Annotated in this window: 62 protein-coding genes (2 of these 62 running past the window's edge); 37 read left to right on the plus strand and 25 right to left on the minus strand. The window is 63.0% G+C overall.

Translation table 11 applies throughout. From position 1 onward, the window contains the following. The 4 genes from ABVK50_RS22800 to ABVK50_RS22815 all read left to right on the plus strand — a co-directional run. A protein-coding gene (locus ABVK50_RS22800) for a potassium/proton antiporter (RefSeq protein ID WP_353644418.1) crosses the window boundary here: on the plus strand, positions 1 to 198 show its 3' portion. It extends 1,674 nt beyond the left edge of the window; only the last 198 of its 1,872 coding nucleotides appear in the window; its start codon lies beyond the left edge, outside the window; it ends in the stop codon at positions 196 to 198. Between the two features lie 61 nt (positions 199 to 259). After that, on the plus strand, positions 260 to 1,456 hold the full coding sequence (locus ABVK50_RS22805; RefSeq protein ID WP_353644417.1) for a phosphoglycerate kinase: 1,197 nt from the start codon (positions 260 to 262) through the stop codon (positions 1,454 to 1,456). Between the two features lie 138 nt (positions 1,457 to 1,594). Further along, on the plus strand, positions 1,595 to 2,485 hold the full coding sequence (locus tag ABVK50_RS22810) for a fructose bisphosphate aldolase (RefSeq protein ID WP_353644416.1): 891 nt from the start codon (positions 1,595 to 1,597) through the stop codon (positions 2,483 to 2,485). A gap of 39 nt (positions 2,486 to 2,524) precedes the next feature. Then, complete coding sequence (locus tag ABVK50_RS22815; RefSeq protein ID WP_353644415.1) at positions 2,525 to 3,265, plus strand: SGNH/GDSL hydrolase family protein; 741 nt, start codon at positions 2,525 to 2,527, stop codon at positions 3,263 to 3,265. Between the two features lie 59 nt (positions 3,266 to 3,324). Here the strand turns inward: ABVK50_RS22815 and ABVK50_RS22820 are convergent, their stop codons facing one another. Continuing rightward, positions 3,325 to 3,486: a hypothetical protein gene (locus tag ABVK50_RS22820; RefSeq protein ID WP_353644414.1), complete on the minus strand. Its 162-nt coding sequence runs from the start codon at positions 3,484 to 3,486 to the stop codon at positions 3,325 to 3,327. A 241-nt stretch (positions 3,487 to 3,727) separates the two neighbouring features. Between ABVK50_RS22820 and ABVK50_RS22825 the strand changes: the two genes are divergently transcribed. The 11 genes from ABVK50_RS22825 to ABVK50_RS22875 all read left to right on the plus strand — a co-directional run bounded on the left by ABVK50_RS22825 (position 3,728) and on the right by ABVK50_RS22875 (position 13,601). Then, complete coding sequence (locus ABVK50_RS22825) at positions 3,728 to 5,650, plus strand: propionyl-CoA synthetase (RefSeq protein WP_353644413.1); 1,923 nt, start codon at positions 3,728 to 3,730, stop codon at positions 5,648 to 5,650. Between the two features lie 463 nt (positions 5,651 to 6,113). After that, the gene (locus tag ABVK50_RS22830) at positions 6,114 to 7,760 is read left to right on the plus strand and encodes an alpha/beta-hydrolase family protein (protein WP_353644412.1); all 1,647 of its coding nucleotides are present in this window, start codon (positions 6,114 to 6,116) and stop codon (positions 7,758 to 7,760) included. Between the two features lie 175 nt (positions 7,761 to 7,935). Then, the gene (locus tag ABVK50_RS22835; RefSeq protein WP_353644411.1) at positions 7,936 to 8,709 is read left to right on the plus strand and encodes an amino acid ABC transporter substrate-binding protein; all 774 of its coding nucleotides are present in this window, start codon (positions 7,936 to 7,938) and stop codon (positions 8,707 to 8,709) included. Between the two features lie 80 nt (positions 8,710 to 8,789). Next, positions 8,790 to 9,470 (plus strand): ABC transporter permease subunit, encoded by a 681-nt coding sequence (locus tag ABVK50_RS22840; RefSeq protein ID WP_353644410.1) that lies wholly within the window; start codon positions 8,790 to 8,792, stop codon positions 9,468 to 9,470. Continuing rightward, positions 9,467 to 10,240 (plus strand): amino acid ABC transporter ATP-binding protein, encoded by a 774-nt coding sequence (locus ABVK50_RS22845; protein ID WP_353644409.1) that lies wholly within the window; start codon positions 9,467 to 9,469, stop codon positions 10,238 to 10,240. The genes ABVK50_RS22840 and ABVK50_RS22845 overlap by 4 nt, the downstream gene beginning before the upstream one ends. A 78-nt stretch (positions 10,241 to 10,318) precedes the next feature. After that, positions 10,319 to 11,107, plus strand: a complete 789-nt coding sequence (locus ABVK50_RS22850) for an SDR family oxidoreductase (RefSeq protein WP_353644408.1) — start codon at positions 10,319 to 10,321, stop codon at positions 11,105 to 11,107. 78 nt (positions 11,108 to 11,185) lie between these two features. Next, complete coding sequence (locus tag ABVK50_RS22855) at positions 11,186 to 11,356, plus strand: hypothetical protein (RefSeq protein WP_353644407.1); 171 nt, start codon at positions 11,186 to 11,188, stop codon at positions 11,354 to 11,356. Positions 11,357 to 11,434: 78 nt separating this feature from the next. Beyond that, the gene (locus tag ABVK50_RS22860) at positions 11,435 to 12,037 is read left to right on the plus strand and encodes a DJ-1/PfpI family protein (protein ID WP_353644406.1); all 603 of its coding nucleotides are present in this window, start codon (positions 11,435 to 11,437) and stop codon (positions 12,035 to 12,037) included. Positions 12,038 to 12,095: 58 nt separating this feature from the next. Next, a complete protein-coding gene (locus tag ABVK50_RS22865) occupies positions 12,096 to 12,470 on the plus strand; it encodes a VOC family protein (RefSeq protein ID WP_353644405.1) in 375 nt (124 codons plus the stop codon). A 9-nt stretch (positions 12,471 to 12,479) separates the two neighbouring features. Continuing rightward, the gene (locus ABVK50_RS22870; RefSeq protein ID WP_353644404.1) at positions 12,480 to 12,887 is read left to right on the plus strand and encodes a hypothetical protein; all 408 of its coding nucleotides are present in this window, start codon (positions 12,480 to 12,482) and stop codon (positions 12,885 to 12,887) included. Between the two features lie 3 nt (positions 12,888 to 12,890). Continuing rightward, the gene (locus tag ABVK50_RS22875; RefSeq protein WP_353644403.1) at positions 12,891 to 13,601 is read left to right on the plus strand and encodes a YafY family protein; all 711 of its coding nucleotides are present in this window, start codon (positions 12,891 to 12,893) and stop codon (positions 13,599 to 13,601) included. Positions 13,602 to 13,648: 47 nt separating this feature from the next. Here ABVK50_RS22875 and ABVK50_RS22880 read toward each other — a convergent pair whose 3' ends face one another. Beyond that, complete coding sequence (locus tag ABVK50_RS22880) at positions 13,649 to 14,338, minus strand: DUF1013 domain-containing protein (RefSeq protein WP_353644402.1); 690 nt, start codon at positions 14,336 to 14,338, stop codon at positions 13,649 to 13,651. Positions 14,339 to 14,556: 218 nt separating this feature from the next. Between ABVK50_RS22880 and ABVK50_RS22885 the strand changes: the two genes are divergently transcribed. Next, positions 14,557 to 16,758, plus strand: coding sequence for an esterase-like activity of phytase family protein (locus tag ABVK50_RS22885; protein ID WP_353644401.1), 2,202 nt, complete (start codon positions 14,557 to 14,559; stop codon positions 16,756 to 16,758). A 44-nt stretch (positions 16,759 to 16,802) separates the two neighbouring features. Here the strand turns inward: ABVK50_RS22885 and ABVK50_RS22890 are convergent, their stop codons facing one another. Then, on the minus strand, positions 16,803 to 17,813 hold the full coding sequence (locus ABVK50_RS22890; protein ID WP_353644400.1) for an NAD(P)H-quinone oxidoreductase: 1,011 nt from the start codon (positions 17,811 to 17,813) through the stop codon (positions 16,803 to 16,805). Between the two features lie 102 nt (positions 17,814 to 17,915). Between ABVK50_RS22890 and ABVK50_RS22895 the strand changes: the two genes are divergently transcribed. The 3 genes from ABVK50_RS22895 to ABVK50_RS22905 all read left to right on the plus strand — a co-directional run bounded on the left by ABVK50_RS22895 (position 17,916) and on the right by ABVK50_RS22905 (position 19,734). Then, the gene (locus ABVK50_RS22895; RefSeq protein WP_353644399.1) at positions 17,916 to 18,110 is read left to right on the plus strand and encodes a DUF1192 family protein; all 195 of its coding nucleotides are present in this window, start codon (positions 17,916 to 17,918) and stop codon (positions 18,108 to 18,110) included. A gap of 82 nt (positions 18,111 to 18,192) precedes the next feature. After that, a complete protein-coding gene (locus ABVK50_RS22900; protein ID WP_353645842.1) occupies positions 18,193 to 19,440 on the plus strand; it encodes an MFS transporter in 1,248 nt (415 codons plus the stop codon). 30 nt (positions 19,441 to 19,470) lie between these two features. Further along, positions 19,471 to 19,734, plus strand: coding sequence for a metalloregulator ArsR/SmtB family transcription factor (locus ABVK50_RS22905; RefSeq protein ID WP_353644398.1), 264 nt, complete (start codon positions 19,471 to 19,473; stop codon positions 19,732 to 19,734). A 151-nt stretch (positions 19,735 to 19,885) separates the two neighbouring features. Here ABVK50_RS22905 and ABVK50_RS22910 read toward each other — a convergent pair whose 3' ends face one another. Beyond that, positions 19,886 to 20,065, minus strand: coding sequence for a YdcH family protein (locus tag ABVK50_RS22910; RefSeq protein ID WP_353644397.1), 180 nt, complete (start codon positions 20,063 to 20,065; stop codon positions 19,886 to 19,888). 240 nt (positions 20,066 to 20,305) lie between these two features. On the opposite strand from ABVK50_RS22910, the gene ABVK50_RS22915 reads away from it, so the two are divergent. The 3 genes from ABVK50_RS22915 to ABVK50_RS22925 all read left to right on the plus strand — a co-directional run bounded on the left by ABVK50_RS22915 (position 20,306) and on the right by ABVK50_RS22925 (position 22,167). Beyond that, positions 20,306 to 20,509: a YdcH family protein gene (locus tag ABVK50_RS22915; RefSeq protein WP_353644396.1), complete on the plus strand. Its 204-nt coding sequence runs from the start codon at positions 20,306 to 20,308 to the stop codon at positions 20,507 to 20,509. 81 nt (positions 20,510 to 20,590) lie between these two features. Continuing rightward, positions 20,591 to 21,088, plus strand: a complete 498-nt coding sequence (gene purE, locus ABVK50_RS22920) for a 5-(carboxyamino)imidazole ribonucleotide mutase (RefSeq protein ID WP_353644395.1) — start codon at positions 20,591 to 20,593, stop codon at positions 21,086 to 21,088. A gap of 59 nt (positions 21,089 to 21,147) precedes the next feature. Further along, positions 21,148 to 22,167, plus strand: coding sequence for a 5-(carboxyamino)imidazole ribonucleotide synthase (locus tag ABVK50_RS22925; protein ID WP_353645841.1), 1,020 nt, complete (start codon positions 21,148 to 21,150; stop codon positions 22,165 to 22,167). Between the two features lie 15 nt (positions 22,168 to 22,182). Here ABVK50_RS22925 and ABVK50_RS22930 read toward each other — a convergent pair whose 3' ends face one another. After that, a complete protein-coding gene (locus tag ABVK50_RS22930; protein WP_353644394.1) occupies positions 22,183 to 22,584 on the minus strand; it encodes a lysozyme inhibitor LprI family protein in 402 nt (133 codons plus the stop codon). 210 nt (positions 22,585 to 22,794) lie between these two features. On the opposite strand from ABVK50_RS22930, the gene ykgO reads away from it, so the two are divergent. The 3 genes from ykgO (at position 22,795) to ABVK50_RS22945 (ending at position 24,728) form a co-directional block, all read left to right on the plus strand. Next, on the plus strand, positions 22,795 to 22,920 hold the full coding sequence (gene ykgO / locus ABVK50_RS22935) for a type B 50S ribosomal protein L36 (protein ID WP_008834857.1): 126 nt from the start codon (positions 22,795 to 22,797) through the stop codon (positions 22,918 to 22,920). 58 nt (positions 22,921 to 22,978) lie between these two features. Continuing rightward, positions 22,979 to 23,572 (plus strand): hypothetical protein, encoded by a 594-nt coding sequence (locus ABVK50_RS22940; protein WP_353644393.1) that lies wholly within the window; start codon positions 22,979 to 22,981, stop codon positions 23,570 to 23,572. Between the two features lie 82 nt (positions 23,573 to 23,654). Then, entirely contained in the window at positions 23,655 to 24,728 is a 1,074-nt protein-coding gene (locus tag ABVK50_RS22945; RefSeq protein ID WP_353644392.1) for an alpha/beta hydrolase, read from the plus strand. 55 nt (positions 24,729 to 24,783) lie between these two features. Here the strand turns inward: ABVK50_RS22945 and pyk are convergent, their stop codons facing one another. Further along, positions 24,784 to 26,217 carry a pyruvate kinase gene (gene pyk, locus ABVK50_RS22950; protein ID WP_353644391.1) on the minus strand — a complete coding sequence of 478 codons (1,434 nt, stop codon included), beginning with the start codon at positions 26,215 to 26,217 and terminating at the stop codon, positions 24,784 to 24,786. After that, positions 26,214 to 26,675 (minus strand): DUF1036 domain-containing protein, encoded by a 462-nt coding sequence (locus tag ABVK50_RS22955; protein ID WP_353645840.1) that lies wholly within the window; start codon positions 26,673 to 26,675, stop codon positions 26,214 to 26,216. Before ABVK50_RS22955 ends, pyk begins: the two co-directional genes overlap by 4 nt. Positions 26,676 to 26,940: 265 nt before the next feature. On the opposite strand from ABVK50_RS22955, the gene ABVK50_RS22960 reads away from it, so the two are divergent. From ABVK50_RS22960 to ABVK50_RS22970, 3 genes are all read left to right on the plus strand, one after another. Beyond that, positions 26,941 to 27,738, plus strand: coding sequence for an N-formylglutamate amidohydrolase (locus tag ABVK50_RS22960; RefSeq protein WP_353644390.1), 798 nt, complete (start codon positions 26,941 to 26,943; stop codon positions 27,736 to 27,738). Positions 27,739 to 27,748: 10 nt separating this feature from the next. Beyond that, complete coding sequence (locus ABVK50_RS22965) at positions 27,749 to 28,057, plus strand: DUF1244 domain-containing protein (RefSeq protein ID WP_353644389.1); 309 nt, start codon at positions 27,749 to 27,751, stop codon at positions 28,055 to 28,057. 209 nt (positions 28,058 to 28,266) lie between these two features. After that, positions 28,267 to 28,527, plus strand: coding sequence for a DUF2312 domain-containing protein (locus ABVK50_RS22970; protein ID WP_008834845.1), 261 nt, complete (start codon positions 28,267 to 28,269; stop codon positions 28,525 to 28,527). 213 nt (positions 28,528 to 28,740) lie between these two features. Here ABVK50_RS22970 and ABVK50_RS22975 read toward each other — a convergent pair whose 3' ends face one another. Continuing rightward, on the minus strand, positions 28,741 to 29,169 hold the full coding sequence (locus ABVK50_RS22975; RefSeq protein WP_353644388.1) for a CBS domain-containing protein: 429 nt from the start codon (positions 29,167 to 29,169) through the stop codon (positions 28,741 to 28,743). 382 nt (positions 29,170 to 29,551) lie between these two features. On the opposite strand from ABVK50_RS22975, the gene ABVK50_RS22980 reads away from it, so the two are divergent. Next, positions 29,552 to 30,355: an aldo/keto reductase gene (locus tag ABVK50_RS22980; protein ID WP_353644387.1), complete on the plus strand. Its 804-nt coding sequence runs from the start codon at positions 29,552 to 29,554 to the stop codon at positions 30,353 to 30,355. Between the two features lie 52 nt (positions 30,356 to 30,407). Here ABVK50_RS22980 and ABVK50_RS22985 read toward each other — a convergent pair whose 3' ends face one another. The 3 genes from ABVK50_RS22985 to ABVK50_RS22995 form a co-directional block, all read right to left on the minus strand. Next, positions 30,408 to 31,013 (minus strand): BON domain-containing protein, encoded by a 606-nt coding sequence (locus ABVK50_RS22985; protein WP_353644386.1) that lies wholly within the window; start codon positions 31,011 to 31,013, stop codon positions 30,408 to 30,410. Positions 31,014 to 31,149: 136 nt separating this feature from the next. Continuing rightward, a complete protein-coding gene (locus ABVK50_RS22990; protein ID WP_353644385.1) occupies positions 31,150 to 31,623 on the minus strand; it encodes a DUF2269 family protein in 474 nt (157 codons plus the stop codon). Continuing rightward, complete coding sequence (locus ABVK50_RS22995; RefSeq protein ID WP_353644384.1) at positions 31,623 to 32,906, minus strand: SDR family oxidoreductase; 1,284 nt, start codon at positions 32,904 to 32,906, stop codon at positions 31,623 to 31,625. The genes ABVK50_RS22990 and ABVK50_RS22995 overlap by 1 nt, the downstream gene beginning before the upstream one ends. Positions 32,907 to 32,970: 64 nt before the next feature. On the opposite strand from ABVK50_RS22995, the gene ABVK50_RS23000 reads away from it, so the two are divergent. After that, complete coding sequence (locus ABVK50_RS23000) at positions 32,971 to 33,543, plus strand: hypothetical protein (protein WP_353644383.1); 573 nt, start codon at positions 32,971 to 32,973, stop codon at positions 33,541 to 33,543. A gap of 74 nt (positions 33,544 to 33,617) precedes the next feature. Continuing rightward, on the plus strand, positions 33,618 to 34,571 hold the full coding sequence (locus ABVK50_RS23005) for a PfkB family carbohydrate kinase (protein ID WP_353644382.1): 954 nt from the start codon (positions 33,618 to 33,620) through the stop codon (positions 34,569 to 34,571). Positions 34,572 to 34,873: 302 nt separating this feature from the next. Here the strand turns inward: ABVK50_RS23005 and ABVK50_RS23010 are convergent, their stop codons facing one another. The 5 genes from ABVK50_RS23010 to ABVK50_RS23030 form a co-directional block, all read right to left on the minus strand. Next, positions 34,874 to 36,004 carry a site-2 protease family protein gene (locus ABVK50_RS23010; protein ID WP_353644381.1) on the minus strand — a complete coding sequence of 377 codons (1,131 nt, stop codon included), beginning with the start codon at positions 36,002 to 36,004 and terminating at the stop codon, positions 34,874 to 34,876. Positions 36,005 to 36,220: 216 nt separating this feature from the next. After that, positions 36,221 to 36,649, minus strand: coding sequence for a CBS domain-containing protein (locus ABVK50_RS23015; RefSeq protein ID WP_353644380.1), 429 nt, complete (start codon positions 36,647 to 36,649; stop codon positions 36,221 to 36,223). 84 nt (positions 36,650 to 36,733) lie between these two features. After that, positions 36,734 to 37,201 (minus strand): YbhB/YbcL family Raf kinase inhibitor-like protein, encoded by a 468-nt coding sequence (locus tag ABVK50_RS23020; RefSeq protein WP_353644379.1) that lies wholly within the window; start codon positions 37,199 to 37,201, stop codon positions 36,734 to 36,736. Between the two features lie 30 nt (positions 37,202 to 37,231). Then, complete coding sequence (locus tag ABVK50_RS23025) at positions 37,232 to 37,903, minus strand: phosphoribosyltransferase (protein WP_353644378.1); 672 nt, start codon at positions 37,901 to 37,903, stop codon at positions 37,232 to 37,234. A 3-nt stretch (positions 37,904 to 37,906) separates the two neighbouring features. Next, positions 37,907 to 38,842 carry a dienelactone hydrolase family protein gene (locus ABVK50_RS23030; protein WP_353646970.1) on the minus strand — a complete coding sequence of 312 codons (936 nt, stop codon included), beginning with the start codon at positions 38,840 to 38,842 and terminating at the stop codon, positions 37,907 to 37,909. A gap of 172 nt (positions 38,843 to 39,014) precedes the next feature. On the opposite strand from ABVK50_RS23030, the gene ABVK50_RS23035 reads away from it, so the two are divergent. The 3 genes from ABVK50_RS23035 to ABVK50_RS23045 all read left to right on the plus strand — a co-directional run bounded on the left by ABVK50_RS23035 (position 39,015) and on the right by ABVK50_RS23045 (position 41,012). After that, entirely contained in the window at positions 39,015 to 39,329 is a 315-nt protein-coding gene (locus tag ABVK50_RS23035) for a hypothetical protein (protein ID WP_353644376.1), read from the plus strand. A 130-nt stretch (positions 39,330 to 39,459) separates the two neighbouring features. Continuing rightward, a complete protein-coding gene (locus tag ABVK50_RS23040; protein WP_353644375.1) occupies positions 39,460 to 40,269 on the plus strand; it encodes a hypothetical protein in 810 nt (269 codons plus the stop codon). Between the two features lie 23 nt (positions 40,270 to 40,292). Beyond that, positions 40,293 to 41,012, plus strand: coding sequence for a metallophosphoesterase (locus tag ABVK50_RS23045; RefSeq protein WP_353644374.1), 720 nt, complete (start codon positions 40,293 to 40,295; stop codon positions 41,010 to 41,012). 106 nt (positions 41,013 to 41,118) lie between these two features. Here ABVK50_RS23045 and ABVK50_RS23050 read toward each other — a convergent pair whose 3' ends face one another. Continuing rightward, the gene (locus ABVK50_RS23050; RefSeq protein ID WP_353644373.1) at positions 41,119 to 43,659 is read right to left on the minus strand and encodes an NAD-dependent epimerase/dehydratase family protein; all 2,541 of its coding nucleotides are present in this window, start codon (positions 43,657 to 43,659) and stop codon (positions 41,119 to 41,121) included. 292 nt (positions 43,660 to 43,951) lie between these two features. On the opposite strand from ABVK50_RS23050, the gene ABVK50_RS23055 reads away from it, so the two are divergent. Next, positions 43,952 to 44,461 (plus strand): superoxide dismutase family protein, encoded by a 510-nt coding sequence (locus ABVK50_RS23055; protein ID WP_353644372.1) that lies wholly within the window; start codon positions 43,952 to 43,954, stop codon positions 44,459 to 44,461. A gap of 218 nt (positions 44,462 to 44,679) precedes the next feature. Next, entirely contained in the window at positions 44,680 to 46,125 is a 1,446-nt protein-coding gene (locus ABVK50_RS23060) for an NAD-dependent succinate-semialdehyde dehydrogenase (RefSeq protein WP_353644371.1), read from the plus strand. A gap of 70 nt (positions 46,126 to 46,195) precedes the next feature. Here the strand turns inward: ABVK50_RS23060 and ABVK50_RS23065 are convergent, their stop codons facing one another. The 5 genes from ABVK50_RS23065 to ABVK50_RS23085 form a co-directional block, all read right to left on the minus strand. Further along, a complete protein-coding gene (locus tag ABVK50_RS23065; RefSeq protein ID WP_353644370.1) occupies positions 46,196 to 46,351 on the minus strand; it encodes a peptide ABC transporter permease in 156 nt (51 codons plus the stop codon). Between the two features lie 22 nt (positions 46,352 to 46,373). After that, the gene (locus ABVK50_RS23070) at positions 46,374 to 46,868 is read right to left on the minus strand and encodes a DUF892 family protein (protein WP_353644369.1); all 495 of its coding nucleotides are present in this window, start codon (positions 46,866 to 46,868) and stop codon (positions 46,374 to 46,376) included. A gap of 198 nt (positions 46,869 to 47,066) precedes the next feature. Beyond that, complete coding sequence (locus ABVK50_RS23075; RefSeq protein ID WP_353644368.1) at positions 47,067 to 48,161, minus strand: CapA family protein; 1,095 nt, start codon at positions 48,159 to 48,161, stop codon at positions 47,067 to 47,069. A gap of 164 nt (positions 48,162 to 48,325) precedes the next feature. Next, the gene (locus ABVK50_RS23080) at positions 48,326 to 50,314 is read right to left on the minus strand and encodes an adenylate/guanylate cyclase domain-containing protein (protein ID WP_353644367.1); all 1,989 of its coding nucleotides are present in this window, start codon (positions 50,312 to 50,314) and stop codon (positions 48,326 to 48,328) included. 110 nt (positions 50,315 to 50,424) lie between these two features. After that, positions 50,425 to 51,858: a sodium:proton antiporter gene (locus ABVK50_RS23085; RefSeq protein ID WP_353644366.1), complete on the minus strand. Its 1,434-nt coding sequence runs from the start codon at positions 51,856 to 51,858 to the stop codon at positions 50,425 to 50,427. Between the two features lie 141 nt (positions 51,859 to 51,999). Between ABVK50_RS23085 and ABVK50_RS23090 the strand changes: the two genes are divergently transcribed. Then, positions 52,000 to 52,293, plus strand: a complete 294-nt coding sequence (locus ABVK50_RS23090; protein WP_353644365.1) for a hypothetical protein — start codon at positions 52,000 to 52,002, stop codon at positions 52,291 to 52,293. A 3-nt stretch (positions 52,294 to 52,296) separates the two neighbouring features. On the opposite strand, the gene ABVK50_RS23095 is transcribed toward ABVK50_RS23090, so the two are convergent. The 3 genes from ABVK50_RS23095 to ABVK50_RS23105 all read right to left on the minus strand — a co-directional run. Continuing rightward, positions 52,297 to 53,094, minus strand: coding sequence for an MBL fold metallo-hydrolase (locus ABVK50_RS23095; RefSeq protein ID WP_353644364.1), 798 nt, complete (start codon positions 53,092 to 53,094; stop codon positions 52,297 to 52,299). Further along, entirely contained in the window at positions 53,091 to 53,501 is a 411-nt protein-coding gene (gene msrB, locus ABVK50_RS23100) for a peptide-methionine (R)-S-oxide reductase MsrB (RefSeq protein WP_353644363.1), read from the minus strand. Before msrB ends, ABVK50_RS23095 begins: the two co-directional genes overlap by 4 nt. A 77-nt stretch (positions 53,502 to 53,578) precedes the next feature. After that, positions 53,579 to 53,954 carry the 3' end of a VWA domain-containing protein gene (locus tag ABVK50_RS23105; protein ID WP_353644362.1) on the minus strand. It continues 815 nt past the right edge of the window, so the window shows 376 of its 1,191 coding nt (coding positions 816-1,191); its start codon lies beyond the right edge, outside the window — the gene reads right to left on this strand; its stop codon occupies positions 53,579 to 53,581.

Raw genomic sequence — 53,954 nt, forward strand, 5'->3', positions numbered from 1 at the left:
GAGAAGGGCCGCATCATTTCGGTGGGCGTGTCGCTCGAGCCGGCTCCGCCGGCGCCGCCGATACCTGTCTTCCTGAGCGCCAGCGAAATCGGCGACCGGTTGCGCAGGCTATTCGGCAAGCTGAGGAAGCGCGGCGTCGCATCGGCGCCGGCCGCCGGTGCCGAGACGCCCGATTCCTACAACAGCCGCGGCCATTGAACTCATTGCATCCGCCGTTCGGCGCGATAGGGTGCGGCAATTCAGTCAGAAAGGTGGTGCAATGGCCGGTTTCAGGACGCTCGACGATATTGGCAATGCGAGGGGTAAACGCGTGCTGGTCCGCGTCGATTTGAACGTGCCGGTCGCGGACGGCAAGATCAGCGATTTCACCCGCATCGAGCGGATCATGCCCACCCTCACCGAACTGTCGGATAAAGGCGCCAGGGTGATCCTGCTGGCGCATTTCGGCCGGCCGAAGGACGGGCCCGATCCGGTCTTCTCGCTCGATCCCGTTGCGAATGCGGTATCCGCGATGATCGGGCGGCCCGTCTCCTTCGCGGCCGATTGCATCGGCAAGGAAGCGGCGGACGCTGTCTCGGCGATGAAGGACGGCGACATCCTGCTCCTGGAAAACACCCGCTTCCACAAGGGCGAGGAGAAGAACGACCCGGATTTCACCAAGGCGCTCGCCGCCAATGGCGATATCTATGTCAACGACGCCTTCTCGGCGGCGCACCGGGCGCACGCCTCGACCGAAGGCCTCGCCCATTTGCTGCCGGCCTATGCCGGACGCACGATGGAGGCGGAACTGCAGGCGCTGGAGAAGGGTCTCGGCAATCCCGTCCGCCCGGTGGTCGCCATCGTCGGCGGCGCGAAGGTCTCGAGCAAGCTCGACCTGCTGATGAATCTGGTGAAGAAGGTCGACGCGCTGGTGATCGGCGGCGGCATGGCCAACACCTTTCTCGCCGCCCGCGGCGAAAGCGTCGGCAAATCGCTTTGCGAGCACGATCTGGCGGGAACCGCGCGCCAGATCATGATCGAGGCGGCGAGCGCTGGCTGCGCAATCATCCTGCCGTCTGACGGGGTCGTCGCCCGCGAGTTCAAGGCTGGTGCCGATAATGAGACGGTGGCGATCAACGCGGTACCGGACGACGCAATGATCCTCGACGTCGGCCCGAAAACCGTCGACGCGATCAATCAGTGGATCGACCGCGCTGCGACCCTGGTATGGAACGGGCCGCTCGGCGCGTTCGAGATCGAGCCTTTCGACGCCGCGACGGTGGCCGCGGCCAGGCACGCGGCGCAACGGACCCGCGAGGGCAAGCTCGTCTCGGTGGCCGGCGGAGGCGATACGGTGTCGGCGCTGAACCATGCCGGCGCGGCCGACGATTTCACCTATGTTTCCACCGCGGGCGGCGCTTTCCTTGAATGGATGGAGGGCAAGGATCTGCCGGGAGTGAATGTGCTCAAGGCCTAGGCCCTGCTTCTTCTCGGGGCGGCTGAAACACTTTCACACCGCAAGTGATATCTTTCAATCGATTCAGGTTTTTGCTGGCATTCCATCGCAAAAAATCTTCTGATAATCGCCCGGGCAGACAATCAGGAGAGTGATGAGATGAACCAGGAAATGACCGCGCAGGCTGCAAACAAGGACGGATTTATTGCAGCGCTCGATCAGTCCGGCGGCTCTACGCCGAAAGCGCTCAAGCTTTACGGCGTCGATGAAAGCGCCTGGTCGAATGAAGCGGAGATGTTCGACCTCGTCCACAAGATGCGCGCGCGGATCATCAAGTCTCCTGCCTTCACCGGCGACAAGGTGATGGGCGCCATACTGTTCGAGCAGACCATGGACCGCGACATCGACGGCACGCCGACCGCGCAATATCTATGGGAAAAGCGCCATGTCGTGCCGTTCCTGAAGGTCGACAAGGGGCTGGCGGAAGCCAAGGACGGCGTCAAGCTGATGAAGCCCATGCCGGATCTCGACGCGCTCCTGAAGCGCGCCGTAGCGAAGGGGATATTCGGCACCAAGATGCGTTCTGTGATCGACGCGGCGAATCCGAAAGGCATCGCTGCCGTCGTCGACCAGCAGTTCGAAGTCGGCAAGCAGATCCTGGCGCACGGCCTCGTTCCGATCATCGAGCCGGAGGTCACGATTTCGATCCCGGACAAGGCGGAAGCGGAGGACATTCTCCTCGCCGAAATCCGCAAGCACCTCGACGACGTGCCGGCCGGCAAGCAGATCATGCTGAAACTGACGCTGCCGACAAAGGCCAACCTCTACAAGCCGCTGATCGACGATCCACGCGTCATGCGGGTGGTCGCGCTGTCCGGCGGCTATTCCCGCGCCGAGGCGAATGAAAAGCTGAGACAGAATGTCGGCATGATCGCCAGCTTCTCGCGTGCCTTGACCGAGGGTCTGTCGGCGGACCAGAGCGATGAGCAATTCAACGCGGCGTTGGCTTCGGCGATAGACAGCATTTTCGAAGCATCCCGCGCCAGCTGACGGATACCCTGCTTCGGCCCAAGGGGAACGATAGAGCGCATGTCGCGCATTGCAACGCTCCTCACCTGGCTCGCATTTCCGATTTATGTCTGGCAGGGGCTCGGCGTGCGCCGGCGCACCGAGCGCATGTACCCGGCCCAGGGCCCCGTGCTGCACGCCATTCCGGGCGACGAGCCTGCGATATCGCTACTGGTGCTCGGCGATTCGTCTGCCGCCTCGGTAGGCATCGGCCATTCCGAAAACGGCCTTGCCGCGCAACTTGCGCTGATCCTTTCGCGGCGGACGGGCCGCGCTGTCCGCTGGCGCGCGGCGGGCTTCAATTCGGCGACGTCCGGGCAGGTCCGCGATCATGTGCTGCCCAACCTTTCCGCCGACCCATGGACGCATATCGTGCTGTCCATCGGCACCAACGACACCAAGAACTTCCATTCCGTGCCGCGCTTCAAGAAGGAGTTCGGCGGTCTTCTCTACGCGCTCCGCGCCAAATGGCCGGAGGCCCGGGTCGTGTGGTCGCCAGTGGTCGAGTTCACCCGCGTCCCGGCGCTGCCGCCGCTGCTCGGCCGCATACTGGAAATTCGGGCGGGCGCGATCAACCGGATGGGCGCGCGCCTGTGCCTGGAGCGCGGCGCGGTGCCGGCGGCGCGACTGCCGATCCTCGATCCGCAAGCCGGATTTTCGACCGATGGCTTCCACGCCTCGGAAGCGGGCTACCGCGCGTGGGCCGAGCATCTGACCAACCTCGTGCTTGGCGAAGGCAAAAGTTCAGTCAGGGCCGCATGATCTTGTCCGAAAAGTCTGCAACTTTTCGCTGCGAGGACCTCCCGGTTCGGGATCATGCTTTATTGCCCGTGGCTTAAGACAACCGTCAGCGATATCGCGGCCAGCGCGATCACTGCCAGCTTCCAGAAATCGCGCCGGTGCCGCAGCCCCGGCAGGCCGAGCGGCTTGATGATCTGGATTATCATCATCGCAACGATGACGAGCGACAAGGCTTTGGACATGCGGCGTTTGAGCAGGAACGGCCAGCTCTGTCAAAGTGCAGCTAACCCATTAGTCAGATGGACGCACGGTTCGGCGATTAGCTAGGGTGTGTTGAGATTCAGGGTAGGCCGAGTCGAAAATGGTGGATTTCGAGGACCGGAGCGGAGCGTACATTCAGGTATGTGAGCACCGAAAGCGCAGAAAGCTGCCATTTGCAGGCCGGCATCACCTGAATATCAACATACCCTAGGGAGGGGCGGCATGGCTTCGCGCTATCATGAGGTTTACGAAAGCTGGAAACGCGACCCCGAAGGCTTCTGGGCGGAAGCCGCGCGCGAGATCGACTGGTTCAAGCCGTGGAATGCGGTCTTCGACCCGAATTCCGGTCCATACGGCCGCTGGTTCCCGGGCGCCGAGTGCAACACCTGCCACAACGCCATCGATCGCCACGCCGATGGAGCAAGGGCCGGGCAACTCGCCCTCATCCATGACAGCGCCTACACCGGCGAGCGCAGAAAATTCACCTACACCGAACTCAAGGCGAAAGTGGTCGCCCTTGCGGCCGTGCTGAAGGACCGCGGCGTCGGAAAGGGCGACCGCGTCATCATCTACATGCCGATGGTACCCGAGGCGGTGTTCGCCATGCTCGCCTGCGCCCGTATCGGCGCGGTCCACTCTGTCGTCTTCGGTGGCTTCGCCGCAAAGGAACTGGCGACCCGCATCGACGACGCGACGCCGAAGCTGATCATCTCCGCTTCGTGCGGCATCGAACCGGGGCGGGTCATCGCCTACAAGCCGCTACTCGACCAGGCGATCGAGTTTGCGCGCCACAAGCCGGAAGGCTGCATTATCCTCCAGCGCCCGCAACAGACCTGCGAACTGACGCCCGGCCGCGACACCGACTATGCGGAAAGCGTGGCCGCAACCAAGGCTGCGGCGCGAAAAGTGCCCTGCGTCCCGGTCCTCGCCACCGACCCGCTCTACATCCTCTACACCTCCGGCACCACCGGCCAACCCAAGGGCGTTGTGCGCGACAATGGCGGCCACATGGTCGCGCTGAAATGGTCGATGGAGAACGAGTTCGGCGTGAAGCCGGGCGAGGTGTTCTGGGCGGCCTCCGATGTTGGCTGGGTGGTTGGCCATTCCTATATCGTCTATGCGCCGCTGCTCCATGGCTGCACGACCATTCTCTACGAGGGCAAGCCGGTCGGCACGCCGGACGCCGGCGCGTTCTGGCGGGTCATATCCGAGCACGGCGTGGTCGCGCTGTTCACCGCGCCGACCGCCTTCCGCGCCATCAAGGGCCAGGATTCGAAGGGCGAGTTTGTGCGGGGATACGACCTGTCGAAGTTCCGCACCCTGTTTCTCGCCGGCGAGCGCGCCGATCCCGAGACGGTCAAATGGGCCGAGCAGAAGCTTTCGGTGCCGGTGATCGATCATTGGTGGCAGACCGAGACCGGCGGGCCAATCAGCCAGAATCCGGTGGGGCTGGGACAACTCCCGGTTAAATACGGATCGCCCGGCGTGCCGATGCCCGGCTACGACGTGCGGATCCTCGACGACGCCGGCCACGCGGTTCCCCGCAGGACGCTCGGCAATGTCGTGATAAAACTGCCGCTGCCGCCCGGCTGCCTGCCGACCCTGTGGAATGCCGACCGGCGCTTCCACGACGCCTATCTCGCAGAGTTTCCCGGTTTCTACAAAACCGCCGACGCCGGCTATATCGACGAGGACGGCTACATCTTCATCATGGCGCGCACGGACGACATCATCAACGTCGCCGGACACCGTCTGTCGACCGGCGCGATGGAGGAGGTGCTGGCCGAGCATTCGGACGTCGCCGAATGCGCGGTGGTGGGCATAGCCGACGTTATGAAGGGCCAGGTTCCCTGCGGCTTCGTCGTGCTCAATTCCGGCGTCGCGCGCGATGCAGCGGTAATCGAGAAAGAGATCGTCCAGCTCGTCCGCGACCGCATCGGCCCGGTCGCGGCCTTCAAGACGGCGGTAATCATCAAGCGCCTGCCCAAGACCCGCTCGGGCAAGATCCTGCGCGCGACCATGCAGAAGATCGCCGATGGCGAAGCCTGGGCCATGCCGGCCACCATCGACGACCCGGCGATCCTCGACGAGATCGCGCAGGCGCTGAGAGACAAGGGCTTGGGAGATAATCCCAGCCCGGCTTAGGAAATCGTTCCGGCAGTGGATCGACTGCCAGTGCTGCGATGGACTTAGTCTGATGGAGCCTTAGGGCCTTGAGGACAGCGTCGTGACTCTGAAGCACCATGACTTCTCCGCGCGTGTGCACCAACAAAGTTCTGTTACCGTGCTCCTTGATCATGACCAGTTGCGTCGAGTTCAAAGAGATGGTCTGGCCACCGCAATCAGTTAGCTGAATCCACATGATTTGGTCTCCGCGTGGTCCATCGACCCACTGTCGAGTGGATGCCGAAAGCAGGACTGTCTGAACGCGCATGACCATCTTATGTTCAAGCAAGAAAGCCGGCAGCTCCCATTTGGGGGGCGGTGTTGGGGGCGCACTTCGGCACGGACGTAATCCGAAATCCAAACTCAGACCCGACCTATTGCGCCCAACTATTGCAGGCTGCAAATTGCGTCAAACGGTTGAACAAGCGTGCGAGGGGACACCATGGCACGGAACTGGATCGTCAGGTTCTGGCTGTCCTTCTCGACCGTCGGACTGCTGGCCGGAACGCTGTTCTTCGCCGCCTCGCTGACACCGATGCTCGTGCCGCGCAATTACCTGACGCAGGGCGTGCTCTCCGGGTTCAGCCTGGCCGCCGGATACGGCATCGGCGTTTTCCTGCACTGGCTCTGGAGATATATGGAGCTGCCGGAGCTCAGGGCCCGCATCAGACGGAACACCAAGCTCGTCGCAGCGCTAGCCTGCGCCATTATCGGCGTCGCCTTCCTCTGGCGAGCGACGGAATGGCAGAATTCGATCCGTGCCGTCATGGGACTCGAGCCGGTCGACAGCGCCCATCCGCTCGAGGTAGGCCTGATCGCGCTCGCCACCTTCGTCGTCCTCGTCGCTCTGGCGCGGCTGTTCCGGCTGACGCTCATTTTCATATCCGAAAAGCTCAACCGGTTCGTGCCGAGGCGCGTCTCCTATGTCATCGGCAGCACGATCGCGATCCTGCTGTTCTGGTCGGTCGCCGACGGCATCCTGTTCCGATACGCGCTGCGCGCCGCCGACAGCTCGTTCCAGACGCTTGATTCTCTTCTGGAGCCGGAGACGCAGCAGCCCTCCGACCCGAAAAAGACCGGCAGTGCCGCCTCGCTGGTCCGCTGGGAGGAACTCGGCAGGCGCGGGCGCGAATTTGTCGTGACCGGACCAACGCGGGCCGAGTTGAGCGCCTTTCTCGGCAGGGACGCGCTGGAGCCTGTCCGCGTCTATGTCGGCCTGCAATCGGCCGAGACCCCGCAGGACCGGGCGAAGCTGGCGCTCGAAGAGCTGAAGCGCGCCGGCGGGTTCGAGCGTTCCGTGCTCCTCGTCGTCATGCCGACCGGCACCGGCTGGATCGACCCTGCGGCCATGGAGCCGGTAGAGTATCTGCACGGCGGGGACATCGCCAGCGTCGCCCAGCAATATTCCTACCTCGCCAGCTGGCTGTCGCTGCTGGTGGAGCCAGGCTATGGCGGCGAGGCTGCCCGCGCGTTGTTTTCGGAAGTTTACGGCTACTGGACCACTCTGCCCAAGGACCAGCGCCCGCGCCTCTATCTCTACGGCCTCAGCCTCGGCGCCCTCTCCTCGGAACTGTCGACCCAGCTGTTCGAAGTGCTCGGCGATCCCTATCACGGCGCGCTGTGGAGCGGCCCGCCGTTTCAGAGCACGGGCTGGCGCGCCATCACCAACGACCGCAACCCTGGGTCGCCGGAGTGGCTGCCACGCTTCCGCGACGGTTCCTTTGTCCGCTTCACCAGCCAGGAGAACGCGCTCGACATTCCAGGCGCGCAATGGGGGCCGCTGCGGATCGTCTATCTGCAATATGCCAGCGACCCGATCACCTTCTTCGACTACCGTTCGCTCTACCGCGAGCCCGACTGGATGAAGTCGCCGCGCGGCCCCGATGTTTCACCGGAACTGCGCTGGTATCCCGTGGTCACCTTTCTGCAGCTCGCGCTCGACATGGCGATGGGCACGACCACTCCCATGGGGCATGGTCATGTCTATGCGCCCGAGCATCATGTCGACGCCTGGATGGCGGTGACCGACGTCCAAGGCTGGACTTCTGAGGATGTCGAGCGGTTGAAGGCGAAGCTGGCGGTGCGGTAGCGAGCACTGTCGCAACCTGCAATTTTATTCCGCCGACTGGCCTGTCTGGAGAACGGCGTTCCGCAACCGGCGGAACTCCTCGAAGCTCCGGCCTTGTTCGCAGCAGCCGCTGTCCTAGATTGCAGCGTCATCCCCCAGCGGCAAACAATCCCCGCAAGACCGACGGAAAACGCACATGAACTGGTTCAAATCGCTCATCGTTGCAGGCGCCATCCAGGCGCTCGCCATACTGCCCGGCCATGCGGGCGAGAATCTCGACGCCATCAAGGCCGCCGGCGTCTTCAGGATCGGCACCGAGGGCACCTACGCCCCTTTCACCTATCATGACGAGAGCGGCAAGCTGGTCGGCTTCGACGTTGAGATCGGCGAGGAGATCGCCAAGCGGCTCGGCGTGGAGGCCCAATTCCTCGAAGGCAAGTGGGACGGCCTTATCGCCGGCCTGGACGCCAACCGCTACGACGCCGTCATCAACCAGGTCGGCATCACCGAGGAGCGCAAGGCGAAATACGATTTTTCGGACCCCTACATCGCCTCCAAGGCCGCGCTGATCGTTCGCGAGGACAATACCGAGATCAAAGATTTCGCCGACCTTTCCGGCAAGAGCGCGGCGCAGTCGCTGACCAGCAATTACGGCAAGATGGCCGAGCAGGCTGGCGCCGAGCTCATCGGCACCGACGGCTTCGACCAGTCGATCGCGCTCGTGGTCCAGGGCCGCGCCGATGCCACCATCAACGACAGCCTGTCGTTCCTCGATTTCAAGAAGAAGCAGCCCAATGCCCCGGTCAAGATCGCCGCGACAGAGGACGAGGCCGCCTATTCCGGCATCATCGTCCGCAAGGGCGACCCGGAGCTCGTCGCCGCCATCAACGATGCGCTCAAGTCCATGAAGGCCGACGGCACCTACCAGAAGATAGCCGAAAAGTATTTCGGCCAGGACGTTTCGCAGTAACCCGGCGGAAGGCACGGGCCGCCTTGCGGCCCATGGCCTCGACCCGTTAAACCCGACCGACTGTTTGACGGGAGTTTCCGGTGCCGCACTGGCTGCAATTGATGTTCGATTCGCTCGGCCCGCTTTTGTGGGCCGGTCTCGTTTTCACCATACCGCTGACGCTGCTGTCCTTCGCTCTCGGCCTCAGCCTGGGACTGGTCTCGGCGCTGATCCGCCTCTTCGGGCCGAGGCCGCTTGCGGCAATCATCCGCTTCTACGTCTGGATCATCCGCGGCACGCCGCTGCTGGTCCAGCTTTTCCTCATCTTTTACGGCCTGCCCTCGATCGGCATCGTCCTCGACGCGTTTCCAGCCGCGCTCATCGGCTTTACGCTGAACATCGGCGCCTACACCTCAGAGATCATCCGCGCGGCTATCTCGTCGGTCGCCAAGGGCCAGTGGGAGGCGTCCTTCTCGATCGGAATGTCGTGGGGCCAGACCATGCGCCGCACCATCCTGCCGCAGGCCGCCCGCGTCGCAGTGCCGCCGCTGTCGAACACCTTCATCTCGCTGGTCAAGGACACATCGCTCGCCGCCGCCATCACCGTGCCGGAGCTGTTCCAGGCGGCCCAGCGCATCGTCGCCACCACCTACGAGCCGCTGATCCTCTACGTGCAGGCGGCGCTCATCTATCTCGCGATCAGCTCGGTGCTTTCGGCGCTGCAGGCGAGGCTCGAGACGCGCCTCGGCCGCTATGGCGGCTTCATGGAGGCGCGCTCGTGATCGAGTTGTCGCATATCGAGAAGAAGTTCGGCGATCATACGGTGCTGAACGACGTCACCGTCACCTTCGCGGAAGGCAGCGTTACCGCGCTTGTCGGCCCATCGGGCGGCGGCAAGTCGACGCTGCTGCGCTGCATCAACCTCCTGGAGATCCCGACGTCCGGCCGCGTCCGGATCGGCGACGACGCGATCGATTTCCATCCCGGCGACAAGATCGGCTGGGCCGCCATCCAGCGGCTGCGCCGGCAGACCGGCATGGTGTTCCAGAATTTCCAGCTTTTTCCGCACCGCACCGCCATCGACAATGTGTCCGAGGCGCTGACGACAGTGCTGAAATGGCCGAGGGAGCGGGCCTTGCAACGCGCGAGGGAACTGCTCGAAAAGGTCGGGCTGGCGCACAAGGCCGACGCCTGGCCGGCAACCCTGTCCGGCGGCCAGCAGCAGCGTGTGGCGATCGCCCGGGCGCTGGCGCCCTCGCCCAAGGTGCTGCTTTGCGACGAGCCGACCTCGGCGCTCGATCCAGAACTATCAGGCGAGGTGGTGGAGGTGCTGGCGCAGCTTGCGCGCGAAGGCACCACGATGGTTATCGCCACGCACGATCTGCGTCTCGCTTCCACGATCGCGCAGGAAGCTATCTTCCTCGACGCCGGCGTGGTCGTCGAAAAAGGCCTTGCTCGCGACATTTTCACCAATCCCGAGCGCCAGCGCACCAAGCGCTTCATCGCGACCCTGACCCAGAAGCCCGCCGAGCAGGAAGGCAGCGGCATCTGAGAACGGCCGGCCCTGCCGGTCGCCCCTGTCCCGAGCCGGGCCGGCCAGCTATAAGGGCGGCGAGCAGGAGAAAATGATATGGCGCTCGACGGCAAGACGGCGATCGTGACGGGCGGAGGCGGCGGCATCGGCTTCGCCATCACACAGCGTTTCCTGCGCGACGGCTGCAAGGTGATGGTGGCCGACATCGACCAGGAAAAGGGGGAGAAGGCCGAGCGCGATCTCGCCAAGCTCGGTGAGGTGCAGTTCGTCAAGACCGACATTGGCAAGCGGCTCGACATCCACAATCTCGTGGCGGCGACCATTGACACCTTTGGTGACATCGACGTCCTCGTCAACAACGCGGCGATCGTCCACGGCGCGGATTTTCTCGACCTAAAGGAGGCCGATTTCGACCGCGTGCTGCGTGTCAATCTGAAAGGCTCCTTCCTCGCCGGCCAGGCGGTCGCCCGCTACATGGTCGATAAGGTCAAGGCCGGCGGCGCGGCCGGATCGATCGTCAACATGTCCTCGGTCAATGCGGTCTTCGCCATTGCCGAGCAGCTCGCCTATTCGGTGTCGAAGGGCGGCGTGAACCAGCTCACCAAGGCCATGGCGCTGTCGCTGGCCCCTTATGGCATAAGGGTGAACGCGATCGGCCCGGGCTCGATACTGACCGACATGCTGGCCGCCACCAACGCCGATCCGGCGAGTATGAAGCGCCTGCTTTCGCGCACGCCGCTCGGCCGCATCGGCGAGCCGTCGGAGATCGCTGCCATCGCTGCTTTCCTTGCTTCGGAGGACGCCAGCTACATCACCGGGCAGACGATTTACGCCGATGGCGGGCGGCTGCCGCTGAACTACACGGTCGAAACACCGGAAACCTGATTTGGCGTCGCAGCTCCTGACAGACTGCTGTCAGTAGCGGTGTGCGATAGTGTCTCCATCAAATAAGGAGGCACCGCCATGAACATCACGCCGAACATCTTCAGCGCCATCAGGCACTATGCCGGCAAGGTCCAGACCATGCGCGACGAATACCGCACCGAGCGGCTCCTAAACTCGCTGCCTGCCAGCATTCGCAAGGACATCGGTTGGCCTGAGTCCTATCCGCAAAGGCGCGCCCGGCGCAATTGAAGCAGGCAGAAGAAAATTGCCTGATTGTTCCGGCAGGACGGAGGTTCTGCCGGAAATTTGAATGGGAGGAGACCGGCAATGCCCGCAGCCAAGACCATCGGGTTCATCTTCGTCGACGGGTTCGCTGACTGGGAATACGGCCTTTTGTCGGCATCCGCGGTCGAGTGGTTTGGGGCGCGGGCCGTTTCGCTGTCGCCCGGCGGCTCGCCCAGGAAATCCCTGAGCGGCTTCCATCTGACGCCGGACCGCAGCCTGGATATCGCGGAAAACGCCGATCTGGACGCCGTAGCCGTTGTCGGGTCGGACCAGTGGGCCACCACCTCACATCCCGATCCCTCGCCCCTGTTGAAGGCCGTGGCGGCGCGCGCCGGCGTTGTCGGCGGCATTTGTGCGGGAACCCTGGCCCTTGCACGGTCGGGCTTGTTCGAAGGCGCAAAGCACACCAGCAACGGCCGCGACTGGATTCTTCACCATGAGCCCGGCTATGCGGGCGCGGCGAATTACGAGGACGTGCCGCATGCGGTCGCCGATGGCAGGATCGTATCCGCCCCCGGCTCCGCGCCAGGCACGTTCGCGCTTGCGTTCCTGAAGGCGCTCTTTCCGGATCAGGAAGGGCAGCTCGCCGAAATGAAGGCGCTGTTCGCCAAGGAATTCACCGGCGCATCGGCGCGAGCCTCCTGACAATATGCTGTCAGGAGCAGCGTGCCATGATGACCCGGTTATCCGAAGGAGGAACCCGATGAACGCCCATGTCCCTGCCCACGCCGCCGTCTGGTTCGAGATTCCGGTAAGCGACATGGAGCGAGCCCGCGCATTCTACGGCGCCGTTCTGCAGAACGAGCTTTCGCTGAACGAGGATGGCCCGAATCCGATGGGAATGTTCGTCGCCCGGGATCAGGATTCGGTCGCCGGCCATGTTTATCCCGGCAAGCCGGCGGCTGCCGGAACGGGCCCGACCGTCCATCTTTCGGTGGCTGCGCCCATCGAAGCCGCGATGGAGCGGGTCACTCCCAATGGCGGCCAGGTGGTTTCGCCGGTCATCGAGATTCCTGCCGGGCGGTTCGCCTATTGCCTCGACCCGGACGGCAACAGTTTTGGTTTGTTCGTTCAATAAGGGCGACAGATGAAGAGTTGGACCGACAGGCTGGATACGCCAGGCATCCACGGCATAAAGCCGTCGCCTCGCAGCTTCGCAGACGTGGTCGAGGGCCAGCCCATGCTGGTGCCGACGGCAAGGCAGGTCGACGATTTCATCCGCGGCATTCCGGAGGGTACGGAAATGGACGTGAGAAGCCTGCGCGCCGGGTTGGCGCGGCGGCATGGGGCGGAGGTGACCTGCCCGGTCACGATGGGCTATCATCTGCGCACGGTCGCCGAGGCGGCGCACGAAGCGCTGGAGCGCGGCGAGCCCGAAGACCAGGTAACGCCCTTCTGGCGGGTGCTCGACAGCCGGACGCCGACGACGAAGAGGCTGTCTTTCGGGACCGGCTTCGTCGCCGAGCGAAGGAAGCGCGAAGGATTGGCGGGATAGACGATGCGGCGCGCAGACAGACTGTTCCAGATCGTCCAGCATTTTCGGGGTGGCCGGCTCGTCACCGCGCAGAAACTCGGCCAGTGGCTCGAGGTTTCGGAACGCACGATCTACCGAGACATCGCCGATCTCCAGTCGACCGGCGTCCCGATCGATGGCGAAGCCGGCGTCGGTTACATTATGAGAGAGGGTTTCGACCTTCCACCGCTGATGTTCACACGTGACGAGATAGTGGCGCTGGTCGCCGGCGCCCGCATGGTCCGTGCCTTCGGCGGGGCGGCGATGGCGCGCGCCGCCGACGAGGCGCTGGTCAAGATCGGTGCGGTCCTGCCTGACGCCGAAAAGGACCGCATTGCCCGCACCGAGATCCATACGCCGATGTGGGTGGTCAGCGACGCCGACCGCGTCGCCATCGACCTGATCGAGCGGGCCGTCGAAAAGCGCCAGGTGCTGAAACTGGATTACCGCGACGAGGCGGGGCGCAGTTCGGTTCGCGATGTTCGCCCGCTCGGCCTGTGGTTCTGGGGCAAAGTGTGGACGCTGGTGGCGTGGTGCGAGATGCGCAATGATTTTCGCGCGTTCCGCATCGACCGGATCGCGAATGTCGCCCCCACCGACCGCACCTTCAAGCCAGAGCGGGGCAAAACGCTGACCGATTTCTATCGCACCATGGAGCGCGGCGGCGAACCAGGCGACCGGGCGGCCCATACCTGAGACGCGCCTCTTCCTTCTCCCCTTGCTTGTGGGAGAAGGAAAAAGAACTACTCGTCTTCCTCGTTATCCTTCGACTTCAGCGCCGTCAGCTTCGCGAACACGGCGTCGGCGTCGAGTTCCTTGTCCACATCCTTCGGCTTCTCAGTCTCCGGCGTCAGCCGCTCGGTCATCGAGGCCGGCAGCAGCGTATCGCCAGTCGGAGCCGCCGGCTGCCTGCCATGCGAGGCGCGCTGCACCTCGATGTCGAGGTCGATCTGCGAGCAGAGGCCGAGCGTCACCGGGTCCATCGGTACCAGGCTGGAGGAATTCCAGTGCTTGCGCTCGCGGATCTGGTCGATTGTCGATTTGGTGGTGCCCACCAGCCGCGAGATCTGTGCATCCTTCAGCTCCGGGTGGTTCTTGACCAGCCAGAGGATGGCGTTGGGGCGGTCCTGGCGCTTCGACAGCGGCGTGTAGCGCGGACCCTTGCGCTTCGATTCGGGCACGCGCACCTTCGGGTCGAGCAGTTTCAGCCGGTGGTTCGGATCGGCGACGCCCTTGGCGATCTCCTCGCGGCTGAGCTGGCCGGTCATGATCGGGTCCATGCCCTTGATCCCCTGCGCCGATTCGCCATCGGCGATCGCCTTCACCTCGAGCGGGTGCAGACCGCAGAACTGCGCGATCTGCTCGAAAGACAGCGCCGTATTGTCGACCAGCCAGACTGCGGTCGCCTTCGGCATCAGAAGCGTATTGGCCATCAGATAATATCCTCTCGTTCGCCCGCGTCCCGTGCGCGGGCGGTGGTCAGACCACCGAAAATGGGAAATTCGAGGCGTATATAACGCTGTTTCCGGCTGGGGGCAAGAAATCTTCGCCGGGACACAGGCTGTCATCGAAGCGTCGTGGAAGCGTCATCCCGTTGAAATATCGGGCGCTCAAAGCAGGACCGCACCCTATTGTACAGGAGAGGTCTTCGATGCCCTGCCATTCCCGTCTTTTCGCCCTGACCGCCGCGCTCGCGGCTTCCGTCACGATGCCTGCCCATGCCGAGATGATGTTCAACCGGATCGCCACTTTCGTTATCGCCGACAATTTGCCGGCCGACGCCGACAGAACCAAGCCGACCTCCTCCGAAATCATCGCCGCCAGCGAGGACGGCATGACGCTGGTCTATTCCGATAGCCCGCTCGGAGCCGTCGGCTTCATCGACATCACCGATCCCGAGGCGCCCAAACCGGCGGGCATGCTCAAGATTGAGGGCGAGCCGACCTCGGTCGTCGTTTCAGGCACGAAAGTGCTGGCCGGCGTCAACACGTCGGAAAGCAAGACCAAGCCGTCCGGCAACCTTGCCGTCATCGATCTCGCCTCGAAAGCCATCGAAAGCACTTGCGATCTCGGCGGCCAGCCGGATTCACTTGCATTGAGCAAGGGCGGAAAATTTCTGGCTGTCGCCGTTGAAAACGAGCGCGACGAGGAACTGAACGACGGCGAAATCCCGCAAATGCCCGCGGGCGATTTGAAGATCTTCACGCTCTCGGCGGGCGTGCCCGACTGCGCGACTATGAAGACCGTGACGCTCACCGGCATCGCGGAAGTGGCAGGCGACGATCCGGAGCCGGAATTCGTCGCCTTTAACGAGGCTGGCGAAATCGCCGTGACCCTGCAGGAAAACAACCATATCGCCATTGTCGATGCCGAAACCGGCAAGATCGTCTCGCATTTTTCGGCAGGCTCCGCCTCGCTCGAAAACATCGACACGAAAAAGGACGGCGCGTTGAATTTCACCGGCAAGGCGGAAAATGTCGCGCGCGAGCCCGACGCGGTGAAATGGCTCGACAATGACCGCCTCGTCGTTGCCAATGAGGGCGACTACAAGGGCGGCTCGCGCGGCTTCACCATATTTGATAGGCGCGGCAAGGTCCTGTTCGAGGCCGGCAACGCCCTCGATCACGCCGCGGCCAATGTCGGCCACTACCCGGAGGCCCGGAACAAGAAAGGCGTCGAGCCGGAAGGCCTGGAGACCGGCAAATTCGGCGACGAGCGGCTGTTCTTCGTGGCGCTGGAGCGCGCCTCGCTCATCGCCGTTTACAATGACACCGGCGCCGAGCCGGAGTTCCTCCAGCTTCTGCCCTCGGGCGTTGGGCCCGAAGGCCTGATCGCTATTCCCTCACGCAACCTGCTGGTCACCGCCAACGAAGCGGACCTGGTCGAGGACGGTCTCGCCCGCTCCCATGTCATGATCTACGAGCGCGCCGACGGTCCGGCCGCCTACCCGCAGATCACGGCGGGGCTGACCGACGACGGCGCTCCGCTCGGCTGGGGCGCACTTTCGGGGCTCGCCGCCGACCCGGCGGCTTCCGGCAAGCTCTATGCGGTTTCAGACTCCGTCTATCGCTCCGCACCGGCGATCTTCACCGTCGACACGACCCAAACCCCGGCGCTGATCACCGCAAAGACGATCGTCACCCGCGACGGCGTGCCGGCCCAGAAGCTCGATCTCGAAGGCATTGCACCTGACGGTGATGGCGGCTTCTGGCTGGCTTCGGAAGGCAATTCGGACAAGCTGACGCCGCATGCGATCGTCCGGGTCAACGACAAGGGCGAGATCAAGCATGAAATAGGCTTCCCAGCCGAATTGCTGGCCCATGAAATCCGCTTCGGCCTGGAAGGCATAACCATGGTTGGCCAAGGCGACGACCTCATGCTGGTCATGGCGATGCAGCGCGAATGGAAGGACGATCCCAAAGGCCAGGTGAAACTTCTCGCCTACAAGCCGAAGGCCAAGGAATGGTCGGCCGTGCGCTATCCGCTCGACGCGGCCGGCGAGGGCTGGATCGGCCTGTCGGAAATCACCGCTCACAACGGCAAGCTCTATATCGTCGAGCGCGACAATTTGATCGGCGCGGACGCCAAAGTGAAACGCATCTACAGCGTGGCGCTTGACGCGTTCAAGCCCGCGGCGCTAGGCGGCGAGCTTCCGCTGGTCGAAAAAGCGCTTGTTCGCAACCTTATCGGTGATCTGCGGACGGCCGCCAACGGCTATGTCGCCGACAAGGTCGAGGGCTTCGCCATCGACGCCGGCGGCGAGGCTTTCGTCGTCACCGACAATGACGGCGTCGACGATTCGTCCGGCGAAACCCTCTTCATCCGCCTCGGCAACATCGAAGCCGTCAACTGAGGCCTTGACTCCAAAGGAAGGCCGCGGCCATCGCCGCGGCCTTCTCAGGCCACATCCAGCACGATCTTGCCGATGTGCTCGCCCTCCTCCATCCGCTCATGCGCCCGCCAGGCTTCCCTGAGCGGGAAGATCATGTCCATTACCGGAACAACCCGCCGCGCCGCCAGCAGCGGCCAGACCTGGGCCTCGAGCGCCGCCGCGATCTGCCCCTTGACCTCGACAGTGCGCGGCCGGAGCGTCGACCCGGTATGCACGAGGCGCTTGACCATCAGCTTGGAAAAATCGGCGCTCGCCACCGCCCCGCCCTGCGTGGCGATCTGCACGATACGGCCCTCGACGGCCGCCGCATCGTAGTTGCGGCCGACATAGTCGCCGCCTACCATGTCGAGAACGACATTGGCGCCGCGCCCGTCTGTCGCCTGCTTCACGGCCGCGACGAAATCCTGCTTGCGGTAGTTGACCGCGCGGTCCGCGCCGAGCTTCAGGCAGGCTTCGCATTTTTCTGCGGAGCCGGCGGTGGTGATCACATAGGCGCCGAGGGCCGAGGCGAGCTGGATCGCAGTGGTGCCGATGCCCGACGAGCCGCCATGGACGAGCAGCGTTTCGCCTGCCTTCAGCCCGCCGCGCTCGAACACATTGTGCCAGACGGTGAAGAAGGTTTCCGGCAGCGCCGCCGCCTCGGTCAGCGTGAACCCCTGCGGCACGGGCAGCGCGTGGCTTTCATGCACCTTAGCGTATTCGGCGTAACCGCCGCCCGGCGTCAGCGCGCATACCGCGTCGCCCAAACGCCAGCGACTGGCGCCCTGACCGACGGCCACCACTTCGCCGGACACTTCGAGGCCGGGCAGGTCGGAGGCGCCGGGTGGCGGCGGATACGCTCCCTTGCGCTGTGCCACGTCGGGTCGATTGACCCCGGCTGCGCGTACGCGAATGAGGATCTCACCTTCGCCGGGCGTCGGCACGTCGCGCTTTTCCGGCTTCAGCACCAGCGGTCCGCCGGGCTGCGAAATCGCCACCGCCGTCATCTTCGCCGGTATCTTGTCTCCATTGGCCATTCTCGGCATCCTTCAAGGCTCGGCCCGCCGCCCGCGGCGATTGCATCGCCGCCCCCCTCTTATGTAGTCTGGCGGCCGATCAGGCAAATTGGAGATGCGGCGATGGCGATCTTCGACGACGAACCGAAAAAACCAGCGAGCCGGCATGAGATCGGCCAGGATCTTTCTTTGCTTTCCGCCTCCGAACTTTCCGAACGGATCGCCATGTTGCGCGACGAGATCGCCCGGCTGGAGGCCGAGCTGAAAGCCAAGGGAGCGACCAAGAGCGCGGCGGAAGCGCTTTTCAGTCGCAGATAGTCGCACCGCTGCCGCCGGACGGCCGCAAAGGGCGGTATGTTCGAGGTCTCGATTCTCCCTCCAGCCGGACCAGCGCATGTTCATACTCGCCGCCTACCGACCGATCGTCTCGCTGCTGCGCGGCACCGCCTTTCTACTGGCCGCATCCGGTCTGCACGGCCTGCTCCTGCCCCTGCGCGGCCAGGAGGAAGGGTTTTCGACGGCCGTGCTGGGCCTTTTGGGAACCGCCTGGGCCGGCGGCTTCGTCACCGGCTGCTTCTTTGCCCCGCGTCTCGTGCGCCGCGCCGGCCATGTCCGCGCCTTCGGAGCGTTCGCGGCCTCCGGCGCCATCGTCGCGCTGCTGACTGGGCTGATCATCGACGAATTCGCCTGGGTCGTGCTGCGCGCCTTCACCGGCTTCACAATGGCCGGCGCATTCATGGTCATCGAAAGCTGGCTCAACGAAAAGTCGACCAACGAGAACCGCGGAACCGTGTTCGGCCTCTACATGATGGTCACTTACGCTTCCATCATGGCCGGGCAGATGATCGTTGCCGCCGGAGACGTGAAATCCGCCTCGCTGTTCATGGTCACCGGCATTTTATTCTGCCTGTCGCTGATCCCCACCGCCGTCTCCACCCAGGCGACGCCGCAGCCGCTGCAGGACGTCGCGCTGGACGTCAAGGGCCTCTACGCCAACTCGCCGGTCGCCTCCGTCGCCTGCGTGCTGATCGGCATCGCCAATGGCGCATGGGGTACGCTGGGAGCGGTCTATGGCGCGCGTATCGGCATTTCTACGGCCGAGATAGCGCTGATGATGAGCCTCGTCGTTGTTGCCGGCGCTGCCATGCAATTGCCGGTCGGGCGCGTTTCCGACAAGACCGACCGTCGCTTCGTTCTTGCCGCCGCTTCGTTGGGATCGGCCGTTTTCGGGCTACTGGTCTTCGTGGCGACGCCGCGATCGGGCGCGTTCGTGATCGCCACGACCGCGTGCTACGGCGCGCTCGCCTACACGCTCTATTCGCTGGCCGTCGCCCACGCCAACGACCACGCCAAGCCGGAGGAGTTCGTCAAGGTTTCGGGCGGGCTGCTGCTGCTCTACGGCTTCGGGACGATGATCGGCCCTGTGATCGGCGCTTTGCTGATGGGCGCAATGCGGCCGGAAAGCGTGTTCCTGGCAACCGCGCTCGCCCATTCCGCTCTGGCCGGATACACGGTGCTTCGCATCGGCCGCCGCGCGCCGGTGCCGGTCGAGGATCGCGAAGCCTTCAAGACGCTGCCTTCCGAACGCGGCGTGACCCCGGAGGCGGTGCGGCTCGATCCGCGCACGCCGGCCGAACAAGAGAGTTGAGATTCGACTACGATTGCCTCACAAGGAGCAATGATCCCGAACGATGCGTTCATGGCCATTGCGGATCCCAACCGGCGCCATCTCCTGGAGGAGTTGCGCCGCGGGCCCAAGACCGTCGGGCAATTGGCCTCTGGCCTGCCGGTTTCGCGGCCCGCCGTTTCCCAGCATCTGAAGGTTCTGCTCGATGCCGGGCTGGTCAGCGCGCGTCCGGACGGAGCGCGTCGCGTTTACGCGGTCAGCGAACACGGTTTTCTCAAGCTCAACATCTGGCTGGATCAGTTCTGGCAGGCTTGAACGTCGCGCGAACGGCGGACAAACCGCCCGTCGGGAAAGCGCCGTTACCTGAGGTCCACCCCAAGCGCGCAAATGATAAAAGGAAAATGCTCCGGCGGCACGCCGTGTCGCCGGCAGCTGCTCGCGCCTATGGCGCGCGCTGTCTTCAGCCTTAATGTCTTGTGGGATTTGCCTTCAGTTTCTCAATCTCGTCCTTGAGTGCCAGCTTGCGCCGCTTGAGAGTCACGATTTCCAGATCGTCGACGGAAGGATGGGTCATCGCTTGATCGATCTCGCGTTCGATATCGCCGTGTTTCCTCTGCAGCTCTTCAAGATGGTTGGCAAGAGACATGATTGGTTCTCCCGTTCATGGTTTCCTCGGAAAGTACGCGTCGCGGAACGCATCCACCGCTGGGCGCTCCATGACGGTACGACGACAGTGTGCCACCAGACGGTCCGGATGTCGAATGTGCGTTGGTAGGATTTCCTGAATGATCGAAATGTGCTATGGGCTGCGCGCCGGGCGGCATCTGCTTCCGGACCCGCCCTGCCAGGCGCAATTCGGGCGCCGGAATTCTACAGACGGTACATGATGTCGGACCAGGAACAGACCGAGATTCGTCTTGAGTTTGCGAAGCTTAAGCAGGAACACGCGGATTTCGATGCTGCGATCAACGCCATGATCGCGACCTCCTGCGATCCGCTGCAGATCCAGCGCATGAAGAAAAAGAAGCTGATCCTGAAGGACAGGCTGTCCAAGATCGAAGACAAGATCATCCCCGATATTATCGCCTGACTGGCGGCGCGGGCTGGCGATCCTTGCGGCATGCCCGGATTTCCGTTATTCGCCACCCTTCAACCAGCCGGGGATCGAGGTTTGAGCAGCAAGCGCGCCGACGTGGCGATCATCATGGGCAGCCAGTCCGATTGGGCGACCATGTCGCATGCCGCCGATACGCTGGCGGCGCTCGGCGTCTCCCATGAGAAGCGCATCGTCTCGGCGCATCGCACCCCCGAACGCCTCTACGAATTTGCCAAAGGTGCCAAGGCGGCGGGCTTCAAGATAATCATCGCCGGCGCCGGCGGCGCGGCCCACCTGCCCGGCATGACGGCGGCGCTGACGCCGCTGCCCGTGTTTGGCGTGCCGGTCGAATCGAAGGCGCTTTCCGGCCAGGATTCGCTGCTTTCCATCGTCCAGATGCCTGCCGGCATCCCGGTCGGCACACTCGCCATCGGCAAGGCGGGAGCGGTCAATGCGGCGCTTCTGGCAGCCGCGGTTTTGGCGCTCGGCGACGGGGAACTGGCGGCACGGCTCGACGCCTGGCGCGCTGCGCAGACGGCAAAGGTGGCCGACTCCCCGGCGGACGCATCGTGACGCAAGCGCTGGCCGCAGGCTCTACCATCGGCATCATCGGCGGCGGGCAGCTCGGCCGCATGCTGGCCATGGCCGCCGCGCGTCTCGGCTACCGCACGATGATCCTTGAGCCGCAGGTGGATTGCCCGGCCGCGCAGGTCGCCAACAGGCAGATCACGGCTGCCTATGACGATAGCGCCGCACTCGCCGAACTGGCTGACGCAAGCGACGTGGTCACCTATGAATTCGAGAACGTGCCGGTCGAGGCGGCGAAGTTCCTTGCCGCAGCCGTACCGGTGCACCCGCCGGCCCGTGCGCTCAAAGTCGCCCAGGACCGTCTGACCGAAAAAACCTTCCTGAACGGCATCGGGATATCCACAGCTGATTTCCGGCCTGTGGATAATGACGGCGAGCTGGCCGCAGCGCTGGCGGCGTTCGGCGGCAGCGGAATATTGAAGACCCGCCGCATGGGCTATGACGGCAAGGGCCAGCGCGTCTTCCGCAATTTCGCCGGCAGCGTTGCCGGGGCATTCGAAGCGATGGGCGGCGTTCCGCTCATCCTGGAAACCTTTGTTGCCTTCGAGCGTGAAATCTCGGTGATCGCCGCGCGCGGCGCCGACGGCGCGTTAGCCGCTTACGATCCGGCCGAAAACATCCATCGCGGCGGCATTCTCCACACTTCCACCGTGCCGGCCGCGATCGGCTCGGCCCCCGCCAGGGCGGCGGCCGAAGAGGCTTTCGCGATCCTGGAGGCGCTGGACTACGTCGGCGTCATCGGTGTCGAATTCTTCGTGCTTCCGGGCGGCGCGCTGCTCGTCAACGAGATCGCGCCGCGCGTTCACAATTCCGGACATTGGACCGAGGCTGCCTGCTCCGTATCGCAGTTCGAGCAGCACATCCGTGCGGTTGCCGGCCTGCCGCTTGGCGATGCCCGCCGCCATTTGGACTGTGTGATGGAGAATCTGATCGGCGACGACGTGCTGCGCGCGGAAGCGCTTCTGGCGGAGCCTGATTTGGTCCTGCATCTCTACGGCAAAAGCGAATCTCGCCCCGGCCGCAAGATGGGGCATTTCACGCGGCTGAAGCCGAAGGGTGCCTAGCCTGCTGCGGCATGTTCACTCCGTCGGCACCGGACAGCTCATATCGCCCTCGTCGCATTCCAGATAGCCGCCAAGCTGCTCGGTGCGGGCTTCTGTAAGGCTCTGAAGGCATCCTGACATCAGGGTCGGGTAGATCGAGCCGCTCTGGCTGCCGGCCGTCGAGAAATCGCACTCCGCGTCGCGGAAGGCGATCCAGGCGCGCTGCGCCGCCTGCAGCAGCTTTCGTCCATCGGGGTCGTCGGAAAGCCGCTTCATGATCTCGCCGTAGGTCTCGTTGAGTTTTGCGTCGACGGTCTTGTAGTCCTCATGCGCACAGATGTTCACGCCCGCCTGGCTTTCGTCGGAGCGGTCACATTCCTGCGCGACGGCAGCGGACGATGAAAGCAATCCGGCGATGAGCAGTATCGGCAATCGCATGGTGTTTTGTCCTCGTGGCATGATACGGCATCTTGCCTGCCATCGCAGTCACACGCAATGCGCGAACCACCGCAGCGCCGGCCATGACCAGTCGCGCCAGCGGTTGACATTCCTTGGCCACCTCGTCTAAGAGCCAGTCACAAATTCCGGCGCGCCATTGGGCGCGTCTTTTAGTTAGGCCCGACAAGGCCCCATTCGACAGGCAAGACCATGAAGATCAAGAACTCGCTCAAGGCCCTCAAGGGCCGCCATCGCGACAACCAGCTGGTTCGTCGCAAGGGCCGCATCTACATCATCAACAAGACCGCGCCGCGCTACAAGGCCCGCCAGGGCTGATCGCGCCATCACGCGAAATTCAGTTTGACCTTCTGCTGCGCGGGGCTAGATTCCGCGCATGCGGAAGTTTTTTGCATTCCTGCCGGCCATTGCCCTGACATTAGCGTTCGCGCCGGCCATTGGCGCTGAAACGACGTCCCCTCCTCCCGCCAAGCCAGCCGCCGCAACGCCCGAAAGCCGCCTCGAAACGCTGTTTGGCGAATTGAAGCGCGAGCGCAACGAACGGAAGGCTGAGCGCATAGCCACCCGGATATTCGAGGAATGGAACCGCTCCGGCAGCGCCTCTGTCGACCTGATGATGCAATGGTCGCAAAAGGCCATGCAGGCGAGAAAATTTGATGTAGCTCTCGATTTCCTCGACCAGGTCGTGACCTTGTCACCGACCTATGCGGAAGGCTGGAATCGCCGCGCCACCGTTCATTTCATGATGCGTAGCTTCGGCAAGTCGATGGCCGACATTGACCGCACGCTGCAGCTTGAGCCGCGTCATTTCGGCGCCTTGGCCGGCTTGGCGCAAATCATGAAGGAGCGCGGCAGCAAGGAGCTGGCGCTCAATGCTTACCAGCGGGTTCTCGACATCTACCCGATGATGCGCAACGCCCAGAACGAAGTTGCGACCCTTTCGGAAGAGCTTGCCGGCGAAAGCATTTGATGCGCATCTGCGGGGAGGCGCGAAACCTTCAATTCCATTTTCTGTTTCTGCTTCCGCTTCCCTCCGGCCGAACATTTCCTGCGTGAATCTGATCTACGCCCTCGCCGCTTTCCTGCTCGCGCTGCTCCTGGTGCTCGTCGGCATCACCCGTGTCGGGTCGTGGCTGATCGAGCGCCGCAATCCGGCGATCGGCAGCTTCGCCGAGATCGACGGCGCCCGCCTGCACTATGTCCATGTGCCCGCGCCGGAAAATCCCGATCTGCCGCCGATCGTCTTCATCCATGGCGCCAGCGCAAATCTCAGGGATCAGATGATTCCGCTCCGGCCGCTTCTGGAGGGCCGGGCCGAATTGCTGTTTCTCGACCGGCCGGGCCATGGCTGGTCCGGCCGCGGTCCCGGCAACAACGCAACGCCGACCGGCCAAGCTGCTTCCATAGCCGCATTGATGGACCATCTCGGCATCAGGGACGCGATCGTCGTTGGCCACTCCTTCGGCGGGGCGATCACCGCCGCCTTCGGGCTCGAACAGGCGGACAGGACGCGCGGTCTGGTGTTTGTCGCCGCGGCTACCCACCCTTGGCCGGGCGGCAAGACGTCCTGGTATTACAAACTGACGACGGTTCCCTTGCTCGGCTGGCTGTTTTCCGAAACGCTGGCCAATCCGGCCGGCTCGCTGCGGATCGCAGGGGCCGCGACCTGCGTCTTCGCGCCCAACCCGGTGCCGGAAGCCTATCTCGACGATGCGGCGATCCCGCTGGTGCTGAGGCCACGCGCCTTCCGCGCCAATGCCTTGGATGTCGAGGGACTCTATCGGCATGCGCTCGCCACCGCGCCGCGCTACCGCGAGGTCATGGCGCCGGCTGTGGTGATTTCAGGCGACTACGACACCGTCGTTTATGAGGAGTTGCATTCGACCGGGCTCGCTCGCGACATTCCCGGGGCAGAACTGGTCTGGGTCAAGAATCTCGGCCACAAGCCGGACTGGATCGCGCGCGACCTGGTCGTGGCGGCTATCGAGAAGGTTTCCGGGATGGAACGCGATCTTCCCGCCATCGCCCGAACCGTCGAGGCAAGGATTGCCGGCGACCGTTCCGGCGAAGGCGTCTGCGTCAACGAGAAGGCGCCGACGGCGCAGCCGGAGCTGGCGCCGGAATAGGGAGTAGGGGAAAATACACAGGGACCGTGAACAAGGAATTCCCTATTCCCTATCTTCAAACCCCGTGCCCGTCCGCGCCGACATAGGCGATGCGCAGCATGTTGGTGGCGCCGGGAGTTCGCAGCGGCACGCCGGCGGTGATGATCACGCGATCGCCGGTACCCGCGAATGTTTCGCCGTAGGCGATGCGGCAGGCGCGGTCGACCATGTCGTCGAGGTCGATGGCGTCGGGCGTCACGACGCAATGTGTGCCCCAGACCAGCGACAGCCGCCGCGCCGTCTCGACCACCGGCGACAGCGCGACGATCGGAACCTGCGGGCGCTCGCGCGCGGCGCGCAGTCCGGTCGTGCCCGATGCGGTGTAGGTCACGATCGCAGACAGTTTCAGCGTCTCGGCGATCTGGCGCGCCGCGAGCGAAATCGCGTCGGCGCCGGTCGCTTCCGGCTCGGAGCGCTGCGCGTTGATGATGCCGGGATAGAGCGGGTCCTGCTCGACCTTCTCGGCGATCCGGTTCATCGTCGCGACAGACTCGACCGGGTATTCGCCTGCCGCCGATTCCGCCGACAGCATGACCGCATCCGCGCCCTCGAAGACTGCGATCGACACATCGGATACTTCGGCGCGGGTCGGCACCGGCGCCGAGATCATCGATTCCAGCATCTGCGTGGCGACCACCACCGGCTTGCCGGCGCGGCGACAGGCGCGCGTGATCTGCTTCTGGATGCCGGGAACCGCTTCAAGCGGCATCTCGACGCCGAGATCGCCTCGCGCCACCATGACGGCGTCCGAAAGCTCAATGATTTCAGCCAGCCGCGCGACAGCCTGCGGCTTCTCGATCTTGGACATAAGCAGCGCCCGGCCGCGTGCGATCTTGCGCGCTTCGGCGAGATCCTCGGGGCGCTGGATGAAGGACAGCGCCACCCAGTCGACGCCGGTGGAAAGCACTGCGTCGAGGTCGGCGCGATCCTTTTCCGTCAGCGCGCCGACCGGAAGATCGGTGTCGGGCAGGCTAACCCCCTTCTTGTCGGAGATCTTGTTGCCGGCGACCACCGTACTGACGATCGATTTGCCATCGGATGTGACTGCCTTCAGCTCCAACCGGCCGTCATCGACCAGCAGGCGTTGGCCCGCCTCGACCGAGGTCAGGATTTCCGGATGCGGCAGGTGTACGCGCGTCGCGTCGCCGAGCGCCGGATTGTTGTCCAGCGTGAACGTCTGCCCCGCTTCGAGTGCGATCTTCCCTTCGGCGAACTTGCCGACCCTGAGCTTGGGGCCCTGGAGGTCCGCCAATATCCCGATCGGGCGGCCGAGCGCCGTCTCGACCGAGCGGATGCGCCCGACCAGCGTGCGCATCAGCGCATGGTCGGTATGGCTCATATTGATGCGGAAAACGTCGGCGCCGGCTTCGAAGAGTTTTCTGATCATTTCCTCCGAGGAGGAGGCGGGACCGAGCGTGGCGAGTATCTTGACCTTGCGGCTGCGTCTCATTGAGGGGGTGTTCCCGTGACAGCTGCGGCGCCGTCCGTTGCGGGCTCGTCGGTCAGCTGGACCATCCAGCTCGCCTGCTCGCCCGTGTCGTATTCCTGGAAGCCGGCTCGCTGGAAGCCGCGCGCGACGCAATCGTTGACGCCGGCAATCTTGAACTCTTTTTCGGCCACGCACATGTTGATCGGGCCGTCCCAGCGCCCGCCGCGCTCGGCGTCTTCCGCGTAGAGGTAATAGAATCGCGAAGACAGCGGGCCTTCGATCAGCGTCTTGCAGGTCGAACCTTCTATATGCCACCAGCCCTCGGTTACCCAGCCGGCCTTGGCGCGGTAGCCGATGCCGACGCCGACCAGACTCTGGGTAGCGTTGCAGACGCGGAAATCGGCGAGCGCCGTGGTGGTTGAAAAGAGCGGGAAACAAAGCGAAAACGCCAGCACAGCCAGGGCGGAGCGAATCCGCATACCTCCGGCCAGTACCATTCCCAAACTCCTCGATTTCTCGGCAAACATGTGTCGATGCCCCTTTTCGGAAATGTCCGGGCGCATGTCAACGCGCGCAACAGCGCCTATCCAATCGATTTAGAGAGTGCCGTGCCTCACCGCATTCCGCCCGGTCCGATTTCGCCTAAAAAGATTGGCGAAACAACGGCGTTGCATGCAGCACGGCTTCGTGAAAAGACAGGCAAATCCCCTCCTGTCAAAAATGCTCTCCGGGACATTCCAGCCGATGACGAGATCAGCACTTTTTGCCCCGTTCGAGATCGTTGAAGGCGACCGCAGTCTCGGCCTGGTGCTGCTGGCCGACCATGCGGGTCGTGACTTGCCCGAGGAATATGCCGGTCTGGGGCTCCCTGCGGAAGAATTCCAGCGCCACATCGCCTACGATATCGGCGTCGAGACGGTGACGCGAAAGCTCGCCGCACTTACCGGCGCACCCGCGGTGATGGCCAATTTCTCAAGGCTCTTGATCGATCCCAATCGCGGCGAGGACGATCCGACGCTGATTCGCCAGCTCTATGACGGCACGGTGGTGCCGGGCAATTATCCGATGTCGGACGACGAGCGCGAAAGGCGGCTCGAACGCTATTACCGGCCTTATCACGATGCTGTCGGTTCGGTCGTGGCTTCGGTGGCGCGGGAATCGCGCCGGGCGCCGTTCATCTTCTCCGTCCATTCCTTCACGCCCATCATGCAGGGCCATGTGCGTCCCTGGCAGGTCGGCGTGCTGTGGGACATGGACCACCGCGCCGCCTGGCCCTTGATCGAAATGCTGGCGGCGGACAAGACCATGACGGTCGGCGACAACGAGCCCTATGACGGCGCGTTGCGCGGCGACACCATGTTCCGGCATGCGATCGTCAACGGCTACGCACATGCCCTGATCGAGATCCGCCAGGATCTGATCGCCGACGAGGCCAGCGCCGAGGACTGGGCGGCGAGGCTGGCGCCGATCGTTGACGCGATCAACGCCCGCCCCGATATACATCAGGTCAAGCAATTCGGCTCGCGCACCGGGCCACTGTGAGGATCAGGCGATGACCCAATTGAGTGAAGAGCAGAAGCGCGATTTCGAGGCGGCGGCGTTCCGCACCCTGGTGGAGCATCTCCGGACACGCAGCGACGTGCAGAACATCGACCTGATGAACCTGGCCGGCTTCTGCCGCAACTGCCTGTCCAACTGGTACCGCGACGCGGCAAACGCCGCCGGGGTCGAAATGTCCAAGGAAGAATCGCGCGAGATCATCTACGGCATGCCCTATGCCGAATGGCAGGCCCTGCACCAGACTGAAGCTTCCGAGGCCAAGAAGGCCGAGTTCGAAGCCCGGCGTCCGAAGGACCACTGACTCGGCTCACCCTCCCCCTTGCGGGAAGGGTCAATGTAGCGTCGGGGTGGGATTGGTGAATGACAGAGCGCTGTCTTACCGCTCCAGTGCGCCTTCCGCCTAGCCTCTCCTCAGGGGACGGATTCCGCCCTTGACCCCTACCGCGCCTTCGGGCATCGAACGCTCCACCTTGAGCCGCGAGTCGCGGACCCTTTCCCCTGGAGAAAAGCATGGCCGACGAGATCACCGAAACCAGCCAGACTGTTGCCGCGGGCCAGCTCCGCGCCTTCATCGAACGCGTCGAGCGGCTCGAAGAGGAAAAGCAGACGATCGCGGACGACATCAAGGAAGTGTTCGCCGAGATGAAAGGCACTGGCTTCGACACCAAGGCGGTCCGCACCATCATCCGGCTGCGCAAGAAGGATCAGGCCGAGCGTCAGGAGGAGGAAGCTATCCTCGACCTCTATAAGGCCGCGCTCGGCATGGAATGAGGCTGGCTGCAGTTCGATGGGCGAGGCCTCATCGTTGCGGGCAAGAGCCAACAACCGCCGAATGACTCGGGGGAACCTTTTCGAACCTGAGGGCGCTCGGCCGAGTGCCGGGCCGGCGATGCCTGCATAGTCTTGCAACGGCACAGTCGGGCGATCCTCTTCACCCAGCGCCGGTACGATTACGATCTGCAGCCGTACTCGTCCGGTCGATCTTCACGTCGCGTGAGTGCCGCCTGGCTCAACCACGCCTGTAAGAGCAATGCCGACGGTCGCCGGATCGTCCTTCAGCACCGCATCGGCCAGCGATATCACCCCCACAAGGCGCTTGTCGCGATCGACTACGGGCAACCGCCTTACCTGGATGTTTCCCATATTTTGCACTACGTCTTCGATTTCTTCGTCGTCGAAGCAATATCTGACGTCTCGGGTCATCGCATCGGCCACGGTTGCGTTGCCGTCCTTGCCCTCGGCGACGGCGCGCACGACGATATCTCGGTCGGTGATCGTTCCGACCAGTCTGTCGTTTTCTCCGACAGGCAGGAATCCGACACCATCGGCAGCCATTCTTTTGGCGACCTTGCGCAGCGACTCCCCTGGGCTGGCGAGATGGACCTTCGGGGTCATTAATTCAGCTACTTTCATTGTGCATCTCCCTGTTCGGAGGCCGGGACAGCGTAAGCGCCTGAGCGGTCTGTTGGGTCCGAGCTTGGCTGATGAACCTCTTGCGGACTGCAGATCTGCAGCGCTTGTGGCGTTCGTCCGACCTATCCATTCCTCATTCACGGAACCAACCGGCATGCAGATGGTTCCCGCCAAACTGCGGCCGGGCTGCGGCTCGGCCAGGATGGCGCTCGCGCCGAGGGCGAAACCGGCAGGAACCGCGCCGGATACGAGGCGGACAACTTAAGTCCGCCGATGGGATTGCCGACCGGAACACTTTTGCCGGGCGGATGTTTGGGCGCGAGACCACGGCCCGGTGAAATGGACAAGGTCGGGATGTTGCCGCCAGAACAAGGGCACGGATATGGACCCGAAAAGTGAGATAGCGCTGCACACTGGCAACAAGATGCCTGTTTTAGGCCTTGGCACATGGCAGTTGACAAACGACACCGCTGGAACCGTCGCCGCTGCCCTGGAGCTGGGATACCGCATGATCGACACGTCCGGAGATTATGGCACCCAGCCCGGTATTGCGGACGGAATCAATCAAAGCGGCGTCGAGCGCGCGGATTTCTACCTGGTCACGAAAGTGGAGGAAGCGGGCGACGCATATCAAGCGACGCTCAAAAATCTCGACGAGCTGCAATTGGACTATGCCGATCTCATGCTCATACACCGCCCGCCGCGCACAGGAGCGGGAGAAGATCTGTGGCGAAGTCTGATCCGTGCGAAGGCGGACGGCCTCGCGAAAGACATCGGCGTCAGCAATTACTCCATCGAGCTCATTGACACACTGATAGACGCGACGGGCGAAGTCCCGACGGTCAATCAGATCGAGTGGAGCCCATTCGGCTACAGCGACGGCATGCTGCGCTACGCACAGGAGAAGCACATCGCCATACAGGCATACAGCCCCCTTACGCGCACCAGACGGCTGCGGGACGAGACGCTTGCCGGGATCGCCGCAAAATACGGCAAATCCCCGGCGCAGGTGCTGATTCGATGGAATTTGCAGCGCAGCACCGTTCCCTTGCCCAAAGCCAACCAACGGCAGCACCTGGAAGAGAACATCGACGTGTTTGATTTCGATATCGGCGAGAGAGACCTGGAAGTCCTCAACCGCTTGAATGAGCAGTACTCGTCGCTTGGAATGCTTCCATACGCTTAGAGCCTTCTCGAGGCTCAGCGTCGGCGCAGACCCCTCGCCTGTACGCTCCGCGTCAGAATATCGTCGGGGTATTGCCGCCACCGCCGGTCGAACTGCCCGGTGCGCCGCCGGTGCTGCGTCCGGCGCCCATGAGAACGCCGGCCCTGCTCTGGATCCGCAGATTGTTCTGGACGTGTTTCACGCCGGGAATGGATTCGGCAATGTCTTCGACGCGCCGCTTGACTGGCCGGCTCATGACCGTGCCGGAAAGCGTGACCTCCCCGCCCTCGACAGTCACGTCCATATCGGACGCATCGATATGCGGATCGTCGGTCAGCCAATCGCTCACATCTTCGCGAATGCGCTGATCCGAACGGGTATAGTTTCGAGGCCCGCGCCCGCTATGACGACCCTGCTCCGGAAACACTTGCCGGACATCGGAATAGCGATGCTCCCAGTCATAGCGGCTTCCGACCACGTCGCGGTAGTCCAGCGCAGCGCCGCCGGTGCCATAGCCGCCGCTTGAGCTGCCGCCGTAGCGTACGCCCGTACCGCCCAAATCGTTCCAGTTTTCATCGTCGTCAAAGTTCCGGTCCGGTATGCGGTCGCTATCCGGGCGGGCTCTCTGCATGTCGTCGGCGCCATACCTGTCGGGCCGCTCGTTCGCTGGATTTGCCATAGCCAGTCTCCTCGTCGGCGATTGCGAGGCAGCGCCTCGCTTGTTCCAAGAACGGTCGCCCAATACGCTTGTTCCGCACAAGCCGATCGCCCAAATCTAGGCATGCGGCTGCCGCCTTGGCTGCCGCTCGATGCAATTACCACTCCAGGTTCGGCCGGGCGATCATAAGCCAGAAGATCGCCATGACTGCGCCGAACGCTGGAAATCCGAAAAGAAACCACATCCGGAACAGGCGATGGTAGCGGGGTGGCAGTGGCGTTTCGGCGACCGCCGCCTGCTTAGCGAGCCTTCCCATCTCCATTTGCATCCAGACGACCGGAAGCCAGAAGGCGCCGGTGAACAGATAGAGCAGGATCGACAAGGCGATCCACCCGTCCCAAAGCGAATAGCCGACATGCCAGGCCAGTGCGACGCCGGTAACAGGCTGCAGGACGACAGCGGTGGCGGTGAAAAGGAAGTCGGCAGCGACGACCATGCGTGCCACGGCGGCCACCGTGCGAGCCTCGCCCGTCCGGTGGGCGAGCAGCATGAAGAAGGCGATGCCGGCTCCGGTGCCGAGCAGCACCGACGCGCCGATGACATGCAGATATTTGAGCATGAAGTACAGCATCAGCGCTCTTCCAGTATCGCCAGAGCGACAAGGTTCAGGGCGAGGATCGGCCATATCTTGACCAGCGCGCCGAGCGGGTCGCTCCACAATCCGGGAAGCAGAATGGTCGCGGCAGCCAGATAGAACAGGGACAGCGCCAGCGCGGCGTAGAGGCCGTATTTGGCCGTGGGGCGGTAAGCGATGGCAAGGCCGACGAGGATATCGGCTAGCGCGCCGGCGACGACCCCTGGCGCTGCCAGCACTCCTGCGCCAGCCCGCCGCATGAGGTCAACGCCCGCATCATATCCTGTCGTGAGCGACACGATGCCGGTCACCAGCCAGAAGACGGGAAATATCGTGAAGACGACCGGCTTGAGGAAGAACAGTCTCGCGTACCATCGTTCCTGCACGGACGCCGGTTCGGCCCGCAGCGCGGCCGTGAGGGACCGAGGCTCGATCCCGGTCATCGTCGCCCAGGGCCGCGGATCGCCAACCGCCCCTCGTGCGATCTCCTTGCGGGCGGTCGATCTCATCGCCGGTCGCCAGCCGAGCGAGCCGGCAAAATCGCCAAGGCGATAGAGGGTCGCAGCAGCCCATTCGGGAAGCATAATTGTGCGCGCGGCTGGCCAGCCCATCCATGCGCGGTAGCGGGCCACTACGTCCTCCATCGCCAGTTGTTCCGGTCCCCCCAGCTCAAGCGCACACTTTGCCGGAGCTAAGGGGTTCACGAAGAACGAGACGGTGTCCAGGATATCGTCGAGCTGCACCACCTGGAGAGGTCCGGATTTGGGCATGACAGGAAGCCATGGCAGCGCCGCCAGGCCGCGGAAGAGCGCACTCCCGCCAGAGGCGTTGCGGCCGAGTACGACGGACGGCCGCAGAATGACCCAATCCAGGTCCCGCGCCATCAACGCTTCGTCGCCGGCGAGCTTGGTTCTTGAAAATTCCGAAACGGTCCCGCGGTCGACGCCGATCGCGGAAAAATGGATGACGCGACGTATGCCCGCCGCTTCGCACGCGGCGAACAGTGCGCCTATTCCTTCGACATGCACTCCTTTCGTGGATTCCCGCGGACTGTCCTGAAGCACGCCCGCGCAATTCACCACGGCGTCGATGCCGGCCAGATAAGACTGCCAATCCTCCGCCCTCGTTGCAGCCGCGAGGTCGATGACAATGGTGCGGCTGGCCGAGACGGGAGAATCCTTGCTGCGCACGACAGCGACGACGGCGTGACCTTCACTGGAAAGCCTTGTGCAGACAGCCGAACCGATCAATCCCGTTGCCCCGGTTACGATGATCTGCATGCCGCACCTCGGTCTCCTGCTTGGTGAAGGTCTATCACGCGCTCCGCGAATTCGAGAGGGGCCTTTGTATCGCAAGCCGCAACCTCGGAACCAGTCTTGCTTCCGGTTCGTTCCAGGCAAGCCAAGTGAGGCCGAAATGAACCGTTCAATGCAAACAGGGTTGTCCGCAGCCATTTCGGGCACTGTTGTCAGCATCGTCACGACGGCTGTACTGGGCCTGCTTGCACGAAACGAGGGCAAAGGCGCCCTGCAGCCCACGAATTCGACCAGCCACTGGCTCTACGGCAGGAAAGCCGGATCTGTTCGCCATGCGGATGTTGCGCACACGCTTGTCGGCTACGGTACCCATCACGCTTCTTCCATCTTCTGGGCGCTCCTTTTCGAAACGTGGCTCGCTTCCAGGCCGCCCCGTCCGCCGCTTGTCATGCTTCGCGATGCATTGGGGGCTGCCGCGATCGCCGCGGCGGTAGATTACGGCATCGTGCCCAGGCGGTTGACGCCGGGTTGGGAGACGGTGCTGTCGAAGCGATCCATCGCGGCCACATTCATGGCGATGGCAGCGGGTTTAGCAGCGGGCGGGATGATAAATAACGAATTCCGTCGAAAGCCAGGCCCGGGCTGGAAAGACGCTCGTTGAAACTCTCCGGATGATTTCCCACCCGAAGTCATTCCGGAAACCGCGTGTTGTCGAAGTCGAAGGGAGTTCCTGGATTGCACCGTCCAGCCATTCTGTCGCTTGGCAGCATCAACGCCGATCTGCAATTCGACATAAAGCAGCCGCTGGGCGAGGGTGGGACCGTACGCGCGGGCGGCTTCGCCCAACGCGCCGGCGGCAAGGCGGCCAACGTCGCCTACTTCACCCACCGGCTCGGCATACCGACAAGACTCCTTGGGCGCGTAGGGGACGACTATTTTGCCGAAGTCGCGCTAAATCCCCTCAGGCAAGCGGGTCTCGAATTGAAGCAGGTCGGTGTTGCGCCAGGCTCCCTTACAGGAATTGCCATTGTGGCGGTGCCGGAGGGCGGAGAGAAAACGATCCTTTCCGCGTCCAACGCCAACGTCGCCTGGGACGCGGGGGCGATCGAAAATGTCACAGCCTCAATCAACAGAGCTCCTGACCACTCCATTCTGGTTGCGGATTTCGAGGTCTCTCCGCGCGTGTTGGAGGCAGCCTTCGGAGCGGCGGAAGCGCGTGGCTTCAAGATCGTGATCGACCCCACATTTGCCGACCGGATCGATATGGAGCAACTCGGCCGCTTTCATGCGATCGCACCGAATGAGCAGGAAGCGGCAGACCTCATCGGCGCCGAGATCAGGGACAGCAATGACGCGGCTCGTGCGGCGCTCCGGCTGAACTCGCTGGGAGTTGAAATTTCGTGCGTCAAGCTTGCCAATGGCGGCTGCATCCTTTCACATCGGCAGAAGGAGACGCGGATACCCGCGCCACCGGTCAAGGCAATCGACAAGACCGGCGCGGGCGATGCCTTCGTTGCCGCGTTGGCAGTTGCCTTGCTCGAAGGCAGATCTGCACAGGAAGCTGCCTGCTGGGGTGTTGCCGCGGCGAGCATCTCCGTGCAGCGAAAAGGCGCGCAGGAATCCTATCCATCGAGGGCGGAGCTCGACCGGATGATCGTTTCCGTCTTGCGAGGCGCCGGGGTTAGCTGATCTCAGGCTGCGCTGGATTGTTTCAGGCGGTGCACCGGCGGTCTTAACCGTCGATCGAATAGACGGCCGAAAGCACAGTTTCGAACGCCTGCGTCAGCGCCCACCGGTGTTCGAAGGCCTTGAACCCGCCGGGAGTCATCCGGGCGCCGCGATGCCGGTGGATTCAGCCACGCCTTGGCACACAAAGTAGATGACGCCTCGGACACGCTTTCCTCTAAAAAGGTAATGGGCATATTGGCCTCGGCTGGCAACGAGTACAGGCATTACCCCGTAAGACCGGCGGTACCTCGCCAAAACGTCGCTCAGACTTGAGAGGAGCGCGGGTTGCCCCGGCGCAGCCGGCCGAAACTAAACCCCTCCGGCACGGCGGCGCGCACCATCATCATCTCTCCGATGGTTTCGTACGTCATCAGACCGACAAGGTGATCCCCACGGTCGATTACGGCGATAGCCGGAACATTTTTCTGCTGCATCATCCTCAAGCCCTCGCTGAGAGATCTGCGCCGGTGGATGCTGGGTATGTCGGTTCGCATAGCGCTGGCGACCGGCGCTTCGGGTCCGGCTTCTTTCAGAGCGCGGATCATGTCGTCGCGGGTCAGCAGCCCTTCCAGACGGCCGGCAGTATCGACCACCGGAAATTCGCGCTGCGTCGTCGCCAGCAGCGCATCGACCGCCTGATCCAAACTCGCGGAGCCCTGCAGTCTCGCGAAATCGGTGATCATCACGTCTCCGACCAGCACGCTGGCGGCAACGTCGCGGATTTGGGCATCCTGCGCTTCCGCCGCCGCGGCGAGATAGACGAAGATGCCTATGAAGATCAGGAAGGGATTATAGAAGAGTCCGATGAAGCCGAAGACGAAGGCGAGCCCCTGGCCGATCGACGCTGCGATCTGGGTCGCTCGCGGCCAGGACATGCGCGATGCGAGGGCGGCGCGCAGAACACGACCGCCATCCATCGGAAACGCCGGAATCATGTTGAACAGGACGAGGAAAACGTTGACCCCGGCGAGCCTGACCAGAAATCCGCTACGCGGGTCTTCCACCTGCGCCATCTGCTCGATTCCCGCCCATCCGCCGAGAGCGACGAAAATGAGCGCGGCGATGACGACATTGACCAGCGGACCGGCGATAGCGATCACGAACTCCTGGCCGGGCTCTTCGGGCATGCGCTCAAGACGGGCGACCCCGCCGATCGGCAGGAGCGTGATATCCGGGGTCTTGATAGAGAAGTAGCGCGCCGCGGCGATATGGCCGAACTCGTGCAGCACAACGCAGGCGAAGATGGCGAGGATGAACGCAACCCCTTCCCAGGCCGCCGGCGCACCGCCGATGCGATAGTGCATGAGCCATATCCACACCAGAAGGAGCGCGAAAGTCACATGGATACGTACCGCCGTGCCGGCGATCGTTCCAAGCTTGAAGGACCATGTCATCCGCCATTCGCTCCCGCGATGCTCGTATTCACCTGCCCGGCCTCGGTGGTCCGGTATCCTCCTCGGGATTTCATCTGGTGATTTCCCGGACAAGATTCGCATTCGGGGCAGGCTGAGTGGGGATCACCCATGTCCTTCATCGTTGGCGACAACCGGCCGGCTTTCCGGCGCGTCGGCCGGAAAGATCGCTATCTGAGCGCGGCGGCCGCGTCGAAATCAACGCCGGGGCTGGTCCGTCGGCTCCGAAATGCCAGCGAGCGCCGTCTTCATGGCGTCCGTATTGGAACGGGCAAGATCAGCCAGCGCTAGAACGCCGACCAAGCGCTTGTCGCGGTTGAGCACCGGCAGTCGATGAACCTGGTGCTCCGCCATCACTTTCGCCGCCTGCTCGATGTCGTCGTCCTCGAAACAGTAATAGACATGCTCCGACATGACCTGTCGGACCGCTGTATTCCCGCTCGGACGTTCCTCGGCGACCGCGCGCATGGCGATGTCGCGGTCCGTCACCATTCCGATCAGCCGATCGTTCTCTCCGACCGGCAGCGCGCCGATATTGTCCGCACGCATCGCTTTTGCGGCCTCGGCAATGTTGGTGTTGGGATTGATCACCCTGGCTCTCGGTGTCATGATTTCCTGAACTTGCATCGGATGCTCCTTTCAGATCGACATATCTCTACTGCTCCCCCTTTCTCCCGGCGCCTTCGCCGGTAGCCGGCATGGCTGGCCTGCTCAGTTTCGCTGGTAGGTCCCGACAAGCTCGGCTTCTTCCACGGCATGCTTCCGCGCCTCTTCCCAAATCCTGTCGACGCCAAGCTGTCCAGGCACGTCGAGGCTGGGCACATCGAGCGCGGCAAGCCGGAAATGATAGTGATGGACGCCGTGCCCCTTGGGCGGCTCGGGGCCGTCATAATACGCGTTGCCGAAATCGTTCTTGCCCTGCCTCAGCGCATCCGGGCCGGGCTTGCCTCCCTCGGCCTCGGGCAGACCGTCAGCGTCCGGAGCGATGTTGAAGACCGCCCAATGGCCGAATGTTCCGCGCGGGGCGTCCGGATCATCCACGACAAGAACCAGACTCTTGGCGCCTTCTGGCACTCCGGACCACTTCAAGGGCGGCGAAACGTTCTCGCCGTCGCGGGTGTATCTTTCTGGAATCGCGCCGCCATCGGGGAATGCAGGGCTGATGAGGGTGAGCGGCATGTTATGTTCCTTTCAGGTGAGTACCACCGGTCAGCGTTCCGCAGGCATGGTCGCAGCCGCCTTCAGCAGTTGGATAACCTCCTCATCCGAGGTCTGCTCGAAATCGACATAGTGCAGGCCGACCGCATGAAAAGGCTCCGGCATGCTGAGGCAGATGATCTCGTCGGCCTGTTCCCGAAGAGCCTCGATGGTGCTTCGAGGCCCGACTGGAACCGCGAGAACGACGCGATCTGCACTGCTGCGCCGCAGCGCCTTCAACGCGACCTTCACCGTGCTGCCAGTAGCGATACCGTCGTCGACGACAATTGCGGTCCGCCCGTCCGTCGGCACGGCTGCCCTGGCTCCGAGATAGCGCTCGCGCCGCCGCTCGATTTCGACGAGCTGGCGTTTCTTTTCGGCCTCGAGATAGTTCGACGAAGGGCCGAGTATCAGGGCGGCCTCCTCGTTCACGACCAATTGCGGTTCCTTGCCATCGACCACCGCGCCTATTGCGAATTCCGGATGCCCCGGAGCGCCGATCTTACGAACGAGGAGAACATCCAGAGGCGCGTGGAGCGCCCTTGCCACCTCGAATCCCACTGGAACGCCGCCGCGCGGCAGCGCCAGCACGACCGGATCGCGCCAATCGGTTTTCGCCAGCTCTTGACCGAGTTGGCGGCCTGCCTCCCGGCGATCAAGAAAAGCTTGCCGTTTTTCAAACACCGTTCAGGTCCTTTCAGCGGAAGGATTCAAGTGGTCCACGAACCACTGCGTGGCATGGCGAACCACCTCGTCGAGCGTGCCCGGCTCCTCGAACAGATGTCCTGCTCCCTCGACGATCACAAGCTGCTTCTCCGCACCCAGGGCGTCGTAAGCTCGTTCGTTCATGCCGATTACAGGGCCATCGCGGCTGCCGACGAGGAGCAGCGTCGGTGCGCGCACTGCTGGCAGCACTTCCAGTGCAAGGTCGGGCCGGCCGCCGCGTGAAACGACGGCGGCAATGTCTGGTTCGGCGGCCGCTGCCCGCAATGCCGCGGCCGCGCCAGTACTCGCGCCGAAATATCCAGCCTTCAGCCCGGACAACTCCGGTCTCCGCCGGACCCACTGCGTAGCCAAGACAAGACGCCTGGCGAGCAATTCGACGTCGAAAACGTTTCGCCGGTCGCGTTCCTCTTCGGGATTGAGTAGATCCAGCAGGAACGTGGCGAGACCGGCACTTCTCAGTTCGCTCGCAACATAATTGTTGCGAGGGCTAAGCCGGCCGCTGCCGCTTCCATGCGCGAAGATGACAATGCCCAGCGCACCCTGAGGAATCCCGAGCAGGCCGTCGAGGCTCTCGGGCTCGATCCGAACTTCTCTTATATCGCTGGATAGCACCTCTGACATGGCTGCTCTCCGAACAGGTTCGGCGTTGCGCGGGTCAGTGCTGGCAACGGCGTCACCGGATGCCATGTCGATAACCGAAAAAGGCGCTGATCGTTCCGTAACGAAAGATTTGATGTGCGACTGAATCGCCAGCCCATCTCCGGCGCCTGTACGATCCTCAAACCGGCCTCGCCCTCCTTCGACCGCAGAAATATATCGATCGAGATGGAGCGGTCGGCCCAGACATTTGCGACCATAGCTTCGCCTTGCTTCATCTGCGCAGCAGCCGGTCGCCATCGGAACCACGATGCTCCTGTTCCGTTTGCTTGAGAGTCCAGCCGGATTGGGCTGCCAGCGATGGAGGCTTGTGATGGCAATGAACCTGAAGGACGGAAGCACGGCGAAAAGCCCAAGGGAACGTACGGCGGAAACCGTGGCGGCGACCAGACGACCAAGCCCGGAGGCTGACATGACAAAAAATGGTGATAGGGATGCCGAACTCTTGCGGACAACCGGGACGAACACGGTGCATGAGCGACGGAAGGCCAACCTGGACACCGAGGACATGACCGATCCGAAGGAGGTCTGGAAGGAGGGCGAAACCACACCTTCCGCCGATCGGGGCGGCCGCGCGGCAACTGCAGGAAGCGGCAGGGTGGCCGATGCCGGCGATCTGGATAAGGCCCAGCCTTCTCCCTATTCCACGGAAACACAGGCCGACGCGGTCGCCAGGCAGACGGACCGCAAGGACGAACCGCCGAGCATTGAGAAGCCGAAGCAGTAGCGGCGGACCCTAACTGTCTTCAGCATGGTCGCAAAAACTGCACCCAAACGGAAACACGCCACGGAACCTGCGGACATCGTTCAATGTTTCAAGGTACGAACCCCGGCTCCTTCCCGGAAGGTACTGACGCATGGCCGCTCGCCAAGGCCCGGGCTCGATCCCGGAAACGAATGCCTCCATCGAGGCGAAGGCCGCGCCGACGCATGAAAACCCGGAGGCGGAAACATTCTATGCCGCAGCCATCAGCGAACTTGCCGCCAGCGGCCTTCCTTTCCTGATTGCCGGCGCCTACGCCGTGAGCGCCTATACCGGCATCTCCCGCGAGACGAAGGATCTCGACATCTTCTGCAAAGCCGGGGACTGCACGCGCATTCTCGCCCTCTTCAAGGACAGGGGATACGCGGTCGAAGTCGAGGACGACCGCTGGCTCGGCAAAGTCTTCCAGGGCCGGAATTTTTTCGACGTCATCTTCTCCTCGTCCAATGGTGCCGTGCCGGTCGGCGATTCCTGGTTCGAGCACGCGCGCGCGATCGAACTCTTCGGCATTCCTGTCAGTATTATCGGGCCAACGGAACTCATCTGGTCCAAATCCTTCATCCAGGTGAGGGATCGCTATGACGGCGCCGACGTCGCCCATCTGCTTCTGAAGGCGCACGATCAGATCGATTGGCAGCGTCTGCTCGACTACATGGAAGTGCACTGGGAGGTGCTGCTCGTCCATCTGCTGAATTTCCGCTGGATCTATCCCAGCGAGCGCGCCCATATCCCTGAATGGCTGTTGGATGAGTTGCTGGACCGGCTGGCCAAGCAGCGTGAACTGCCCGCTTCCCATATGAAGGTCTGCCGCGGCCGGATGTACTCGCTGATCGATTACGAGACCGACGTCAGGGACTGGGGCTTCGCCGATTTGGGTTGTGATGGCGAGCGGCGCAACGACTGATCGTGTCGGGAGTTGTTCTTCGTATGGCCGACCAGAACACGCTCAAAATCGCCGCTATGGGCGACCTCCACGTGAAAGAGGAACAGAACACGTCCTTTCGCGACCTCTTCGGAGAGATATCGCACGCGGCCGACGTGTTGGTGATCACGGGCGACCTGACCGATCTCGGCAAGCCGCGCGAGGCCGAAATCCTGGCAGAGGACTTGCGCGCCTGCTCGGTGCCCGTCGTCGCCGTTCTCGGCAACCACGATTACGAAAGCGCCGCCGTGGAGGAGGTCAGCCAAATCCTGCGGCACGCAGGCGTCCACCTGCTCGACGGACAAGCCACCGAAATCGACGGAGTGGGCTTCGTCGGGGTCAAGGGATTCATCGGCGGATTCGGTCGGCGCATGCTCGGTTCCTTCGGTGAGCCCGCGATCAAGACGATGGTGGCGGAAAGCGTCAACGAGGCGATACGTCTCGAGAATGCGATGCGACAGGTCCGTGCCGAACGTGTCGTCGTGGTGCTGCATTACTCGCCGATCCTGGAAACCGTCGCCGGAGAACCGCCCGAAATCTTTCCGTTTCTTGGTTCGTCCCGACTTGCCGAAACCATCGACCGCTTCCAGGTGAGCGCTGTGGTGCATGGTCATGCGCATCGCGGCGCCTATGAGGGGCGCACGCCGGGTGGCGCTCGAGTGTACAATGTGGCCGCGCATGTGGAGAAGCCTACCGGCCGCCCTTATGCGCTCCTCGAAATCTGAACTGTGAGCAGGCAGCCGACCGGGAACGGAGGCGCGCCGGCCGAACTCGCGGGCGCTTGACACCGTTCGCAAAAATCGCCCGGCACTCGGCGGCCTGTTAGCCAATTCAGACAATCGCCCGGTCCCAACCGCCATAATGCTCCTCGCTGCGGGTGCCCCGCGGCATACTGAGCCCGATGAGAGCGAGCCCTATCACGACGAGGGCGACTGTTCCGGCGGTCGAGGCACCGCCGAGCAGGAAAGGCGAGACCAGAATCCAGGCGCCAAGCGCCACGTTGAGGAACCGTACCGGCCGGACGACCTCGCCCAGCGCGGTGACGGCGACAAGGATGACGAGGCAGCCAGCCACATGATCGCTGAAATAGAGCGGCGGCTGGGTGCCGAACATTAATGGAGTGGCCATCAAAAACGCTCCGAGGGTGATGCTGGCCACCAGAGTCCACGGGAAGGTCACGCCGCCTGTGATGAAATCGCGCAACACGCTTCCCACCGGACGGTCGAGGTCGGGTTCGGGCGTCTGATCCTCCGACAAGGCCGGCCCGCCCATCCAGAAGGTTCGCCAGACCGGCTCGCCGGCCTTGTTGGCGCGCCAGAGATACTGCAAAGTCGCCAGTACCTCGTCGATCGAATACGGGATGAGGATGGCGGTGACGGCCGCCTGGATGATGCAGAGCGTGCATAGCGCGCCAATCAGCGGCGGCTGGATGATGATGAAGCTGACGCTGACGACGCCGAGCGGGATGATCAGCAGGCCGAACAAGAAAACCATCCATGGCATGGTGCGCCAGCGGCGGCGGTCGCCAATGGCTCCGGCAAGGATGTCGAGCGCGTAGGCAAAGGCTCCGAGCCCGGCATCCGCGATCGGAAACCCTTTCGAGACCCAGGACGTCACGACCGCCTCGCTGCCGTTCGAGACGGGCGCGCCGCCCGGCCCGAAGAACGGGTCCCACAAACCGTCGATATGCCCCATTTGGAAAGCGGCAAGATAGCGCGAGACAAATAGCCCGATGAAAGCGAGCGCGATAATCGGGATGCGCTGAGTGAAGGATGACGGTGAGTAGCTCCAGCCGAGCGGCCGGTCGTCGTCGTCGGCCAGGGCGCGCCAGCTGATGCCGGGAGTCGGCGGGATCATCACAGCGAAGGCAACTATCAACATGCCGGCCAGGGTGTCGATTCCATAGGCGGCGGCGCTCGTCGTCCAGAACACGAGCGGCGCGAACATCACCCAGATGCCGACAGCCGCTGCAATCCACTGCACCCAGCGCCAGCGGCGGCTCATGCCGACAAAGGCAAAGAACATCACCAACAGCCCGGACACCATCTCGCTGATGCCGAGGCGCATGTTGCGGAGTTCGGGTTCGGCGATCTCATGTCCCAGCGCCGGAGGAATTGGCGCCGTGACCGGATCGAACAAACCAAGCATAACCGGTGACGTGACCAGCCAAAGTCCGAGCGCGACATTGGCCAGCGGCGCCCAGAGCGTCCACGCCCTGTGCCGTTCCATCGCCGCCTCGACCTCCTTTTCGCTGCGCTCGAGCGGAGCCTGCAGTCGCCGTTCGGCCTGGTCGATCTCGGGCTCTGAAGCCGCGACGACCGAAGATTCGAGCTTGTTCTTCTCATACCAGTCGGTGGGATCGGCTTTCAGCCGCCGGATCATCTCGGGAAGCGTGCCTGTCAGGCTGTGCCGCGGCTGCCAACCCAGCAGGGCCTTGGCGCGCGAGACGTCGATCTCGTAGTGGTCGTCGGAGTTCTCGATCATCCATGGCTTGATGTCGGTGTCCTCCTCCAGAACCTCGGTCTGTAGCCAAGCCCCAAGCTTTGTGAGATTTTTGGGTAAAGCGAGCGTTCGCCAGTCTTCGCCATGCACGAGTTGGCCGATACGCTTCTGCATCTCCTCGTAGGACGGCGTCTCTTCCTCGCCGATCAACAGCACGGTCTCGTCGGGAAGCTCATGCCGATGGTCGACCGTCCGCACGACCGCGTCGACGAGGTCCTTCTTGTGCAGGTAGGGCTGACCACTCTTGATATCGCCGGCGAAGAGGTAGGCCGTCGGCAGCCGCTCGAAAATCCGCGCGATCTGCTGAGCGATGAAGGCGGCGCGGCAGTCTTTGTCATAGACACCCGCAAGCCGCAGCGTCACCGTGCGGATCTTCCCGCGCTCCCTCGCGATCAACGCTTCCGCCTCGGCCTTCGACCGGGGATATGCCCACGCGGGATCGAGTGGGGATTTCTCGTCGATCCTCACGCCCTTCTCCGGGCTCGGCGCATGGACGAGAAGCGTGCTCGAGAACACGAATTGCTCCGTTTCGAAGTTCTTCAGCGCCTTCAGCAGGCGGCGCGTGCCCTGTACCGTAACCGCGTCATATTTCGGATTGTCCTCTCCTGTCGTGTCGTAGTAGGCGGCGAGATGAATGACCGAAGCGATGCGGTCGCCGGCGGTAGAGCGTACACGCGCCATTGTTTCATCGACGCTCTCGTCGGACGTCAGGTTGATCTCGAAGGTGGTCGTTCCCTCGATCGGCTTTCTCGGCTGCTTCACGTCGAGGCCGATCACGCGGTAGCGATCCTTGAGGCCAAGCGCGATCGCCTGGCCAAGGAAGCCGCTAGAGCCGGTGATGAGGACGATCGGATGGCTCGCGTCAGTCATTCCGATTCTCCGCTCCTGGAGGGGATGAAATCTCGAGCGATCCACTACTTCGATTGGTCGAATTGACCGCCCGACGGCTATCGATACAGGCACGCTAAGGGGACTCGCGTGGTTGCAACGCTTCTCCCTTTTGGCACTCGCCGGATGCAGCGAAAACGCCATGTCGCGCGAGTTTGTTCCCGACGGCGCGGACCGTGAACAGCCAGGTGACTAAACCGGTACGCGAATTTGCGCTGAACAAAATCGCCCCTGCACAGTTCAACCATCTTGATGCTTGACCGGGAGATTGGACATGAAACGCGCAATCGTCACCACCACAGCGATCCTTCTGCTGACCGCCGTCTCCGGCGCTCAGGAGCAGCCTTCCGCAACCGCCAAATTCGTCAACACGGCAGGCGAAGAAAACGGCAACGCCACGTTGACTGGAACCGAAGGCGGCGTGCTGATCGAAATCGAAGTCACGGGATTGCCAGCAAGCCAGTGGGTGGCGTTCCATGTCCATGAAACCGGAAGCTGCGATCCTGCGGCAAGATTTGAATCGGCAGGTGGTCACTTTAATCCGACCGACGCAGAGCACGGATACAAGGTTGAAGGCGGCCCGCATGCAGGCGATATGCCCAACCAATATGTCGGCGCCGACGGCACGCTTCGCGCACAGGTTTTCAACGGATCAGTGCAATTGGACGAAGGCGAGACGAATATCCGCGGCAAAGCTTTGATGATTCACGGCGGACAAGACGACTACGAAAGTCAACCCTCCGGGGATGCAGGCAACCGTCAGGCTTGCGCAGTCATCGAGTAGCGAACAACCGGCGACGAACAAGCTGGCCGCTCAAGGAGTCGTCAGGCGAAACGCGGCACTTATGTGCCGGCTGCCACAATCCAGCGCCCCGGTAGGGCGGCGCTTCTGTCATTGAAATGTGGCCGGTACGCCCGCCAAGCGACTTGCCGCACAGGAACCTATTTTATGACTGGGTGTTCTCCTGTTCTAGCTTCGATCCGCTAACGGGGAGCGCTAGCATGCCAAAAAGCTCTGCGCCGATGACGTTCACTGCGGTCAATCCAGCGACCGACAAAACTGTCGGAAGCTATGAGGAAACCTCACCGGCCGCCGTTCGGCACGCCGTCGAGCAAGCCCACGAAGCCTCGCTGCAGTGGCGTCGCCGCGATATCGCCGAGCGGGCGAAATTAATGCGCGCCGCAGGCCGCCTGCTTCGTGAGAGGGCGCATCGGTATGGCCGGCTGATGGCCGAAGAGATGGGCAAACCGATCAAGCAAGGCGTCGCGGAAACGCAGAAATGCGCCGACGGGTGCGATTTCTTTGCCGACAATGCCGCCAGGTTTCTTGCGCCCGAAATCATCGACATCGGAGCCGCCAAAAGCTTCGTTACCTTCCAGCCGCTTGGGGTAATCCTTGCGATCATGCCCTGGAACTTCCCGTTCTGGCAGGTTTTCCGTTTTGCAGCGCCGGCGCTGATGGCGGGAAATGCCGGAGTCATGAAGCATTCGTCGAATGTCCCGGGCTGCGCGCTTGCCATCGAGGAGGTATTTGGCGAAGCGGGATTTCCAGAGCATCTTTTCCGCACGCTTCTGATCGGCTCCGGCTCCGTCGACGAACTGATCGGCCATCCGCTTATTCGTGCTGTCACGCTCACCGGCAGCGGTCCCGCCGGCCGAGCCGTAGCGCGCAAAGCCGGCGAGATGCTGAAAAAGACCGTCCTCGAACTCGGCGGCAGCGATGCCTATCTCGTGCTTGACGACGCGGATGTTTCATTCTCCGCCAAGGCGAGTGCCGAAGGCCGCCTTGTCAATTCCGGTCAAAGCTGCATTGCGGCCAAGCGCTTTATCGTTGTCGACAGTCTGCGTTCCCGCTTCGAGGAAGCATTTGTCGAGGAAATGCGGGCGGCAAAGATGGGCGATCCCTTGTCAGAGGATACGGCCGTCGGCCCGCTGGCACGCCATAATCTGCGCGACGCGTTGCATCGCCAGGTCGAGACAAGCCTGGCAAAGGGCGCCCGCTGCCTGCTGGGCGGCAAGATTCCTGACGGACCCGGAACCTTTTACCCGCCGACCGTTCTGACCGATGTGCGGCCGGGCATGCCCGCCTACGACGAGGAGATGTTCGGGCCGGTGGCCGCCATTATTCCGGTCAAAGATGAAGCGACGGCTATCAATACGGCGAACGATTCCGCTTTCGGACTTGGCGGCGGCATCTTCACCCGTGATATCGACCGTGGTGAGCGCCTCGCCGTCGAGGCCATCGAAGCGGGTTCCGTCTTCGTCAATCGAACGGTCCAATCGCATCCCAAACTCCCCTTCGGCGGCGTCAAGGAGAGCGGTTACGGCCGCGAACTCTCACACTACGGCATCAAGGAATTCGTCAACATAAAGACGGTGGTCGTGTCGGAAAGTGGCGGCTCGCCCGCCGCCGATCGGCGTCAGGCCGCTTCCGCCAAGACCGAATGACGGGCAACCGCAGTTTGATGCTGATCAACGGCTTCTTGTACCGATCGGCGCATCGGTGTGCACGCCGCTGTCAGAGCGCTAGCTGCATCACGATTGCGAGCACCACAAGGCCCACCAGCCCAGCGATGAAGATGATGCGCCGTGCTCGCGTTCTGAGGATGATTTCACCTTGGCGCGCCTTCTCGCCCGGATAGGTGAATTGCTCGGAGTCGTCGTTCTTGGCCATCATTTGCAATGCGGAGCGCCGCTCAAGCCGCCACCGCATCCGGATTTACTTCGCTTTTGGCCAACTTGGTCAGCAGAATATCGGTCTGCTTCTCCTCTTCAAGGCTCTTGTGCAGGATTTGCTGATCGTCGCGCAGATCCAGTTGGCCCGCCAGCGCTGCGACGGTCCCGTATGCCGCGATCTCATAATGTTCGAGCCTTTGGGCGGATGCGATGAGGCCGGCATCGCGGAGGTCATTTCCCTTCAGCATGCTAAGCATTTTTTCGGTTTCATGGATGAGCGCCTGCATTGCCTGATCGGTGTGCGCTCTGGGCTCGGCGCCGTGCTTCTGCAGGAGCGAGACGAGACGTTCCTTCTGGACCTCGGTTTGCTCGCGGTGGTGGAGGAGCGCATCCTTCAAGTTCGGATGCGACGCCACTTCCGCCATCTGGAGCAACGACTCTCCGAGTTGACCTTCGGCACTCGCAAGCTCCTGAAGTTCGGCAAGATACATGTCCTTGAAAGTGGTGATCTGCATGATGGTGATCCTTTTTGCCTCGAGCCGCCGAGATCTCCGTAAGATACGGCAGTACTCCGATGAGGGGACTCTACCTCCCTAACTGGATCGCAGCCCGCTAGTTCCAATCGGAATCCGGGCGCCGCCTGCCGGCATCCGCGCCGTTGCAAGCGCGCCACGATTGTTCACGATCCGCCTGAATCCGAAGGCCCGGCGTCTTCACCAGGATACCGAGAGCCGGCCGTCGTTCCCGAGCGCGACATGAGTGCCAAAAGGCGAACTCTCGCGCTCAAGCATGGCCGCGAGCCAGTCGGCATCTTCGGGCGGGGCGCGGTTCAGCCGGAATTTGTGGAGCCGGAACGGCACAAGATCGAGCGAAAGCAGCTTGCCCTCCGGCATGGTAAGCCGCGGCAGGTACATCAGCGCCAGGTCGCCCCGGAAGTCCTCATAGCCCGTGATCCCTTCATAGTCGGTGAGGAAGTCGCCGCATCCGTAGAGGATCAGCCTGCCGTCGTGGATTTCGATCGGCTTTGGATGGTGGGAGGAATGCCCATGCACGATATCGAAACCTGCGGTGTCGATCAGAGCATGGGCAAGCGCACGTTCCTGCCCGGCGACTTCATACCCCCAGTTGCCACCCCAATGTATCGAGGCGACCGCGATATCCCCGGGCTGCTTCATGCCCTCGACGGATCCGGCGATTTGCTCAAGGGATCGGGCAGAGACATCCGCGAGCAGGTTGACCCCCGGCTTGTAGGCGCCGGCTGCCCATGAAAGCGGGATGCCGCTCGTCTCCAGCCCAAATCCAAAGACGAGCACGCGGCCTCCGATTGTCGCTTCGATCACGGCGGGTGCGGCCGCCTCATCCGCGTCAAACCCTGCGCCGGCATAGGCGAGGCCGGCATGCCGCAGCGCATCGAGAGTTTCAACGAGGCCCGGCTCATCCCAGTCGAGCACGTGGTTGTTGGCGAGCACGCAGCAGCTTACCCACGCCGCCGCCAGGCAGCCGATGTTTGCAGGGTGCATCTTGTAATTGATGCCCTTGGGCACCGGCTGGAGGCTGGTGGTAATGCTGGTCTCGAGATTGATGATCCGGGCGTCGGGAGCTTCGCGGTCCAATTCAGCGAGCGCATCGCCCCAGATATATGTGTCCTCGACCATTCTCGGGATCGGGCCATTGATGCGTTCGGCAAGCTCCACATAGGTCGTCGCGGATTTGACGTAGCGCTCGTAAAGCTGCGGATCGCCTGGGTTGGCGAGAATCTGGTCTATGCCGCGCCCGAGCATGACATCGCCGCACAGGAACAGCTTCATGCTTCCTCTGGCGGGCTGTTCAGGCACCGGGACTGACCCGGCATGCATCGCGATCGGTGGCATCGGTCTTGTGCGCATCCTCTGCCCGCCAACATCGAGTTGGACCGAGGGTTCCACAATCGGTGTTGATTTGCGGGAGCCGGCCGAACGCCTTCACCTTCCGCTCATGGGCGGGCGGGTAGTTCTTCCCGGTCGGCCGCCGTTGAAGCCGGGCTAACGCCTACGACTTCATAGATCTCAAGCATCCCCATGCGGCCCTTCGCCTGGGCCGATCCGAGCGGGCGGAACTCGATCACGCCCGAACAGGCCCGTTCGACCGCAGCGCTCGCCAGAATCGTGGTGCGGTGGATCTTGTTCATGCCTTCCAACCGCGAGGCGACGTTGATCGTATCGCCCATCGCCGTGTACTGCAGTCGCTCGCGCGCGCCGACGCTGCCGACAACCGCCTCGCCTGTATGGATGCCGAAGCGCGTCCGAAACTCCGGAAAGCCTTTGGCCAATTGCGCCTTGTTGAAGAGATCGAGGCGCTGCTCCGCCGCCAGCGCGGCCCGGCAGGCGTGCTCGGCATGGTCTGGATCCCGAATAGGAGCGTTCCACATCGCGTAGATGGAATCTCCAAGGAACTGAATGATCGAGCCGTGATGCGCCGTCACCGCCTCGTCCAGAATGTCGAAATATTCCGACAGCATGGCGACGACCTCCTCTGGCGAGTGGCCTTCGCTGATCGTGGTGAAATCGTAGATGTCGGTGAACAGCGCCGTCACCTCCTGCCGTCGCGCCGACCTGCCGGCGAAATGTCCAGCCTGTATGCTTTTGCGCACGAACTCTTTCGGAACATAAAGGGCAAAGGTGAATATGGCGTCGCGGGCGCTGTTCATCGCCTTGCCGAGCGACGAGATCTCGCTGACATGCGAGGAGGTTTCCACCGGCGTTGTGAAGTCGAGGTTCTGCAGCCGCTTGGCGCTGTCGGTGAGTCGTTCGAGCGACTTGGTGACCAGATGCGAAAGGACCAGCGCCAGGACGATTGCCGCGCCCACGACGACGGCTGAGATCAGCAGGCCATGGACCAGCCCGCGATTTGCCGATGCCATCAGTTCGTCGAGCGGCGCGGCCACAGCGACCCGGTGCCGGGCAAGCAGCAGCGCCGATCGGATCGGCGTCAGCATGACGAGGAAAGTCCGGCCGCCGACATCGACGAATCGCGGCTCGTCGGTCCATGAATCGTCCGAGCGGATATTCTCGATCAGCGTATCCTCCGCGCCCGACGGCGGCGGAACGGACTGGCTAGCGGGCGCCATCAGCCGCCGCATCGTTTCGCGATCGGAATGAATGACCGGATTGCCCGAAGTGTCGACGATGAACGCGACTGTGTCGGGCGTCATGCGTTCGGCGGCGAGGAAGTCGGTGATGGTGTCGAGTAGGATATCCGCGCCGATGACGATGCTGCGATTTCCCTTGTGGGACTGGGCGATCGTTATGCCCAACTTGCCGGTCGTCGCCATCTGATAGGGCCCGATCGAGACCGGGGTCTCAATGTTCGCGGCCGCCTTGTACCAGGGGCGCGTGCGCGGGTCGAAATCCGTGGGCCTTCCGGATGTCTGCCCGACCACCGTTCCTGCCGAATCGAGGAACATCAGCTGTTCGGTCTTATTGGCGCCGGTTCCACCGGCCATGATGCGGATGCCCACGGCCGCATCCTCCGGCGCATCGAGTGCTCTTCGCCAGCCCTCGCTGCTGAGGTTGACGACCTGGAAGAAGGAGCCGTCCGGATAGCCGGCATAGACCCCGTCCACTTGCGAGGCTCGGGTGATGAATTCGCGCAGCGCCGCGATCTTGTCGTCCAGGCGCTCCGGTGGCGGCACGAGGAACGCGTTGGCGACGGATGAAACCACTCCGACAAAAGCTACGGTCTGGCCTGAAAGGACGTTGAACCGGTCGATCAGGCGGTCGGAAAAGATGCCGATGTCGGCCTTGGCGTTGTCGATGGCCGAAGTGCGGGCGCGCTGATAGTTCAAGCCGACAAGGGCAGCCGAAACCAGGACGATCAGCAACACCGTCGTCACGCCAAGCAGCGACTGGAGCGGCCGGCTCCATGTCTGGTCAGCCGGTTCCGCCGGAGCCGGGTTTGTCTTTGCGCGGCCCAGCAGCTTCAACGAACTATCCCACTTTCGGCATCTCGCATCCTCGGATGCCGAAATGCAGGATATTTCCTGTTTTACGGACAATGCAATCCATCCGCCGGATCGCGGTTAACCGGCCGGGTTCACCCAAAGGCGATCACGCTGACGATGATGAAGACCGGGATCAGCACCGCGCCCGACCACAGCATGTAGCCGAAGAAGCTCGGCATCCGCACGCCCTGCTGGCGGGCGATGGCGTAGACCATGAAGTTCGGTGCGTTGCCGATATAGGTGTTGGCGCCCATGAACACCGCGCCAGCCGAAATGGCGGCCAGCGTCGTGCCGAGCGTTGTCATCAGCACCTCGGGGTCGCCGCCGGCGAGTTCGAAGAACACCAGATAGGTCGGCGCATTGTCGAGGAATGACGACAATATGCCGGTCATCCAGAAATAGGCGAAGTTGTTAGGCCCGCCGGCGGGCCCGGTCACCAGCGCCACAAGCGGCGCGAGCGCGCCGTCGAGCCCGGCTCTCAGGATCGCGATGACCGGGATGATGCAGATGAAGATGCCGGCAAACAGCTTCGCCACTTCGAGGATCGGCCCCCAATTGAAGCCGTTGGCGTGGCGGTATTCCTTCCTGGTGACGTAAAGCGAAATAAGCGCCAGCGTCACTATGATGCCGTCGCGTACCAGGTTCTGCAATTGGACCTCGACGCCCTCGAACGTGAAGGCCGGGCCGGGCTTCCACACGGCGGACATCAGGATCGCCGCGATCACGCCGGCAAGCAACGGGATGTTGGCGAGGCCGCGGATGCGCACCTTGGTGTCGGGCGTCGGATCCTTGATCTTGGGCATGCCCTCCTCGCGGAGGTGAAGCACAACGTCGATCACGATGAAGGCAGCGAGCACGAGCCCGCCGACCACCAGCGTTTCGATCCAGAGATTGGTCGTCGTCCAGAAGAAATCCACGCCGCGCAGAAAGCCGACGAAGAGCGGCGGATCGCCGAGCGGGGTCAGCGCGCCGCCGATGTTGGAAACCAGGAAGATGAAGAACACGATGACATGGGCATTGATCGGCCGATTGTCGTTGGCGCGTATCATCGGCCGGATCATGATCATCGACGCGCCGGTGGTGCCGACGATGGATGCCAGGCACGCCCCGATGACCAGCAGCAGGGTGTTCATGGCGGGCGTGCCATGGATGTTGCCCGCGACAAGGATGCCGCCCGAGATGGTGAACAGGGCGAACAACAGGATGATGAACGACATGTATTCGAGGAGCACCGTGTGCAACACGGCGCCCATGGTCGTCTCTGTTCCGAACGACAGCGCCATCGGCAGGACCGCCAGCGCCGACCAGAAGGCGGTCATCTTGCCGTAATGATGCTCCCAGAAATGCGGGTAGAGCAGCGGCCCGGTGGCGATCGAGAGCAGGAGGCCGAAGAAGGGCAGCGCCCAGAGCAATGACATGGTCGAGCCGGGAAGGCTGTGCACTTCTTCCGCCGCCGCCGGATCTACCATCGCTGTCAAGGCCAGTACAAGCGCGCCGGCGACAGCCGCAATACTCGAGACCCGCATTCGATTCGCTCTCCCCGCATCGCATCAGCCGGGCGTCTAGCACGCCGGGATGCGAGCGCCAAATGCCACGCGCCCTTTGACAATGCGCCGCGCCCGGCCGATTAACAGGGGCGGAAACTTGCAGTCCAAGGCGATCCGGGAATGTCGTTCTTTGCGTCTCGCTGGCGCGGCGAAGTGCCGCTCGATCGTCTGTTCTGGCGCGATATGGTGCTCGTCGGCACTGCGCTCAATCTGCTGACGACCGCGGCCGCAATTCTGCTGCTCGGGCTGAAGACGCCGATGGCGATCGTGCTGGCCGTGTTTCTTTCGCCTCTTCCCTACAATATCTTCCTGTTCGCTGCAGTCTGGCGCACGGCGGACACGGCCGGCACCGCCAAGGCGGCCTTTTTCAGGAGTGCAGCCCTTTTATGGTTTGTGGTGGCGACGATCATCTGAACTTCAGGCGATAGCGGCCAGATAGCGGTCGACTGACGCGGTCATCGCCTGCTTCGCGCCGCCGATCACATTGGTGTTCCACCAGGCGCCGTAGATGTCGTTGAAATCGAAAGGCTCCACTGCCGCGGCGATTTTGCGCACGGTCGCGGCGTTCAGCGGGATCAAGTTGGGATAGCTGTACATGAAGCTGACATGGCGGCGGGTCGGCACGACCTGCAGAATGTCGCCTGCGAGAATGGCGTTTCCATTGGAGCGCTTCCAGTGCAGCACCTGGCCGCCGGCGAAATGCCCGCCGCAGCGGATCAGCGTCAGCGACGGGTTGATCGCGCGGGTTTCGCCTTCCCAGCAAACGATCGATGGATGCGGCCGCATGATCCACTGGCGGTCGTCGGCATGGAGGTAGATCGGAACGCCGCCGAAGGCTTCGCTCCAGTCGACCATCACCGAATAGTAATGGCAGTGCGAGATGGCGATGGCCTGCAAGCCGCCGCGCCGCGTGATCTCGGCCACCGCCTCGTCGCTGACCATCGAGACGCAGTCCCACAGCACATTGCCGTCCGGCGTTTCGGCAAGCAGCGCGCGCTGGCCGATGGCGAAGCGCGGCTCGATGCCGAAGGCGAGCACGCCCGCATCCTCCCGCATCACCAACTGATGCTTCCTCGCGAGTTCGCGCGCCGTGGTCCAGGCCTGCCCTTCCCAGCGCACATATTGCCGCTCGTCTTCGCAGATCGGGCATCGCGCGGGCGGCGTATCGCTCTTTGCGAACTGGACGCCGCATTGCACGCAGATGAAGCAGGTCATGCCGCAGCGGCCGGCTCGAAGTTCAGAGCCACGCCATTGATGCAGTAGCGCTGGTAGGTCGGCGGTGGCCCGTCCGGAAAGACATGGCCGAGATGGCTGCCGCAGCGGGCGCAGTGGACTTCGGTCCGGACCATGCCGTGGCTGCTGTCGGTGGTCGTCTCCACGGAACCAGGAACCGGGTCGTTGAAGCTCGGCCAGCCGGTGCCGCTTTCGAATTTCAGCTTCGATTCGAACAGCGGCTGGTCGCAGCCTGCGCATTTGAAGGTGCCGGCGCGCTTTTCATAGAGCAGGGCGCAACTGCCCGGCCGCTCGGTGCCGTGCTGGCGCATAATGTAGTATTGTTCGGGCGTCAGCTTTTCGCGCCATTCGGCGTCGGTGCGGGTGACGGGATAGCGATGCTCGTCCATGTGACCTCCTGCCTTGGGGCTTGGGTGGCCTCAACATAGGTACTCGTGGCGGATGCGCCTAGTCTGTGGTGCATCCTTCAATGCTTCCTCGACAGTTCCCTGGTGGCGCTTTCCAGCCCGGCCAGCGTCAGCGGATACATGCGGTTTGCAAAGATCTCGCGGACCATGGCTATCGAATGGGTGTAGCCCCAGTGCTTCTGGGTGACCGGATTGATCCAGACTGCATTTGGCCATTGCTGGAGCACGCGGGCGAGCCAGAGCGCGCCCGGCTCCGCGTTCCAGTGCTCGACCGAGCCGCCGGGATGCGCGATCTCGTAGGGGCTCATCGAGGCGTCGCCGACGAAGATCACCTTATAGTCGTGGCCGTATTTGTGGAGCACGTCGAAGGTCGGGATCACCTCGGAATGGCGGCGGCGATTGTCCTTCCACACGCCTTCGTAGAGGCAATTGTGG

Origin of the sequence: Mesorhizobium sp. WSM2240 (genome assembly GCF_040438645.1) — a bacterium.
GTDB lineage: Bacteria > Pseudomonadota > Alphaproteobacteria > Rhizobiales > Rhizobiaceae > Allomesorhizobium.

Coding starts and splice junctions, on each gene's coding strand:
- ABVK50_RS22975 (WP_353644388.1), bottom strand. CDS start 29,169: ATGAAAGTAGCTGAATTAATGACCCCGAAGGTCCATCTCGCCAGCCCA.
- ABVK50_RS22955 (WP_353645840.1), bottom strand. CDS start 26,675: ATGCGGATTCGCTCCGCCCTGGCTGTGCTGGCGTTTTCGCTTTGTTTC.
- ABVK50_RS22870 (WP_353644404.1), top strand. CDS start 12,480: ATGAAGAGTTGGACCGACAGGCTGGATACGCCAGGCATCCACGGCATA.
- ABVK50_RS22830 (WP_353644412.1), top strand. CDS start 6,114: ATGGCACGGAACTGGATCGTCAGGTTCTGGCTGTCCTTCTCGACCGTC.
- ABVK50_RS22805 (WP_353644417.1), top strand. CDS start 260: ATGGCCGGTTTCAGGACGCTCGACGATATTGGCAATGCGAGGGGTAAA.
- ABVK50_RS22875 (WP_353644403.1), top strand. CDS start 12,891: ATGCGGCGCGCAGACAGACTGTTCCAGATCGTCCAGCATTTTCGGGGT.
- ABVK50_RS22890 (WP_353644400.1), bottom strand. CDS start 17,813: ATGGCCAATGGAGACAAGATACCGGCGAAGATGACGGCGGTGGCGATT.
- ABVK50_RS22835 (WP_353644411.1), top strand. CDS start 7,936: ATGAACTGGTTCAAATCGCTCATCGTTGCAGGCGCCATCCAGGCGCTC.
- ABVK50_RS23055 (WP_353644372.1), top strand. CDS start 43,952: ATGAAACGCGCAATCGTCACCACCACAGCGATCCTTCTGCTGACCGCC.
- ABVK50_RS22930 (WP_353644394.1), bottom strand. CDS start 22,584: ATGCGATTGCCGATACTGCTCATCGCCGGATTGCTTTCATCGTCCGCT.
- ABVK50_RS22880 (WP_353644402.1), bottom strand. CDS start 14,338: ATGGCCAATACGCTTCTGATGCCGAAGGCGACCGCAGTCTGGCTGGTC.
- ABVK50_RS22810 (WP_353644416.1), top strand. CDS start 1,595: ATGAACCAGGAAATGACCGCGCAGGCTGCAAACAAGGACGGATTTATT.
- ABVK50_RS23045 (WP_353644374.1), top strand. CDS start 40,293: ATGGCCGACCAGAACACGCTCAAAATCGCCGCTATGGGCGACCTCCAC.
- ABVK50_RS22820 (WP_353644414.1), bottom strand. CDS start 3,486: ATGTCCAAAGCCTTGTCGCTCGTCATCGTTGCGATGATGATAATCCAG.
- ABVK50_RS22960 (WP_353644390.1), top strand. CDS start 26,941: ATGACGAGATCAGCACTTTTTGCCCCGTTCGAGATCGTTGAAGGCGAC.
- ABVK50_RS23010 (WP_353644381.1), bottom strand. CDS start 36,004: ATGACATGGTCCTTCAAGCTTGGAACGATCGCCGGCACGGCGGTACGT.
- ABVK50_RS22895 (WP_353644399.1), top strand. CDS start 17,916: ATGGCGATCTTCGACGACGAACCGAAAAAACCAGCGAGCCGGCATGAG.
- ABVK50_RS22815 (WP_353644415.1), top strand. CDS start 2,525: ATGTCGCGCATTGCAACGCTCCTCACCTGGCTCGCATTTCCGATTTAT.
- ABVK50_RS22860 (WP_353644406.1), top strand. CDS start 11,435: ATGCCCGCAGCCAAGACCATCGGGTTCATCTTCGTCGACGGGTTCGCT.
- ABVK50_RS23050 (WP_353644373.1), bottom strand. CDS start 43,659: ATGACTGACGCGAGCCATCCGATCGTCCTCATCACCGGCTCTAGCGGC.
- ABVK50_RS22980 (WP_353644387.1), top strand. CDS start 29,552: ATGGACCCGAAAAGTGAGATAGCGCTGCACACTGGCAACAAGATGCCT.
- ABVK50_RS22910 (WP_353644397.1), bottom strand. CDS start 20,065: ATGTCTCTTGCCAACCATCTTGAAGAGCTGCAGAGGAAACACGGCGAT.
- ABVK50_RS22915 (WP_353644396.1), top strand. CDS start 20,306: ATGTCGGACCAGGAACAGACCGAGATTCGTCTTGAGTTTGCGAAGCTT.
- ABVK50_RS23040 (WP_353644375.1), top strand. CDS start 39,460: ATGGCCGCTCGCCAAGGCCCGGGCTCGATCCCGGAAACGAATGCCTCC.
- ABVK50_RS23065 (WP_353644370.1), bottom strand. CDS start 46,351: ATGGCCAAGAACGACGACTCCGAGCAATTCACCTATCCGGGCGAGAAG.
- ABVK50_RS22825 (WP_353644413.1), top strand. CDS start 3,728: ATGGCTTCGCGCTATCATGAGGTTTACGAAAGCTGGAAACGCGACCCC.
- msrB (WP_353644363.1), bottom strand. CDS start 53,501: ATGGACGAGCATCGCTATCCCGTCACCCGCACCGACGCCGAATGGCGC.
- ABVK50_RS23090 (WP_353644365.1), top strand. CDS start 52,000: ATGTCGTTCTTTGCGTCTCGCTGGCGCGGCGAAGTGCCGCTCGATCGT.
- ABVK50_RS22850 (WP_353644408.1), top strand. CDS start 10,319: ATGGCGCTCGACGGCAAGACGGCGATCGTGACGGGCGGAGGCGGCGGC.
- ykgO (WP_008834857.1), top strand. CDS start 22,795: ATGAAGATCAAGAACTCGCTCAAGGCCCTCAAGGGCCGCCATCGCGAC.
- ABVK50_RS22855 (WP_353644407.1), top strand. CDS start 11,186: ATGAACATCACGCCGAACATCTTCAGCGCCATCAGGCACTATGCCGGC.
- ABVK50_RS23095 (WP_353644364.1), bottom strand. CDS start 53,094: ATGACCTGCTTCATCTGCGTGCAATGCGGCGTCCAGTTCGCAAAGAGC.
- pyk (WP_353644391.1), bottom strand. CDS start 26,217: ATGAGACGCAGCCGCAAGGTCAAGATACTCGCCACGCTCGGTCCCGCC.
- ABVK50_RS22885 (WP_353644401.1), top strand. CDS start 14,557: ATGCCCTGCCATTCCCGTCTTTTCGCCCTGACCGCCGCGCTCGCGGCT.
- ABVK50_RS23020 (WP_353644379.1), bottom strand. CDS start 37,201: ATGCCGCTCACCCTCATCAGCCCTGCATTCCCCGATGGCGGCGCGATT.
- ABVK50_RS22985 (WP_353644386.1), bottom strand. CDS start 31,013: ATGGCAAATCCAGCGAACGAGCGGCCCGACAGGTATGGCGCCGACGAC.
- ABVK50_RS22865 (WP_353644405.1), top strand. CDS start 12,096: ATGAACGCCCATGTCCCTGCCCACGCCGCCGTCTGGTTCGAGATTCCG.
- ABVK50_RS23075 (WP_353644368.1), bottom strand. CDS start 48,161: ATGAAGCTGTTCCTGTGCGGCGATGTCATGCTCGGGCGCGGCATAGAC.
- ABVK50_RS22995 (WP_353644384.1), bottom strand. CDS start 32,906: ATGCAGATCATCGTAACCGGGGCAACGGGATTGATCGGTTCGGCTGTC.
- ABVK50_RS23015 (WP_353644380.1), bottom strand. CDS start 36,649: ATGCAAGTTCAGGAAATCATGACACCGAGAGCCAGGGTGATCAATCCC.
- ABVK50_RS22990 (WP_353644385.1), bottom strand. CDS start 31,623: ATGCTGTACTTCATGCTCAAATATCTGCATGTCATCGGCGCGTCGGTG.
- ABVK50_RS22965 (WP_353644389.1), top strand. CDS start 27,749: ATGACCCAATTGAGTGAAGAGCAGAAGCGCGATTTCGAGGCGGCGGCG.
- ABVK50_RS23070 (WP_353644369.1), bottom strand. CDS start 46,868: ATGCAGATCACCACTTTCAAGGACATGTATCTTGCCGAACTTCAGGAG.
- ABVK50_RS22940 (WP_353644393.1), top strand. CDS start 22,979: ATGCGGAAGTTTTTTGCATTCCTGCCGGCCATTGCCCTGACATTAGCG.
- ABVK50_RS22905 (WP_353644398.1), top strand. CDS start 19,471: ATGATCCCGAACGATGCGTTCATGGCCATTGCGGATCCCAACCGGCGC.
- ABVK50_RS23030 (WP_353646970.1), bottom strand. CDS start 38,842: ATGGCGACCGGCTGCTGCGCAGATGAAGCAAGGCGAAGCTATGGTCGC.
- ABVK50_RS23085 (WP_353644366.1), bottom strand. CDS start 51,858: ATGCGGGTCTCGAGTATTGCGGCTGTCGCCGGCGCGCTTGTACTGGCC.
- ABVK50_RS22970 (WP_008834845.1), top strand. CDS start 28,267: ATGGCCGACGAGATCACCGAAACCAGCCAGACTGTTGCCGCGGGCCAG.
- ABVK50_RS23035 (WP_353644376.1), top strand. CDS start 39,015: ATGACAAAAAATGGTGATAGGGATGCCGAACTCTTGCGGACAACCGGG.
- ABVK50_RS22925 (WP_353645841.1), top strand. CDS start 21,148: ATGCTGGCCATGGCCGCCGCGCGTCTCGGCTACCGCACGATGATCCTT.
- ABVK50_RS23060 (WP_353644371.1), top strand. CDS start 44,680: ATGCCAAAAAGCTCTGCGCCGATGACGTTCACTGCGGTCAATCCAGCG.